Annotated in this window: 53 protein-coding genes and 1 pseudogene (1 of these 54 running past the window's edge); 27 read left to right on the top strand and 27 right to left on the bottom strand. The window is 49.7% G+C overall.

The window, feature by feature from the left end; translation table 11 throughout:
* Window positions 1–611, bottom strand: the 5' portion of a protein-coding gene (locus tag PHQ97_08845) for a prepilin-type N-terminal cleavage/methylation domain-containing protein (GenBank protein MDD4392836.1). 37 nt of this gene lie to the left of the window's left edge; only the first 611 of its 648 coding nucleotides appear in the window; it begins with the start codon at window positions 609–611; the stop codon falls past the left edge of the window.
* 8 nt (window positions 612–619) lie between these two features.
* Window positions 620–1,081: a prepilin-type N-terminal cleavage/methylation domain-containing protein gene (locus PHQ97_08840; protein ID MDD4392835.1), complete on the bottom strand. Its 462-nt coding sequence runs from the start codon at window positions 1,079–1,081 to the stop codon at window positions 620–622.
* 1,114 nt (window positions 1,082–2,195) lie between these two features.
* Between PHQ97_08840 and PHQ97_08835 the strand changes: the two genes are divergently transcribed.
* The 6 genes from PHQ97_08835 (at window position 2,196) to PHQ97_08810 (ending at window position 7,193) form a co-directional block, all read left to right on the top strand.
* Window positions 2,196–3,449, top strand: a complete 1,254-nt coding sequence (locus PHQ97_08835; protein ID MDD4392834.1) for an ABC transporter substrate-binding protein — start codon at window positions 2,196–2,198, stop codon at window positions 3,447–3,449.
* 9 nt (window positions 3,450–3,458) lie between these two features.
* Complete coding sequence (locus PHQ97_08830; protein ID MDD4392833.1) at window positions 3,459–4,529, top strand: iron ABC transporter permease; 1,071 nt, start codon at window positions 3,459–3,461, stop codon at window positions 4,527–4,529.
* Between the two features lie 5 nt (window positions 4,530–4,534).
* Complete coding sequence (locus PHQ97_08825) at window positions 4,535–5,365, top strand: ABC transporter ATP-binding protein (protein ID MDD4392832.1); 831 nt, start codon at window positions 4,535–4,537, stop codon at window positions 5,363–5,365.
* Window positions 5,355–5,585: a hypothetical protein gene (locus PHQ97_08820; protein MDD4392831.1), complete on the top strand. Its 231-nt coding sequence runs from the start codon at window positions 5,355–5,357 to the stop codon at window positions 5,583–5,585. The genes PHQ97_08825 and PHQ97_08820 overlap by 11 nt, the downstream gene beginning before the upstream one ends.
* Window positions 5,586–5,651: 66 nt before the next feature.
* Window positions 5,652–6,485, top strand: coding sequence for a class I SAM-dependent methyltransferase (locus PHQ97_08815; protein MDD4392830.1), 834 nt, complete (start codon window positions 5,652–5,654; stop codon window positions 6,483–6,485).
* A gap of 18 nt (window positions 6,486–6,503) precedes the next feature.
* A complete protein-coding gene (locus PHQ97_08810) occupies window positions 6,504–7,193 on the top strand; it encodes a nucleoside deaminase (GenBank protein ID MDD4392829.1) in 690 nt (229 codons plus the stop codon).
* Window positions 7,194–7,400: 207 nt separating this feature from the next.
* Here PHQ97_08810 and PHQ97_08805 read toward each other — a convergent pair whose 3' ends face one another.
* Both PHQ97_08805 and PHQ97_08800 read right to left on the bottom strand, forming a co-directional pair.
* Window positions 7,401–8,201 (bottom strand): transposase, encoded by an 801-nt coding sequence (locus PHQ97_08805; GenBank protein ID MDD4392828.1) that lies wholly within the window; start codon window positions 8,199–8,201, stop codon window positions 7,401–7,403.
* A gap of 122 nt (window positions 8,202–8,323) precedes the next feature.
* Entirely contained in the window at window positions 8,324–10,018 is a 1,695-nt protein-coding gene (locus PHQ97_08800; protein MDD4392827.1) for an FAD-dependent oxidoreductase, read from the bottom strand.
* A 338-nt stretch (window positions 10,019–10,356) separates the two neighbouring features.
* On the opposite strand from PHQ97_08800, the pseudogene PHQ97_08795 reads away from it, so the two are divergent.
* The 4 genes and pseudogenes from PHQ97_08795 to speA all read left to right on the top strand — a co-directional run bounded on the left by PHQ97_08795 (window position 10,357) and on the right by speA (window position 15,263).
* Window positions 10,357–10,506, top strand: a pseudogene (locus tag PHQ97_08795) (helix-turn-helix domain-containing protein).
* Window positions 10,507–10,843: 337 nt separating this feature from the next.
* The gene (locus PHQ97_08790; GenBank protein MDD4392826.1) at window positions 10,844–11,959 is read left to right on the top strand and encodes an NADH:flavin oxidoreductase; all 1,116 of its coding nucleotides are present in this window, start codon (window positions 10,844–10,846) and stop codon (window positions 11,957–11,959) included.
* A 197-nt stretch (window positions 11,960–12,156) separates the two neighbouring features.
* On the top strand, window positions 12,157–12,990 hold the full coding sequence (locus PHQ97_08785) for a rhomboid family intramembrane serine protease (GenBank protein ID MDD4392825.1): 834 nt from the start codon (window positions 12,157–12,159) through the stop codon (window positions 12,988–12,990).
* Between the two features lie 353 nt (window positions 12,991–13,343).
* Window positions 13,344–15,263 carry a biosynthetic arginine decarboxylase gene (gene speA, locus PHQ97_08780; GenBank protein MDD4392824.1) on the top strand — a complete coding sequence of 640 codons (1,920 nt, stop codon included), beginning with the start codon at window positions 13,344–13,346 and terminating at the stop codon, window positions 15,261–15,263.
* A 152-nt stretch (window positions 15,264–15,415) separates the two neighbouring features.
* Here speA and PHQ97_08775 read toward each other — a convergent pair whose 3' ends face one another.
* The 4 genes from PHQ97_08775 to PHQ97_08760 form a co-directional block, all read right to left on the bottom strand.
* Window positions 15,416–15,784: a hypothetical protein gene (locus PHQ97_08775; GenBank protein MDD4392823.1), complete on the bottom strand. Its 369-nt coding sequence runs from the start codon at window positions 15,782–15,784 to the stop codon at window positions 15,416–15,418.
* A 9-nt stretch (window positions 15,785–15,793) separates the two neighbouring features.
* Window positions 15,794–16,108, bottom strand: a complete 315-nt coding sequence (locus tag PHQ97_08770) for a hypothetical protein (GenBank protein ID MDD4392822.1) — start codon at window positions 16,106–16,108, stop codon at window positions 15,794–15,796.
* Entirely contained in the window at window positions 16,105–16,701 is a 597-nt protein-coding gene (locus tag PHQ97_08765; protein ID MDD4392821.1) for an RNA polymerase sigma factor, read from the bottom strand. Before PHQ97_08765 ends, PHQ97_08770 begins: the two co-directional genes overlap by 4 nt.
* Before the next feature lie 169 nt (window positions 16,702–16,870).
* Entirely contained in the window at window positions 16,871–17,344 is a 474-nt protein-coding gene (locus tag PHQ97_08760) for a Spy/CpxP family protein refolding chaperone (protein ID MDD4392820.1), read from the bottom strand.
* A gap of 273 nt (window positions 17,345–17,617) precedes the next feature.
* On the opposite strand from PHQ97_08760, the gene PHQ97_08755 reads away from it, so the two are divergent.
* The 6 genes from PHQ97_08755 (at window position 17,618) to PHQ97_08730 (ending at window position 27,250) form a co-directional block, all read left to right on the top strand.
* Entirely contained in the window at window positions 17,618–19,096 is a 1,479-nt protein-coding gene (locus PHQ97_08755) for a M48 family metalloprotease (GenBank protein MDD4392819.1), read from the top strand.
* Window positions 19,097–19,511: 415 nt separating this feature from the next.
* Window positions 19,512–20,039: an SH3 domain-containing protein gene (locus tag PHQ97_08750; GenBank protein ID MDD4392818.1), complete on the top strand. Its 528-nt coding sequence runs from the start codon at window positions 19,512–19,514 to the stop codon at window positions 20,037–20,039.
* Between the two features lie 197 nt (window positions 20,040–20,236).
* Window positions 20,237–21,652, top strand: a complete 1,416-nt coding sequence (locus PHQ97_08745) for an efflux transporter outer membrane subunit (GenBank protein ID MDD4392817.1) — start codon at window positions 20,237–20,239, stop codon at window positions 21,650–21,652.
* Between the two features lie 34 nt (window positions 21,653–21,686).
* A complete protein-coding gene (locus PHQ97_08740) occupies window positions 21,687–22,907 on the top strand; it encodes an efflux RND transporter periplasmic adaptor subunit (protein MDD4392816.1) in 1,221 nt (406 codons plus the stop codon).
* Window positions 22,908–22,999: 92 nt separating this feature from the next.
* The gene (locus tag PHQ97_08735) at window positions 23,000–26,155 is read left to right on the top strand and encodes an efflux RND transporter permease subunit (protein MDD4392815.1); all 3,156 of its coding nucleotides are present in this window, start codon (window positions 23,000–23,002) and stop codon (window positions 26,153–26,155) included.
* A 129-nt stretch (window positions 26,156–26,284) separates the two neighbouring features.
* Window positions 26,285–27,250, top strand: a complete 966-nt coding sequence (locus tag PHQ97_08730) for a class I SAM-dependent methyltransferase (GenBank protein MDD4392814.1) — start codon at window positions 26,285–26,287, stop codon at window positions 27,248–27,250.
* On the opposite strand, the gene PHQ97_08725 is transcribed toward PHQ97_08730, so the two are convergent.
* From PHQ97_08725 to PHQ97_08700, 6 genes are all read right to left on the bottom strand, one after another.
* Window positions 27,240–27,752, bottom strand: a complete 513-nt coding sequence (locus PHQ97_08725; GenBank protein ID MDD4392813.1) for a tetratricopeptide repeat protein — start codon at window positions 27,750–27,752, stop codon at window positions 27,240–27,242. The genes PHQ97_08730 and PHQ97_08725 overlap by 11 nt on opposite strands.
* Window positions 27,753–27,760: 8 nt before the next feature.
* The gene (locus PHQ97_08720) at window positions 27,761–30,061 is read right to left on the bottom strand and encodes a PBP1A family penicillin-binding protein (GenBank protein ID MDD4392812.1); all 2,301 of its coding nucleotides are present in this window, start codon (window positions 30,059–30,061) and stop codon (window positions 27,761–27,763) included.
* 8 nt (window positions 30,062–30,069) lie between these two features.
* Entirely contained in the window at window positions 30,070–30,318 is a 249-nt protein-coding gene (locus PHQ97_08715) for a zf-HC2 domain-containing protein (GenBank protein MDD4392811.1), read from the bottom strand.
* On the bottom strand, window positions 30,308–30,922 hold the full coding sequence (locus tag PHQ97_08710) for a sigma-70 family RNA polymerase sigma factor (GenBank protein ID MDD4392810.1): 615 nt from the start codon (window positions 30,920–30,922) through the stop codon (window positions 30,308–30,310). Before PHQ97_08710 ends, PHQ97_08715 begins: the two co-directional genes overlap by 11 nt.
* A gap of 173 nt (window positions 30,923–31,095) precedes the next feature.
* Window positions 31,096–31,566: a hypothetical protein gene (locus tag PHQ97_08705; GenBank protein ID MDD4392809.1), complete on the bottom strand. Its 471-nt coding sequence runs from the start codon at window positions 31,564–31,566 to the stop codon at window positions 31,096–31,098.
* On the bottom strand, window positions 31,553–32,533 hold the full coding sequence (locus PHQ97_08700) for a 4Fe-4S dicluster domain-containing protein (GenBank protein MDD4392808.1): 981 nt from the start codon (window positions 32,531–32,533) through the stop codon (window positions 31,553–31,555). Before PHQ97_08700 ends, PHQ97_08705 begins: the two co-directional genes overlap by 14 nt.
* A 309-nt stretch (window positions 32,534–32,842) precedes the next feature.
* Between PHQ97_08700 and PHQ97_08695 the strand changes: the two genes are divergently transcribed.
* On the top strand, window positions 32,843–33,451 hold the full coding sequence (locus PHQ97_08695) for a DnaJ domain-containing protein (protein MDD4392807.1): 609 nt from the start codon (window positions 32,843–32,845) through the stop codon (window positions 33,449–33,451).
* 58 nt (window positions 33,452–33,509) lie between these two features.
* Window positions 33,510–34,343 (top strand): MBL fold metallo-hydrolase, encoded by an 834-nt coding sequence (locus tag PHQ97_08690; GenBank protein MDD4392806.1) that lies wholly within the window; start codon window positions 33,510–33,512, stop codon window positions 34,341–34,343.
* 71 nt (window positions 34,344–34,414) lie between these two features.
* Here the strand turns inward: PHQ97_08690 and PHQ97_08685 are convergent, their stop codons facing one another.
* The 4 genes from PHQ97_08685 to PHQ97_08670 all read right to left on the bottom strand — a co-directional run bounded on the left by PHQ97_08685 (window position 34,415) and on the right by PHQ97_08670 (window position 37,171).
* Complete coding sequence (locus PHQ97_08685) at window positions 34,415–35,071, bottom strand: TPM domain-containing protein (GenBank protein ID MDD4392805.1); 657 nt, start codon at window positions 35,069–35,071, stop codon at window positions 34,415–34,417.
* A gap of 50 nt (window positions 35,072–35,121) precedes the next feature.
* Window positions 35,122–36,018, bottom strand: coding sequence for a YgcG family protein (locus PHQ97_08680; protein MDD4392804.1), 897 nt, complete (start codon window positions 36,016–36,018; stop codon window positions 35,122–35,124).
* Between the two features lie 89 nt (window positions 36,019–36,107).
* Window positions 36,108–36,701: a LemA family protein gene (locus PHQ97_08675; GenBank protein ID MDD4392803.1), complete on the bottom strand. Its 594-nt coding sequence runs from the start codon at window positions 36,699–36,701 to the stop codon at window positions 36,108–36,110.
* Window positions 36,702–36,748: 47 nt separating this feature from the next.
* Window positions 36,749–37,171 (bottom strand): DUF4019 domain-containing protein, encoded by a 423-nt coding sequence (locus PHQ97_08670; protein MDD4392802.1) that lies wholly within the window; start codon window positions 37,169–37,171, stop codon window positions 36,749–36,751.
* Window positions 37,172–37,679: 508 nt separating this feature from the next.
* On the opposite strand from PHQ97_08670, the gene PHQ97_08665 reads away from it, so the two are divergent.
* Complete coding sequence (locus PHQ97_08665; GenBank protein ID MDD4392801.1) at window positions 37,680–38,189, top strand: transposase; 510 nt, start codon at window positions 37,680–37,682, stop codon at window positions 38,187–38,189.
* Between the two features lie 39 nt (window positions 38,190–38,228).
* Window positions 38,229–39,416: an anthrax toxin-like adenylyl cyclase domain-containing protein gene (locus tag PHQ97_08660; protein MDD4392800.1), complete on the top strand. Its 1,188-nt coding sequence runs from the start codon at window positions 38,229–38,231 to the stop codon at window positions 39,414–39,416.
* A gap of 196 nt (window positions 39,417–39,612) precedes the next feature.
* Here the strand turns inward: PHQ97_08660 and PHQ97_08655 are convergent, their stop codons facing one another.
* Window positions 39,613–40,068 carry a hypothetical protein gene (locus PHQ97_08655; GenBank protein ID MDD4392799.1) on the bottom strand — a complete coding sequence of 152 codons (456 nt, stop codon included), beginning with the start codon at window positions 40,066–40,068 and terminating at the stop codon, window positions 39,613–39,615.
* Window positions 40,069–40,511: 443 nt separating this feature from the next.
* On the opposite strand from PHQ97_08655, the gene PHQ97_08650 reads away from it, so the two are divergent.
* The 6 genes from PHQ97_08650 to PHQ97_08625 all read left to right on the top strand — a co-directional run bounded on the left by PHQ97_08650 (window position 40,512) and on the right by PHQ97_08625 (window position 49,981).
* Complete coding sequence (locus PHQ97_08650; GenBank protein ID MDD4392798.1) at window positions 40,512–41,273, top strand: TSUP family transporter; 762 nt, start codon at window positions 40,512–40,514, stop codon at window positions 41,271–41,273.
* Window positions 41,274–41,836: 563 nt separating this feature from the next.
* On the top strand, window positions 41,837–43,942 hold the full coding sequence (locus PHQ97_08645; protein MDD4392797.1) for a class I SAM-dependent DNA methyltransferase: 2,106 nt from the start codon (window positions 41,837–41,839) through the stop codon (window positions 43,940–43,942).
* Window positions 43,939–45,285, top strand: coding sequence for a restriction endonuclease subunit S (locus tag PHQ97_08640; protein MDD4392796.1), 1,347 nt, complete (start codon window positions 43,939–43,941; stop codon window positions 45,283–45,285). The genes PHQ97_08645 and PHQ97_08640 overlap by 4 nt, the downstream gene beginning before the upstream one ends.
* A gap of 63 nt (window positions 45,286–45,348) precedes the next feature.
* The gene (locus PHQ97_08635; protein ID MDD4392795.1) at window positions 45,349–46,359 is read left to right on the top strand and encodes a virulence protein RhuM/Fic/DOC family protein; all 1,011 of its coding nucleotides are present in this window, start codon (window positions 45,349–45,351) and stop codon (window positions 46,357–46,359) included.
* Complete coding sequence (locus tag PHQ97_08630) at window positions 46,356–49,439, top strand: type I restriction endonuclease (protein MDD4392794.1); 3,084 nt, start codon at window positions 46,356–46,358, stop codon at window positions 49,437–49,439. The genes PHQ97_08635 and PHQ97_08630 overlap by 4 nt, the downstream gene beginning before the upstream one ends.
* Window positions 49,440–49,537: 98 nt before the next feature.
* The gene (locus PHQ97_08625) at window positions 49,538–49,981 is read left to right on the top strand and encodes a hypothetical protein (GenBank protein ID MDD4392793.1); all 444 of its coding nucleotides are present in this window, start codon (window positions 49,538–49,540) and stop codon (window positions 49,979–49,981) included.
* Here PHQ97_08625 and PHQ97_08620 read toward each other — a convergent pair.
* The 8 genes from PHQ97_08620 to PHQ97_08585 form a co-directional block, all read right to left on the bottom strand.
* Window positions 49,972–50,349 carry a hypothetical protein gene (locus tag PHQ97_08620; protein MDD4392792.1) on the bottom strand — a complete coding sequence of 126 codons (378 nt, stop codon included), beginning with the start codon at window positions 50,347–50,349 and terminating at the stop codon, window positions 49,972–49,974. The two genes, PHQ97_08625 and PHQ97_08620, sit on opposite strands and share 10 nt — an antisense overlap.
* Complete coding sequence (locus PHQ97_08615) at window positions 50,346–50,825, bottom strand: DUF1499 domain-containing protein (protein ID MDD4392791.1); 480 nt, start codon at window positions 50,823–50,825, stop codon at window positions 50,346–50,348. The genes PHQ97_08620 and PHQ97_08615 overlap by 4 nt, the downstream gene beginning before the upstream one ends.
* A 70-nt stretch (window positions 50,826–50,895) precedes the next feature.
* Window positions 50,896–52,386 carry a DegQ family serine endoprotease gene (locus PHQ97_08610; GenBank protein MDD4392790.1) on the bottom strand — a complete coding sequence of 497 codons (1,491 nt, stop codon included), beginning with the start codon at window positions 52,384–52,386 and terminating at the stop codon, window positions 50,896–50,898.
* A 109-nt stretch (window positions 52,387–52,495) separates the two neighbouring features.
* Window positions 52,496–52,822, bottom strand: coding sequence for a c-type cytochrome (locus PHQ97_08605; protein MDD4392789.1), 327 nt, complete (start codon window positions 52,820–52,822; stop codon window positions 52,496–52,498).
* A 251-nt stretch (window positions 52,823–53,073) separates the two neighbouring features.
* Window positions 53,074–54,189 carry an ABC transporter permease gene (locus tag PHQ97_08600; protein ID MDD4392788.1) on the bottom strand — a complete coding sequence of 372 codons (1,116 nt, stop codon included), beginning with the start codon at window positions 54,187–54,189 and terminating at the stop codon, window positions 53,074–53,076.
* An 18-nt stretch (window positions 54,190–54,207) separates the two neighbouring features.
* Window positions 54,208–55,218, bottom strand: coding sequence for an ATP-binding cassette domain-containing protein (locus tag PHQ97_08595; GenBank protein MDD4392787.1), 1,011 nt, complete (start codon window positions 55,216–55,218; stop codon window positions 54,208–54,210).
* Window positions 55,215–56,264, bottom strand: a complete 1,050-nt coding sequence (locus tag PHQ97_08590) for an efflux RND transporter periplasmic adaptor subunit (GenBank protein MDD4392786.1) — start codon at window positions 56,262–56,264, stop codon at window positions 55,215–55,217. Before PHQ97_08590 ends, PHQ97_08595 begins: the two co-directional genes overlap by 4 nt.
* A gap of 133 nt (window positions 56,265–56,397) precedes the next feature.
* Window positions 56,398–56,985 carry a LapA family protein gene (locus PHQ97_08585; protein MDD4392785.1) on the bottom strand — a complete coding sequence of 196 codons (588 nt, stop codon included), beginning with the start codon at window positions 56,983–56,985 and terminating at the stop codon, window positions 56,398–56,400.
* Here PHQ97_08585 and PHQ97_08580 point away from each other — a divergent pair.
* On the top strand, window positions 56,963–57,671 hold a 709-nt coding region (locus tag PHQ97_08580; GenBank protein MDD4392784.1), incomplete at its 3' end, for a DedA family protein. The two genes, PHQ97_08585 and PHQ97_08580, sit on opposite strands and share 23 nt — an antisense overlap.

Raw genomic sequence — 57,671 nt, 5'->3', positions numbered from 1 at the left:
GTATCGTTGTTTGATATCGTTATCGTTACCTTCAGGAGGTCTAGTTCATCACCGCTGTCAACTCCGGATTCAACGCCATCGATGAATTTGATAAACCGGGTTCCCGGGTCTGGAACTACCGTATAACCGGAATTGTCAGGATCGTATCGGTCCGGGTCAGCTTCAAGGCGGCCCTTAAGGCACCAAGCTGGATCACTTCCGTACAGGATGGTGCCAATTTCCTTCCAGATTACATCGTCGCCATCGGTTACGGTCTCGTCGGGTGCTGTCGCTTTCAGCCATTCCGGCTCGGTTGAGCCGCTGGTTCCTGCCGTTGTGCATTTATAATAATGACCATTGCTGACGGTCGGTATGATAACTGAACCCGTGCGATAATCGGTTGACTTTTGCCAGACGCTGCGCAAATTAATGGTATTAAGTTCATTATAGTCCGCTATGATATTTTCCATAACCTGATCCAGATTCAACGATTTCTGGAATCTCAGAACAGGCAGGCTGCTCTGGGTCAAGGCTGATCCGAAGTATGTATAAAGCATGGAGGCCATGATTGCGGCAACAAGCAGCACAATGATGAATTCGAGAAGGGTAAACCCGGCCCCATTATTTTTCATATGGGATTTCATGGTATGAATCCCGTGTTTGAAGTGATCGTGATGGTTTTCCCGCCGAGCGTTAAAGACAAATCGCCGGAAGGACTCCCCCAATCGTCAAACCAGACGGTAGCCGGCGTTGCCGTGATAGAGGAAAAAGCGTGTTTTTTGGAAGATTCATTGGGAAGACTGAAAGGACTGACAACGTCATCGGTTGTGTCGGCATCGTTGGTCTTTTTGACAAGCGTGTAAGAGGATTCTTTGACCTCTATCCCCCACTGGATCGGGGGGGCATCATTCATCGCCAGCGTCTGTGCATACCTGAGATGGGCTTTGAGCGTATCGGTTTCCGCCCGCAGCGTTGCTTCATTTGTCATCGTAGTTCGAGTCAAAATCACCGCACTGATAATTGCTATGATGAGCAAGACGGATATAATCTCGATCAGGGTAAAACCCCTATCGTTTTTCAGTCGTTCTGTTATCATATACATTCTGTGTTCATTTCGATTTATCCCGGGTTTAATGGCCGTTGGGGTAAAAATCAGTAATATTCGATCTGAACATTATGTGCAAACTCATAGCATAAATTCATCTGAAATGTAAACTTGTGTGTCAGTATTTTAATGGCTCATTTTGTATTTTTGTTTTTCAATCCGTAATCCGGACCGTAATCCAAGACGGATCCCTGACATGGATTGCGCCGGAAAAAGCAGGTTCCCGTCTGCTTACGCCATCATTTTTTGTAACCAGGTTACTAAAGAAATTGGGACAGGTAAATTATGCTTGCAATGCGTATCGAGCGAAACGTACGGTGAACAGTGGGGAAAAAATGCCACGCACGCCACTGCGGTTTGACGAATTATTTTGCCGCAGGGGCACAACGGGTGATGTAAGAAGAAGAAGGGTGTTATCAGAAAGGCAAAATTGTGCCGCACCTTGCATCCTTGAGGGGGATGCAAGGTGCGGGACAGCCGTTAAGGAATTACGGAAAAAATAAATACACAACGCGTGATACCGGCAATTCGCTTCAGAAGCAGCTCACCTCTCTGCCGGAGGCATTGTTTTGTGCGCATTTTATTTTTTCAACGGCCTTAACCCTCAGAAAGTAAAATTTTGTTGTGCTTTTTTTCCATCTTTGCATGTTTCTTTTCTTTGAGGGTTTTTTGGGGTTTTTTCTTGACATCACGTTTTGACTCACCTGATTTAGACATAATACCTCGGCTTTTTGATGAAGGTTTTCCCCTTTCAATCGGCTCCGGCGGTGGCCGTAAACAGTCATCGTTGGTGTCCCCTTTCTGGGTGTCGTCCTTGGAAGAGGTAAAGGCGACATGATCAGCGTCTCATGAAATAAGATGCCTGTCAAGTTCTGGTGCGTTGTTTCTGCGATTCTCGGAGAGGGCTCCACAATCACAATAAAATAGGGACAGACAAATTATGCTGTCCTTTGCCCGGGAATGACAGCGGCGGGGACGCTTTGAAAGACGATCAGACAAAGGTTATTTAAGGTTATTTTGTATCTTTTATTGTCGATAAATACATTTAATAAAACATTATTTTTGACAATTAGAACCCTAAAGAATATAAAATCACTTTTTATGACATTTTATGCAGGATGTTATTAAAGCGCATGAGGATACCATCGGCAAAGATTGCAAAGGGGCTGCGACCCGATGCCGCAAAACATTTATCTTAAATTTCAGAAACAATAACGGCAAAATGAACCATAAAACTGACAGAAAAAAAAAGCGCTCCGGCACATTGATTTTTATTTCAGCAATATGTGCCATATTTTTCATTTTACTCGGTTTGAGGCTGTTTAATTCATTTCCTCAGCTACCTGAACCGGCTGCACAAAAAAGCCGCCTGATCACCGATATGCGGGGCCGTGAAGTGGTGATCCCCGATCCGTTGAAAAAAATTGCGCTTCTGGGGGGGCCCACCGGCCAGGTTGCCTATATTCTGAGTGTGCAGGATCAGCTTTGTGCGGTTACCAATACATTGAAAATGTCGCGGCTCATCCGGGAAATGGACCCCGGGATCAAAGACCTGCCCGGACCGCGAACGGTTTGCGGCAATATCAATATTGAAGAGCTGATTGAATCCATGCCCGATATTGTAATTGCCGGTGACATTGACGGGGATATTGTATTGAAAAAAACCCGGATTCCGGTAGTCTTTCTGGATGACAGCATGGGGGAGGGAATCGATGATGTCATCAGAGAGATACGGTTTTACGGGTATGTGTTTTGCAGTGAAGACCGGGCAGAGCGATATGTTGACCACCTGAAATCCATCATCCGGCGGGTGCGGGCCCGAACCGCTGACATACCGGAAAATGAGAGAAAAAAGGTGTTTCACGGGTATAACCCCACGCATCTGGTCACCCTGGGCGGGGATACCTTCATGCAGGAGCGGATCGAATTTGCCGGGTGCATCAACAGTTCCGAATCGGTTGCCACCACCGGAAAACAAACCGGGCTTCATTCCGGATTGGGGGAAGTTTCCATGGAACAGGTGCTTGAGTGGAATCCGGATATTATTGTCATCAACTCCGGCTCCCCTGAAGATCTGGCCGGCAATCCCCAGTGGCGATCCATTGCCGCCGTTCAAAACAAACAGATCTATTGCCAGCCGGCGGGGGTGTTTATATTCAACCGGCCCACCGCTGAATCTGCTGCCCTGTATCCGCTGTGGCTGGCGGCCGTTGCCTATCCGGACAGATTCTCCGATATCTCTCTGAAAAAAGAGATAAAAAATTTTTACCGGGATATTTTTGATTTTGAACTGACCGAAGAGCAGGTACACAAAATACTTGCCGGCGATTATGAAGCAAAGATCATGAAAGGGGCACAGCTCTGAAATCCGATTATGATTGAGCAGCCGTCACCTTCAAAACGATCAACGGAATCTCCGACGAAAAGCAGCTCGCCGTATTTCAGAAGTCCGCAATTTTGTAATGTCGTCCTTTCCGGGCTTCTGGTAATCGTGATCCTTAATGCTTTAACCATGGGAAGAGCGGATATTTCCTTTGTGACAGGGCTGAAAATCCTGTTTTCAAGAATTATTCCCATCGACCCCACCTGGACGCAGACTTTAGATTGTGTGGTTATGGATGTCCGGTTGCCGAGGGTCATTGCCGGCCTTTTGGTGGGCGCCGGGCTTTCTGTTTCCGGGGCATCTTTTCAAGGCGTTTTCAGAAATCCGCTGGTCAGTCCCCACATCCTGGGTGTTGCCTCCGGCGCGGGTTTCGGTGCTGCCATTGCCATTTTACTGTTTGACAACATTGTTTATATACAGATTTCATCCTTTCTCTTCGGGCTACTGTCCGTAGGCCTGACCTATAGCCTGTCAAAAATTCATAAAACAACACCGATTCTCATGCTGGTACTTTCCGGCATCGTTGTGGGATCGCTGTTTTCCGCGCTGACGTCCTTTATCAAATATATTGCCGATCCCATGAACAAGATGCCGGCCATTGTATTCTGGCTGCTGGGTTCTCTGAATCATGTTGCCAACCCGGATCTTGTTATTGTAGCGCCGGCATTTATCATCTGTACCGCTATATTACTTCTGATCCGGTGGCGGATTAACCTGCTGGCCATGGGCGAAGAAGATGCCCGTGCGTTAGGGGTCAACACGGAGCTGCTCAAGGCAATGATCATCATCTGCGCAACGGTTATCACGGCAGCAGCCGTCTGCATCAGCGGCATCATCGGATGGATCGGTATCGTGATCCCGCATATCGGAAGGCTGCTGGTGGGCTCGGACCACAAAAATCTTCTGCCGGCATCGATGTTGATTGGGGCCATCTATCTGGTATCCGTGGATACCATTGCACGGACCGCTCTGGTCATTGAAATCCCCATCGGTATTCTGACTGCCATAATCGGTGCGCCGGTGTTTGCTTATCTGCTCAGACGAAACAGGCCCGGACGGTGATTTCTATGAACCGGACACAAATCAAAATTGAAAATGCCGGTTTCGGATATTTTGGTCCGAAAAAAGAACAGGTTTTTGAAAATGTCGACTTCTGTGTGAATGCCGGACAGATTCTCTGCCTGTTGGGTCCAAACGGCACGGGCAAATCCACCATATTAAAATGCCTGAACAACATTCTTAAAATTCATACCGGCAGGATCACTGTAAATGGAGAAAACATCTCCAGGCTGGCGCCATCGGATATTGCCGTAAATCTCGGGTATGTGCCCCAGTCGCTGTCATCGGCATTTCCCCTTCCTGTCCGGGATATCGTCGTCATGGGACGGGCAACGCATATCAGTATATTTTCCTCTCCTTCCGAAGAAGACATGGAAGTTGCCGAAACTGCCATGAAAAAAATCGGGATTTTCCATCTGGCCGACCGCACGTGCACCGGCATCAGCGGCGGAGAATGGCAGCTGGTACTAATCGCCCGGGCCCTGAGCCAGAGGCCCGGCATTATGCTGCTGGATGAACCTACGTCCCATCTTGATCTTGGAAACCAGATAAAAATTCTCGAAGTCATCACCCAGCTGGCCCGGGACGGTATGGCCATTATCATGGCAACCCATTTTCCCGATCATGCCTTTTTATGTGCCGACCAGGTAGTTTTGTTAAAAAACCGGCGGATTATGGCCCTGGGAACACCGGATGAAGTCATGACGGATATCAACATGGAAAAAGTCTATGGGGTAAAGATTAAGATCATGCAGGTGAAAGCCGGCATAGACAGAAAAGTCTGCATTCCCATACTCCGGAATTCATCCGATAGCGAATGTGGCCGCCATGAAATATAAAGCGGGCATTCAGGCACGGATTATACCGATTCTGCTGGTATGGATGATTTGTTTTCCCATGTACCGCGCTTCAGCCGTATCTTCACATCCGATATCGATCGTGGATGCCGCCGGCAGAACCATTTTATTGAAGAATCCTCCCCGGCGTATGGTTGTGGCGGGTTTTCAGGACATACGGGAAAAAACCTGTCCGCCACATATGAAGAACACATCGAGGTAATACAGACCCGGCGGCGGGGACCGGTGATACTGGCCATATAAATAAGGGCAGTCTAAAGGAGTAAAAATGGAAAAAGTAACAAACTGGCTCAGGCTGTGGGAACAGCTTGCAGAGACGCAAATCAAGGCTTTTGACCGGAAAAAACAACACCGGGGAGAGGATTCCTGGAAACATAAAGCCGCACACTTTGAAAGTCTGGTAAAAGAAAAGTGGGCAAAACCGGATTCCAGCAGACAGTTTCTGGCCTCAATCCTGGCAGAGAATCCGGGATCCACCGTATTGGATATCGGGGCCGGTACCGGCGCATGGAGTGTTTTTCTGGCACCGTTTGCTGCAGCGGTAACAGCGATTGAGCCCTCTGATGCCATGGGGGGAATATTAAAAAAGAAACTTGAAACGGAAAATATCGACAATATCCGTCTTGTGAAAGGCAGCTGGCCGGATGTGGAGGTAACGCCCCATGACTATGTACTGGCCGCGCACTCCATGTACTGTAATACGGATTTTAAGGCGTTCATCCGGAAAATGATATCATCTACCCGAAAAACCTGTTTTCTGTTGTTGAGGGCATTGTTTGCAGACTCAATCATGGCCAGGGCGACGCAGCATATCCAGGGACAGCCTTTTGACAGCCCCAATTTTCAGGTAGCCTATAACGCACTGCTTCAAATGGATATTTACCCGAATGTTCTTATGGAGACCGGCGCACCATGGACGCCCTGGGCAAGCGATTCTCAGAAAGAGGCCCTGGATGAAATAAAGAACCGGTTGGGGGTTCAGGACACCAGTGAACATGACGATTTTTTGATCTCTCTGCTGGACGTTCACCTGAAAGAAAAAGATGGAAAATATATCTGGCCGGTCGGTAACCGGTCTGCGCTCGTGTATTGGGACGTATAGGAAAAAAGGAAAAAAACAATGAAAAATTCATTTTGCTTACGGTCTGTGCTGTTTCTCCTGCTTTTGATATGTGTTTTGTCTCAAGCGCCTCTGGCAGATGCTTCGGTTGTAATCCCCGGACTGGATGATATCCAGGCCCGCATCGATGCCTTTAAGCCCGATCCCGAACACAAGGATGATATCTACGGCCTTATAGCCGTCAGGGATGCCATCACGTCATTAAGGGAAGGATCCGGCGGTATCGGCGCGTGCCTGATCAATGAAAAAACCGGCGAAGTTATCGCACGGGGAAGAAACCGCCAGTATGTACCGTATTTCAGAAGCGATCTTCACGCGGAAATGGACCTGCTGGACCGTTACGAAGACTGGATGAGGAAAAAAGGCGGCTCCGATTCCGCGGAAAATCCCCGCAATTGTGAAAACCTGGTGCTGATCAGTTCCGTGGAACCCTGCCCCATGTGCCTGACACGGATTATTAATTCAGGTATAAAAAAGATGTATTATATCACGCCGGATGAAAGCGGCGGCATGGTCAGCCGAATAGACAAACTGCCGCCGTTCTGGAAAGACCGTGCGGAAAACTGCGATTACCGGCCGGCACAATGCTCGCCGGAGATTCAGCAAATCGCCAGAGATCTTTTTGATTATTCCATGCGGGTATGGGCAAAGAAAAAGGCGGAAAAAAAGTTTGGGGTCGGGCCACAGTAACATATTGTAAAACAAAGAAAAGATGTCAAAAAACATCAATATTTCGGCCTTAATCGATCAATTTTTATGCTAAAACTGATGAATTCGTAAAAAGTGCCGACACCTGTCATTCACGCGTAGGCGGGAATCCAGAACGTTCTGAAATAGCTGGATTTATTATTTCAGGTGAATGGCAAATGAGGGCTGAATATGACTTTTACAAGGTCATCAAAACTGGCTGATTAAGGATGGGGGCTGTTGATCCCATAAAAACCTGTTTCCGGAATCCGGATTAGTGGCTTTGCCATATGGCGCCAGAGCTTCCCGAAGTTCAAAGGTGTCGTCAGCACAAACTATGTTTCTACCTTTTGCCCTGAACCCAAGGGTTTGTTTTATCGAGTTGATAAACGTTTTACTTCCGACGGCGATGCTCTGTGTCCACTTGTTTTCCTTACCTTTATTGTCAGCCTGCAATGCACTTTCCACCCAATTGCAGTGAGCAGCTTTTAAATCATCATGATTTTCAAATGCCAGCAAATTCATCAGACGATCAAAATCAATAATGCCTTTTCTTTTTCTGGGGTTCTGGATTTCATTATATCCACAAAACTCCCATTGTTTGGGATGGTCTACCACGCCGGCACGAACCATATTCATATCGATATAAGTGATACATTGCCTTAAATAGCGATTACTTTCCACGGCTGTAGCATGATAACGATCCTCCCAGAATGCCCCCTTCCTGCTTTTGCGGATATTGTATTCCTGGCCGGTTCTGCCGGCAACCAACTTTATTGAGTCCGGGATGACATTCCGGCCGCCATTATCAAATACAAGCAGGTGGATATGGTTTGATGTGACCATATAATTTAACACGCTCAACCCGCTGTATTTTTTCTTTGCCTGGAATAGCCACTCAATCCATCTGCGTCGATCTTTTGGGAATTTCAGAAGAAATTCTCTTTTATGGCAGCGGTGGGTGATATGCCAGATATGGCCGGGTATATAGTGCCTTTTTGCGCGAGCCATTTTTCGTCGATTTCCTTAACGGGGCAGTTTTAGGGTAAAATCGATCGATTAAGATCGATTCAGCGACGATTTTAAGGTATTTTTTTTGCAATGTCAATTACTTAGCGTGGCCCGACCCTGTTCTACTGTTCTAGCGCAAACGGCCATGCGAGGATTCCGCCTTCCATGACCTTGACATTTTTCCAGCCGTTGGCTTTCAGAAACAGGGATGTCTCATAGCCACGGAGGGATACCTTGCAGTAGCAGATAATTTCTCTTTCCTTATCCTGAGGAAGTTCATCCATGCGGCTGCGGACTTCGCCGAGGGGGATCAGTTTTTCTCCGATGCCAAGATGTATCATGTCGTATTCGTGCTGCTCACGGATATCGAGAATAAAGGGGGTTTTCCCGTTATCGAGTCTGCTTTTTACCTCAACGGCGGATATCGACTCCAGCCGGCCTTTCATCTTGTTGCCGAGGCTGTGGGCGGTGGCAATCAGGTTGTCGATGGCCAGAGAAAATGGTGGTGCATATGGCAGGTCGGCATTGGACAGATCCTCTACGGTCAAATTTCCCTGGATGGCCATGGCGGCCTGGCCGATCTGCTTGCTGACATCGCCCAGACCCACACACTGAACGCCCAGGACTTTTCCGGTAACCGCCTCTGCGACCATTTTGGTGACCAGGGGCTTGCCGTTCATGAAGGCGGGTTTGTCCGGGCCGGCTGTTATCACAGAGATGATGTTAAACCCGGCAGCTCTGGCCCGGGTTTCGGATAACCCGGTTGAGCCGGCAGAAAAATCAAATACCTTGCAGATACCGGTTTGAATGGTTCCCGGAAAGGTAACCCGGTTGCCTGCTGCGGCATTCTCGCCGGCGACGCGTCCCTGAAGGTTGGCCAGATCACCCATGGGGGCAAAGGTTTTGTTGCCGGTAATTCGATTATTGACCTCAACGCAGTCCCCGATGGCGTAAATGTCCGGATCGGAGGTCTGCATGTATTTGTTGACATCGATTCCCCCGAATTTTCCGATGGAAAGTCCTGCTTTCCGGGCCAGCGTTGTATTTGGGCTGACGCCGATGGCGATTACTGCCAGCTCGCAGGGCAGCGAAGTTCCATCGCTCAGTTTTATCGCCTCCAGTTTTTCCTTGCCGATAAATTCGGAAACCGCCAGATCCGTAATCACCTTTGCGGTTTTGCTGCGGACATGGTTTTCAACCAGTTTGGCAAGTTCCCAGTCCAGAAATGTCAGCACCTGGGGCAGCATTTCAACCACGGTTACCTGGATGCCGGATATCTGGAGGGCTTCGCAGACTTCTATGCCGATCAGCCCGCCGCCGATGACAATCGCCTGTTTTATGGCCCCCTGATCCCTGGCGGTTTTCAGGTAATCCACATCGGGCATGGAATGCATCGTTGAAATGCCGGGCAGGGTGTTGCCGGCAATGGGGGGCAACTTTGCGCGGGCTCCGGTGGCGATAATCAGCTTGTCATAGTCGAAGCGGGTTATTTCACCGGTTTTCAGGTTCTTACAGGTGACGGTGTGATTTTTTCTGTCGATCTCTGAGACTTCGGTTTCGATAAAGGCCTGGATGCCTTTGGAGGTTTGAAAAAAATCAGGGTCTCGGATGATACCGTAAGCCGTTGATATCAGACTTTTCCGGTCTTTGACTTCGCCGCTTACATAATAAGGATAACCGCATGATGCCATGGAAAGATCCGTATCTTTCTGGATGATGGTGATGTCGGCATGCTGATCCAGTCGACGGGCTTTTGCGGCCGCTTTAGGACCTGCGGCAGATCCGCCGATAACAATAATTTTTTTTCGATTCTTCATGATGATCCTTCCTGTTACGTTCCGTTATGTTTGTGGTATTTTTTTACGATTGTATGGGGGTGTCTGCATTTATATTTTCAATATATTACCCGGAATGTCTATCAGACAACATTATAATATTTAACTTATTGATTTTACAAATAAAATTTTTATGTCTAATACAGCCTGTTCGCCATTGCCCGTAATATATCCAAAAAATATGACAAGCATGTGTGCTTTGACGGGAGAACCGGATCGATGTACCGGATCTTCCGGTTGAAATTCGAACGATGAATCATTTGTCATCCGATTTTTCGAAATCTTCGGGCCGGTCTCCGGGTTACGGCGTCTCACCGTATCTGGATCGTGAGTCTCTGGTTAAACGCTTGAACCAGTCGAAGTGGAATAAGGCGGAGGTGGCCCGGCAGCTGGGTGTGAGTCGGACAGCTGTCTGGAAGTACATGAAAAAATGGAATATTTTTTTAAAAAGAGTTTTCTGTGCGCCTTGAGCGAAGCGGGCGGTAAATATGTCCGGTAAAAAGATTTCGTTTTTTTGACAGCCTTCAACGGATAAGGCACGGAGGATGTTTTCGGAAAATAAACGCTTTCGAGCACGTTGCCTCTAAACTTGTTATAATTTGCCGCTGCGGGCTTTTGGTGTTGATTCTTTCTCTGTTGTTTGTTTATGCTGGCCTTGATTCGGCCATTCTCAAATGGAGCTATATTCCGTATCCCTAAAATCCTTATTCTATATCACACCGCTGATGTATATACCGGCATTGTGCCGGTGATGACTGGCAGCCAATAAATAATCCGTATGATATTCAGGGAGGTTATGAATTAACCATGTCGATTTTGTTTGATACCACGAAAATGAATAACATGATTCTGAAAAACCGGTTTGTCCGTTCGGCAACATGGGAGGGAATGGCGACCGGCGACGGGTTCTGTACGCCCGAACTTACCCGGTTAATGGAGGCGCTTGCCGAGGGCCGGGTGGGAATGATTATCACCGGCCATGCCTATGTTCAGCGTGACGGGCAGGCTGGCCCCGGGCAGCTGGGCATTTACTGCGATGAGCAGGTGGAAGGCCTCAGGCAGATGACCGGGGCGGTTCATCATGCGGGTGGAAAAATCGTTCTGCAGCTGGCGCATGCCGGGTGCCAGGCGGTAACTCAGCTGACCGGGCACCCGGCCAAAGGGCCTTCCTCGCCGGCCGGAGAACCTGATGGTGACGTCCGCGAGATGACGCGGGATCAAATCCGTCAGATGGTGGAATCATTTGGTGACGGCGCACGTCGTGCTCTGGAAGCCGGCTTTGACGGGGTGCAGATTCATGCTGCTCACGGGTACCTGCTGAATCAGTTTTTGTCCCCTTATTTTAATAAACGTACCGATGAATACGGTGGCAGTCCGGAAAATCGCTATCGATTGATCGTGCAGATCTATCGCAGGGTTCGGGCAATCGCAGGAAAGGATTATCCGGTATTGATCAAACTCAATTCGGAAGATTTTCTGCCGGATGGTTTCAGCCTGGATGAGATGATACGCCTGTCGGGCGTACTCGAAAAAGAGGGGATCGATGCCATTGAAATGAGTGGCGGGACGCGTTATTCCGGTAAATACATATTTTCCAGGCCGGGGAAAATCGCTTCAGAGGATGAGGCCTATTACCGTAAGGCGGCCATTCGGTATAAGCAGCAGATCCATGTGCCGTTGATCCTGGTCGGCGGAATCCGGTCTTTTCCGGTGGCTGAAGCGCTGGTAAACGATGGCGTGGCCGACTATATATCGCTGTGCCGTCCGCTGATCTGTGAGCCGGATCTGATCCGGCGCTGGGAGTCCGGTGACCTTCGAAGTGCCGCGTGTATTTCGGATAATCTGTGCTATGGCCCGGCCCGGGACGGTAAGGGGATTTTTTGCGTCACGCGGGAAAGGCTGGCAGCAGGCAGTAAGAAGTAGGGAGTAAACAGCTATCCGGTGACAGAGGACAGAGGTCAGAGAACAGATAGCAGGCAGCTGTTTTCTGACCGCTGTCCTCTGCTTTTTGACCTTTGTGCCCTCTGCTGACTGAATTTTATCCGGGAAATTTGCAAATTCGGCGTATTCTCCCCGCGATTTGGCCTGTCAGAAGAGGGTGAGCCCTAAAGGAGATGACCATGAATCCTGAACGCAAACGCGCGGTTCTGTGTCCCGGTTGCAACAAGCTGATCAGCAGCGATGAATCCCGCTGCCCTTACTGCGGCATGCGCAATCCGGGCGCATGGTGGAAACACACGGCCTTCATCAAAGGATTCAAAGATGCGCAATGGTATGTTCGAATTATCATTTACATGAATGTCGCCATGTATTTGATATCGTTAATTATTTATCCGAGGGAATCCGGGTTTCGGTTTGATCCCATGTCCCTGGTTTCCCCCTCGAATCAGAATCTTCTGCTGCTGGGAGCCACCGGAACGGTTCCCATCGACCGGCTGCACCGCTGGTGGACCCTGATTTCTGCCAATTATCTTCACGGGGGGATCTTTCATCTGCTGTTCAACATGGTGGCGTTTCGTCAGATAGCCGCTCTGATTGTTCAGGAATATGGCGTTTACCGGATGGTATTGATCTATCATGTTTGCGGTATCTGCGGGTTTTTGCTCTCGTATCTGGCCGGAGTTTCCTTTACCATCGGCGCATCGGCCGCTGTCTGCGGCCTGATCGGTGCTGCCATGTATTACGGCAAAAGCCGGGGCGGCACCTATGGACAGATGATTTACAAGCAGACCGGCGGCTGGGTCATCTCCATTATCCTGTTCGGAATGCTGATGCCGGGTATCAACAACTGGGGCCATGCCGGAGGATTTGTTTCGGGTGCGATTCTCGCCTTTTTGCTGGGATATCATGAAAAGCGGAAAGAAAATCTGGCCCATAAGATGCTTGCCGCCGCATGTATGACCGGTACCGTCGGGATACTGATCTGGTCGGTGATGCAGGCACTGGCCTATTGAGATGGCAAAATAAAAAGTTCAGGCTCAGGGCGGCTTAAATTCTGCGGAATGCGCGATACCTGAGCGCGCCTCATAAACAATCCGGCAGATTGACACGCTGAGATCGGGTTGATAAACGCAGACTTCGAAAAGACTTCTTATTGATTGAAAATATTTGAAATTCGAAATTTCAGTATTGACAGTCTTCGACGAATAATGAAGAATTGTCAGCTGCTATCCTACGGCATAAATGAATTGCATATCCTTGAAAAATTTTCTATATGCTTCCAGAATTTGTTTATTGCAACACCATTGGTGGCAAGGGGTTTCCCTCTTTTGTCAGATAACGTCCAAGTCAATAAAAAAGGATTATAATGAAATTGAAAAGTACTCTTGAAAGATGGACAATTCAGGATTCTACGGACCTTTATCAAATTCAGAGCTGGGGGGCAGGTTATTTCAGAATTTCCGAGGACGGTAATGTGACGGTCAATCCGGTTCTCGATAAACCGGAATTGTCTGTCAGCCTGATGGACATTGTGTCCGGTATCGTAGAACGGGGCTATGAAATGCCGGTTCTGCTTCGCGTCGAAAATATTCTGGAGTCCCAGATCAGTCAGCTTCATGAAAGTTTTCGTGCTGCAATAAAACAAAACAACTATCAAGGTGACTTTAAGGGGGTATATCCTATCAAGGTCAATCAGCAGCAGCAGGTCATCGAGGCGATCACCCGTTTCGGCGCCCGTTACCATCACGGCCTGGAGGCCGGAAGCAAGGCGGAACTGATTGCCGCCCTTTCACTTCTCGAGGATAAAGAAGCCTGTCTGATCTGTAACGGCTATAAAGATAAGGATTTCGTCGATCTGGGCCTCTATGCCGGCAAAATGGGATTTAAATGCTTTTTTGTGGTTGAGATACCCCGCGAAGTGGATCTGATTCTCGAACGCTCCAGAGCGCTCAATATCCGTCCCCTGATCGGCGTCCGGTTCAAGTTGTCCACTCAGGCCGGGGGACACTGGACCGAGTCCGGGGGGGACCGGAGCATTTTTGGCCTGAATACGACTCAGATTGTGGAAGTCATTGAGAAGATAAAAGAAAATGATATGCTGGATTGCCTGCAGCTGCTTCATTATCATCTGGGATCACAAATTCCCAATATCCGGGACATTCGTTCAGCGGTGCTGGAGGCTTGCCGGGTGTATTCAGGCATGGTCAACGAAGGGGCCGCCATGAAGTATTTTGATATCGGTGGCGGCCTTGCGGTGGATTATGACGGATCTCACACCAATTTTACCAACAGCCGCAACTACACGCTGGATGAGTATTGCTCAGATATCATCGAGTCCATCATGTCCACACTGGATGAAGAGCATGTAGCGCATCCGACCATTATCACTGAATCCGGCCGGGCCACGGTCGCTTATTATTCGGTGCTGCTGTTTAATATTCTGGATGTGAACCGTGTTGAGGATCTGACGCTGCCGGAAAAATTTCCGGAAGATGGGCCGGAAGAGATCCGGAATTTAATCGAAGTGTTAAATACCCTGTCGGTAAAAAATATTCAGGAATGCTTCAACGATGCAATTTATTATCGGGATCTGGTCCGGCAGCTGTTCAGGCATGGTGAAATTTCCCTGCGGGAGCGAAGTCTGGCTGAAAAGATTTTCTGGCATATTGTCAAAAAAATCAGCCTGAATATAGAAAATATGAAATATGTTCCCAAGGATCTGGAGTCGATTGATGTGGCCCTGTCCGATACGTATTATGCAAATTTCAGCGTATTTCAATCTCTTCCGGATTCCTGGGCCATCGGCCATCTGTTTCCGGTCATGCCCATTCACCGGCTGGATGAAATGCCGACCTGTAAGGCCATTCTGGCGGATATTACCTGCGACTGTGATGGAAAAATTGACCGGTTCATTGATATGCACGGGGTCCGGCACGCCCTTTCGGTTCATGAACTCCAGGAAAATAAAGATTATTATCTGGGGGTATTTCTGGTGGGGGCCTATCAGGAAACGCTGGGAGATCTGCATAACCTTTTCGGAGATACCAACGTGGTCAGCATCCGTGTGGAAGAAACTGGTGAATACACGTTTGTTCGTGAACAGGAGGGAGATTCCGTGGCTGACGTGCTCTCATATGTGGAGTTCGATGCCAAAAACATGGTGGAGCGGGTCCGCAAGACCGCCGAAGAGGCGGTTCAGGAAAAAAGAATTACGGCTCAGGACCGCCGGGATATCATGCGGGCCTATGAGGATGGTTTGCGCGGCTATACTTATTTTGAGCGATGAGAAAATTTTATCCACAGATTTCACGGATTATGCAGATTTAAGGAACAATTCCATTGATTAATCTGTGCCAATCTGTGAAATCATGTGGATGAGAGTGACCTTTTAACGGCTCAACGGTATCAGGCTTCCGGGAGAGGCTGCGTCAGGGGATCCTATCGCTTGTGCCGTCGTTTGAATCGTTCGTGCAGTTCATCCAGTTTTTTCTGCTGATCCGGGTTCAATTCCTTTTTTATCCGGGCAATGCCCTGGGCGATAATCCCTTTCATTTCCTCTCGGGTTTTACGAAAATGATCTCGGGTTTGCGTCTGGATCTGATCCACGATGGCTTCGATCCGGGGCTTCTGGTCCGCGGTCAGATCCAGTTGCCGGACCAGGCGTTTCATGACGGTCATTTTTGCCGTTTCAGGTTTTCTGTGGCCGGAAAATTGATATTTTAAAAACAGCCCGGTCCCCAGGGAACCGATGAGTGCTCCCAAAAAAAATATCAGAACGATACCCGTGATAAATTTCCATTTTTTCATATTCTCACCTCATGGGACGAATAATTGGGCCAGTGTAATCTCTTCGGTATCTTCAAACAGGCTGAACACCTCATGGTCGGCCAGTATGTCCAGTTGTGTCAGGCAAAAGGCCGCAACGAGAATCAGCACCAGCGCCGCCGGGGACAAACGCCAGACAACCTGTTCAAACCACATAAACACATCTGCTCCGGAAGGCAGCGGCCCAAGGCTCCGGATACGGTCCATGACCTGCGCGCACCGGATATCCCCGGCATCGGTTTTTCCCTCCAGCTGATATGTCTGCCGGAATATGGATGTCAGCTTTTTTATTTTTTTTTGAATCAATGTCTTCCCCCTTCGGTTTCTTCAATCCATGGTGTCAATATTTTATGAAGTTTTTTCCGGGCGCGATAGGATCGGATTTTTACGTTGGCAATGCTCCATCCCAGAAGTTGGGAAACTTCTTTTCCGCTCAGCCCCTCCAGATGCACCAGTTCGAGAATGATCCGTTCTTCGGCGGATAATTGGTTCAGTGCGGTATCCAGAAGCTCCCGGGCTTCTTTTTTCCGCACAATGTCATGGTATGACAGACTCGATTGATCGGACAACACCTGTTGAAGCCAGTCCTGATGCCGATCGCTCAGTTCGCTCATGGGCCTTTCCCTGGATCGGTATCGTTTTCTCCAGAAATCATAACAGGTCCGGACGGCAATGACGGACAGCCACGGTTTGAAGCTGTCTTTTTTTTTGTAATTCGGCAACGCCTGATAGGCACGCACAAAAACATCCTGAGCCGCTTCGTCGGCATGGCTTCCGGGGATATGTTTTCTGATAATTTTCATCACATGCCCCTGATATTTTTTCAGCAGATATTCAAAGGCGTTTACATTGCCGCCAATGACCTGTTTGACAATGTCATCATCTGCTACGCATGTCATATCCCATATCCCGCTGCATCACTTTATTACACCATTTGAAATTTCAGACGTCCCTTTATCGGGTGATACAATGCCTTGACAGCCTGGAAACACAGTCGGATAAAATCTTTTTTTGCGGGGGATGCAAAGAGATTTTATCCGATGTGTTTCAGACAGCCGAATTCTACCATTATTCGCGGAAGATGTCTTTTCTCATTTGTCTTCGTTCCCGCATTTTGTTCAGATGCGTTGTTTTCAGCTGTTCATACTGGTTTAACTGATCCGGAGTCAGCACGGATTTTACGCTGGACATGACGGTTGCCCGTGATACCATCATCTCTTCCAGTAACGGAGACAGCTGCTGCCAGGCCTGACGCACTCCGGTTTCATTGAATTGATCCGTACTGATTGCCGAATGAAGCTGCTGTCTGGCTTCATGGAGTCGAGCCCTGATCGCTTCAGTTTCTTCCTGATGTTTGGTAAGGATCTCATTTACTCTGGTTTGTTGAGACTCGGACAGGTTCAGGCGGTTTAACATCTTCATGCCGAAATTCCTTTTCCCCGTCATCGGATGATCAAACGCTTGAACACTTGCGGAGGATATCCCCAGAAAGAGGATTGAAAATACGAGCAGGCCGATTCGTTTTTTAAAGGTGTGTTTCATGATGTCCCTTCCTTTTTCGTTCTATGTGTTTTTTTGCTGTGAATTTTCCCTTTATCATCCCAGTCGTGGATGGCTTCGGTAAAGTTACAGATTTAATGTCCGGAAGAGGAAAAATAATAAATCCGAAATACCGGAGTTGTACGGGGACCGATGAAAGGTTGCAAATGGCACGTCCCGGTCTTGCCGCAGTTAGCTATGGATTATTTCTGTCCGATTGGTATAATACGGAAAATATTATAAAGATTGCGGCATGGGCTGCCAGGCAGGAGGCGAATGAAAAAACAAGGCATCAGGTTCGATACTGTTTTGAAAAAAATTTTTACGGCGATGATGATTCTGGCGTTGATCACAGGCGTTGTTCTGCCGGCAACGGCCTTTGGGATCACCATAAAACAGGAAGAGGCACTTTCCGTTGAATTTATGAAAATGGTTCGAGAGCGGTATGAATTTGTGGAAGATCCGGATATTGTCAATTATGTCAATTCAGTTGGCTGCACCCTGACCAGCGTGCTTCCGCCTCAACCGTTTCCGTTTCATTTTTACGTTATCCGGAAAGACGAATTCAATGCCTTTGCGGCGCCGGCGGGTCATATATTCATATTCACCGGTCTGCTCAAGGCCATGGACAGCGAGGAGGAACTTGCCGGAATCATGGCGCATGAGATTGCTCATGCAACCTGTCGCCACATATCCGAGAGTATCGATCAGTCTAAAAAGACCCAGATCGTCTCTCTTGCGGGTATTGCCGCAGGCATACTGCTCGGAATTGGCGGTGCGGGTGAACTTTCTCAGGCCGCAACCATCGGTTCACTGGCCGGAGGCCAGTCGATTGCGATGGCATACAGCAGAGAATATGAATTTCAGGCAGACCGGTACGGAGCAACCTATGTCACTCTTGCCGGATACGGGCCTGAGGGATTTCTCCATTCATTGGAAAAAATTCAGAACAGAAACTGGTTCGGAGACGAGATCCCGACGTATCTGTCCACTCACCCTCCGGCAAAGGAGCGGCGTAATCATATCGTGGCCTGGCGGGAACGGACTCAGCTTTCCGGCGCATCGGTCGATAATCCCGCAAGACCTGATGTGTTCGCCAGAACGCATACCCGGATTATTGCCCTTTACGGGGATGAAACTCTGGCGATGAATCAATTCAGGAATGCCATCGCCAAAGAACCGGAAAACGCCATGGCCCATTACGGCTACGGATTGATTCTGGCCAGAACCGGAAACCGGAAAGATGCCATTACCCATTTGAAAGCAGCGCTCGAAGCAAAAGCGTTGGATCCGTATATGCTCGGAGATCTGGGGCGTATTTACTATATGGATGGTCAATATGAGCATGCGCTGGATTTGCTTGATTTCAGTGCCCGGCCCCCGTCGGCCACGGTTGAGAGTCTGTTTTATCTCGGCAGCTGCCAGATGAAAATGGAAAAGCTGGATGAGGCGGAAAAATCGCTTCTTGCGCTGTTGAAAAAAGATCCGGAGTATGTAAATGCATTCCACGTTCTGGGCGAAGTCTATTACAAACAGGACCGGAAGGGCGAATCTCATTATTACCTGGGACTGTATTATCAGGATAAACGGGAGTTTAAAACGGCTATATTTCATCTTCAGCAGGCCTTGAAACTGACAACCGATCCGGACAGGAAAGAGAAAATCGAAAAAAAACTGGCGTCAATGCAGAAGAAAACAGTAAAAGATCGAAACGGACCGGGGAAGCCGGATGCAAGCCAGCATTCCGGTTTCTGACGTTTTTCGGGGCAATTCAGCCCCTCTCATCCTTCGGCGCTGAAACGGTGGATAACCCCGCATCATATATCTTCGAACGATCCCCTTTCATAATCAAAGGCGCTCGCTCAAGCATCAGCCTTGACGCCGGCCCCGGGTATGCGGCAGCCACAAATTTTGTGATATCCGGGCAAAAAATTTTATCTATACTGTAACCTTTTCTGAATGGCATCCGACTTAAGCCATTACATGCCGCAGGATGCAGATAAGTTGTCTTGATCTGCCGGTATCTGCGGTTTGACGGCCGTAATCAACCGGGGGCTTGGCTCTGTGACCCCGGATCCGCCGGCGCAGTATCGCAAAATGAGGAGCGAAAACCGACGCCGGTTGCAATAACAGGATTTAAAATCCGTTTATAAAAAAAGGAAGAATGCTCATGAAAGCGTTTACGTTTATCCAGCAGCGGTTTCCCAAACGGGCGTTGATCATGTTGGCTGTGACAGCCATATTTGCAAGTACCAGCGCCTTTGCGCAAGGAAGGCCTTTGAGGGGCAGAGACCTTCAATATCATGGAACTCACGCCGGGAGGGTCATTCCGCGTCTTTCGGCCGGATTTTACACCGTGATGGTGGCGGGACTGACCTATTTTGTCCTCAATGATATTTACTATCGTAAGGTTCCAGCCGGCTATGAAGCGGTTGCCGTACCGATGCCGGTTGCCGACGTTACAAAAGGCCATGGCGTAGTCACGGCTGCCGGACAGGTGGCGGTTACCATTCACCTGTTGAATGTCCGGTCCGGACCCGGAAAAACACACGGGGTGATCGGGACGGTGCAAAAGGGTGACCGGCTTGCTGTCATGGGACAGGCGCCGGGCTGGTTGTATGTGAAATTACCGTACGGCGGGTTTGGATGGGTCAGCAATCAGTATACCCGGAGCGCAGGGCCAAAACCGCTCGGGTAAAGTGAAAAACGCTGAACCATTAGTATTGTTTGTGGGGATATTTTTATGGTAATAACGAAAAATTATTCTATATTAGGAGCGGTTAATGGCCATCAGCCATCAGCTGTTTTTATTGGTTTTCAGACTTTCTCGCATTCTGATTTAAAAAATTTGGTGAAGTACCTGTTTTGGGTCAGCTGTGAATCAGGAATCGATATATGAAAAATAAATTTATTGCGGGGGCATGCCTTTTGATAGCGGCCCTTTTTTTAACGTCCTGCTCAGGATTCAACTCCGGAATCAGGCCTGATTCCATGGCCGATGTGCCGAAGGCGTATTCTTTATACGAAAATGAAGTGAGCGGATTTCCTCAGCGATGGTGGCGGCAGTTTGACTCCCCGACGCTCGATTCGCTGATCGAAGAAGCCCTCTCCGGCAGTTTTTCTCTGAAGGAGGCCTGGGCGCGGCTGAAACAGGTAAGGGAGCTGGCGGTTCAATCAGGCGCCGGTCTGTATCCGGATCTTAATGCTACCTCCGGTGCATCCTGGACGCGGCAGAACGCCGACAGCGTGTCCATGGAACGTGAGTCAAAGGATTTTTCACTGGGCCTGGCCGGCAGTTATGAGCTGGATCTGTGGGGACGGATTCGTTCCGGGCGGCAAGCCGATCTGCTGGAGGTGTCTGCCAGCCGGGAAGAGATCAGCACGGCAGCGATGACACTGGCGGCAGGGGTAACCAGCCGATGGCTGGATATCATTTCGCAGACCATGCAGCTCGGGGTGCTGGAAAAACAGCTTCAAACCAATACGACCTATCTGGAACTGATCGAACTTCGATTTCAGAATTCTATGGCAACGGCACTGGATGTGTTTCAGCAGAAACAGATCGTTGAAAAGATCAAGTCCCAGATTCCGTCCGTGGCGGCTCAAAAACAGCTGCTGGCGCACGAACTGGCGGTATTGATCGGAAAACCGCCACAATATGAACTGAACATTGAAAATAACTTCCTTCCGGATCTGATCCCGATTCCGGCGGCCGGGATTCCCGCTGATCTGCTGTCAAAACGTCCGGATATCCGGGCCGCAGGGTTCAGGCTCCAGGCCGCGGACTGGCAGGTGGCTGAAGCACGCGCCAACCGGCTCCCGACCATCAGTCTGTCTGCTCAGGCCTTGTACTCTGCCGATCAGCTGGACCTGATTTTTGATAACTGGCTGTTGAATCTTGCGGGCAATCTGGTCGGGCCGCTGATTGATGGAGGACAAAGATCATCCGAGGTCAGACGTCAGCAGGCGGTCGTGGATGAGAAACTGGCAGCCTATCGGCAGACCGTCTATACGGCCATCAAAGAGGTAGAAGATGCGCTGGTTACCGATTGCCGGAAACAGCAGCGCATCACGGCGCTGGAATCTCAGATTGATGCTGCCCGCAAGGCGCTTGAAGAAGCCAGACAACGATATTTCAAAGGGGTAAATGACTACCTTCCGGTGTTGACCCAGTTACTGGCGGTTCAGGGACTCGAGCTGGATCTGATTCAGGAGAAAACTCAGTTGCTGACTAACCGGGTTGGGCTTTACCGGGCGTTGGGTGGAACCTGGACGGACGCGTTGAAAGATGAGCGCCCCTTCGGGGCTTGAGGGCATTAACATCAGATGAACGAAAACAGGTCATATGAATACGGAAAATAATGTTGAAATGATGGAAAAAACGAGTCGCTGGAAACTGGTATTGAAGATACTTCTGCCTTTGCTGGTTCTGGCTGTTGGTGCCGCGGGGGCGTATCAGATGAGCCGGACCGGACCGGAAGCCCAGCGCAAGAAACCGGAAAAACCGCTTCCCATAGTGCAGATAATGAGGCTTCAGGCATCCTCCGAACGCGTCGTGGTGCCGGCCATGGGCTCCGTTATTCCCGCCATGGAGCTTCAGCTCAGGTCCCGGGTATCGGGGCATGTTGTCTCCGTTCATCCGGAATTTACAGAAGGAGGCATTGTAAAAGCCGGTGAAGAAATGGTTCTGCTCGATCCGGAAGACTATCGCCTGGCGGTGGAAAAACAACAAACCCGGGTTGTCAATGCCCGATACGCTCTTCAACTGGAAATGGGGCAGCAGTCAGTTGCCAAACGGGAATGGCAGATTGTCAACGCGGGCAAGCCGGTAGATGGCCCGGTAAATGGCATGGATAAGGCGCTGGCTTTGAGAAAACCACATCTGGAAAATGCGCAGGCCGATCTGGCTTCGGCCGAGGCAGATCTGAAACAGGCCCGGCTCAATCTGGACCGCACCCGGGTCATAGCGCCGTTTAATGCCGTGATCCTTGCAAAAAATGTCGCAAAAGGCTCCCAGGTATCCACGCAGGACGAGCTGGCACATCTGGTGGGAACCGATGAATTCCGGGTTCAGGTGTCCATCCCTGTGGATGCCCTGAAATGGATTGCGGTTCCCCGAAAAGCCGGTGAACCGGGGGCGGTGGCGCGTGTTTTTTACGGGAATAATTCCGGTGCTGTCAGTGAGCGTGTCGGGCAGGTCATCCGTCTGCTGGGAGAGCTGGAAACCGAGGGGCGAATGGCCCGGATTCTGGTTGCCGTAAAAGACCCCCTGGCACTGAACGTATCCGGTGAACAAAAGCCGCCACTTTTTATCGGACAGTACGTCCGGGTGGAAATCGACGGCGTCTATCTGAAAGAGGTATTTTCCATACCGCGTTCTGCTTTAAGGGATGACTCCCGGATATGGATTGCCGGAAGCGATGGAACCCTCCACATCCGGCCCGTGGATACGATCTGGCGGGATGAACACAGAGTTATCGTAAAAGACGGACTTCAGGAAGCAGAAAACCTGATCATCTCCGATATCGCGGCTCCCGTGGAAGGAATGCCGATACGGACGGAGTGAAAAGGTCAGAGTTCAGAGGTCAGAAATCAGTGGCAAATTGTTAATTGTTTTTTATTCAACCCTCAACCAATAACTGATAATAACCAACCACCATGAAACAAACAGATAACAACGATATATCCCGCGGTCCCATTGCCTGGATGGCCGGAAACAGTGTGGCGGCCAATCTGGTGATGATTGTGTTGTTCGTGGGCGGACTGATTTTCGGTATCCAGATGAAACAGGAAGTGTTCCCCGAGTTTGACACGGATTCGGTTACCGTGACGGTGTCCTATCCCGGCGCAAGCCCTGAGGAAGTCGAACAGGCCATCATCCTGGCGATTGAAGAGGCGGTTCAGGGCCTTGACGGTGTCAAGGAAATCAGTTCCTCGTCCAGTGAGGGCTCCGGGGTGGTAACTGTGGAAATGCTCGTGGGAGAAGATATTCAGAAACTGGCCCAGGACGTCCAGAGTGAAGTGGATCGCATTACCACGTTTCCGGAAGAGGCCGAGCAACCCCAGGTGGAGATAGCCACGCATCGCAGGGATGTGGTATCTCTGGCGCTTTATGGTGATCAGAACGAACGGGTTCTTCGCGAAACTGCCGAGCAGATTCGGGACGGGCTGCTTCAGGACCCTGGCATTACGCAGGTGGAACTGGACGGTGTCCGTGATTTTGAGATCCGTATTGAAGTCCCTCAGGCAAATCTGCGGACGTATAATCTGACCCTGGAGGATATTGCCGACCGGGTGAAAAACGCTTCCGTAGAACTTCCCGGAGGCAGCCTGAAGACCGAAGGCGGTGAAATTCTGGTGCGGATGAAGGAACGCAGGGATTACGGCAGAGAGTTCGCCCGGATTCCCATTATTACCACCAGTGACGGCACCCAGGTCCGGCTCGAAGATATCGCCACAATCATCGACGGGTTTGAAGACTCGGACCGGTTTGCCACGTACAACGGCAAACCGGCCGTCATGCTCGATGTCTACCGGGTAGGAGACCAGACGCCCATCAGTGTATCGACAGCCGTTCATGATTATATCAAACAGTATCGGCATACCATGCCGCCGGGGCTTGAGGTGGCTACCCAGAACGACAAATCCGAAGTTTACAGGCAGCGGGCGGAGCTTCTGCTTGGCAACGGATTTCTCGGCCTGATCCTGGTATTTATTCTGCTGGGACTGTTTCTGGAGGCCCGGCTGGCCTTCTGGGTGGCGATGGGAATTCCCACATCATTTCTCGGGGCACTTCTTTTTCTGCCGTTCATGGATGTCAGCATCAATATGATGTCCATGTTTGCATTTATTGTGGCGCTGGGTATCGTGGTGGATGATGCCATCGTGGTGGGAGAAAATGTCTATTTCTACCGGCAACAGGGACATTCCTACATGAGGGCTTCCATTCTGGGGGTCAGGGAAGTGGCAATGCCGGTGGTGTTCAGCATCCTGACCAATGTGGTGGCATTCATGCCGCTTTATTTTGTGCCGGGCATTCCCGGAAAGATGTTCAGGACCATACCGGTCGTTGTGATTACGGTGTTTCTGATTTCCCTGGTAGAAAGTCTGTTTGTCCTGCCGGCGCATTTAGGGCATCAGAAGAAGCGAAGTCCCCGGGGTGTTTTCGGCTGGTTGCATCGGGGCCAGCAGCGATTCAGTAACGGGTTTTCCCGGATGATTCAACAGGTGTATGCGCCGTTTCTGGAAAAGACGCTTGCCTGGCGATACCTGACACTGGCCATCGGGCTGGTGGCTTTGCTGGTGGCACTGGCTTATGTGAAAAGCGGCCGGATCGGTACGGCTTTATTCCCCCGGATCGAATCGGATTTTGCCTATGCCGAGGCCGTTCTTCCCTATGGCTCCTCGGTTGTAAAAACCGGGGCTGTCCAGAACCAGCTGGTTGAGGCCGCCATGAGGGTCGCATCTGAAAACGGCGGGGACCTTCTTGTGAAAGGTATTTATGCTCAGATCGGGGGAAGTTCTAGGATTTTAGGGACCTCCGGCGGTCATGTGGCCAGTATCCGGGTGTATCTGACCGCATCTGACGTTCGTCCTGTTCAGACAGGCGATTTTATCAACCAATGGCGCAATGAGACCGGTGATATTCCGGGGCTGGAAAACCTCGCGTTTCGTTCCGATATTGGCGGACCCGGATCAGGAGCGGCACTGACGGTCGAACTGAGTCACCGTGATCTGGACATGTTGAAGACCGCCGGCGAAGATCTGGCAAAAGCGCTGGACTATTTTCCCAATGTCAAGGATATCTATGACGGATTTGCCATCGGCAAACAGCAGCTGGATTTTGTAATCCGTCCCGAAGGCCGGGCCCTGGGATTGACGGCCCGTGAGGTGGCCAGCCAGGTGCGCAACAGTTTTTATGGCGCCGAAGCCCTTCGCCAGCAGCGGGGCCGGAACGAATTGACGGTCAGGGTGAGGTTGCCGGAAAACGAGCGGGTTTCCGAATATCATCTGGAGCAGCTGATGATCCGGACACCGGGCGGGGTAGACGTTTTGCTTCGGGATGTGGTCGATATCAGCAGAGGGCATGCCTACACGGAAATCAACCGGCGGGCCGGTCGTCGGGTTATCACTGTTTCGGCAGATGTGGATCCTCCCAGCCAGGCGGAACGGGTGATTTCGTCCCTGAAATCCGATGCCCTCCCGGATCTGATCAATCGCCATTACGGGCTCCGGTACAGTTTCGAAGGCCATCAGGCTGAAATGCGGGACAGCATGACAAGCCTGGGATTAGGGCTGTGCATGGCCCTGCTGGCCATGTACGGGCTTCTGGCCGTACCGTTTAGAAGCTATACCCAGCCGGCTATTGTAATGATCTGCATTCCGTTCGGAATGGTCGGGGCGCTGCTGGGCCATCTGTTGATGGGCTACAGCCTCAGTGTCATGAGCATGTTCGGTGTGGTGGCCCTGTCCGGCGTGGTCGTCAATGATTCTCTCGTGCTGATTGACTTTGCCAACCGCCGCAGGCAAGGCGGTGATTCTGCCGTCGCCGCCATACATGCGGCCGGAATTCAACGATTCCGTCCCATTCTGCTGACCACCCTGACGACTTTCGGAGGACTGGCGCCCATGATTATGGAAACATCCCGCCAGGCCAGGTTTTTGATTCCCATGGCCATTTCCCTTGGTTTCGGTGTGCTGTTTGCGACCCTGATCACCCTGGTACTGGTGCCGTCACTGTATCTGATTGTGGAAGACGTTCACCAGCTGGCGGGTGTGCCTCAACATTCCGTTCAAAAGCCGTCAGGAATCTGAGGGCAGAGGACAGAGGACAGAGGACAGAAGTCAGAGGACAGAAGTCAGAAGTCAGAGGACAGAGGACAGAAAGCAGCAGACAGAGGACGGGCGGTAAATCCAAAAGAATAGGAAAGAGAGTTCCAGCAAATGACAGATCCAAATTTAATGGCAAAATACCGGAACCAGGCCCAGATGCTTGCGAACAAAGTCAGAAAACGCTACAAGCATCTGCGCAAAGGCTTTGACCGGCAGAATATCGAGGTTTTCAGACTTTACGATTGGGACATACCTGAAATACGGGCTGTCGTCGACTGGTATGCGGGGCATCTGGTAATTGCTGAATACACCCGGCAACAATCCACGCCCGAATGGCTGCCGATGATGGGAGAGGCGGTTGCACAGGCACTCGGGGTTCCTTCATCAGATGTTCATCTTAAAGAACGACGCGTGGGCCGTCAGGACGGAAACCGGTACAGCCGCATCGATAATACAAATAAAAAAATCATCATGTCCGAACGGGATTTGAAGTTCTATGTAAACCCCTACGACTATATCGATACCGGACTTTTTTCCGACCACAGAAATACCAGACAGATGGTACGGGAGGCGGCTGAGGGCAGGGATTTTTTGAATCTTTACTGCTACACCGGGTCATTTTCCTGCTACGCGGCAAAGGGCGGGGCCCGGACCACGGTGTCTGTCGACAGATCGGAAACCGCTGTCAGATGGGCCCGAGAGAACATGGAACTCAACGGGATTGCCGAAGAGGGCAATACGCTGATCAAGTTTCATATATTTGACTTTCTTGAAAAAGCGAAACGCAAAAATCAGACATTTGACCTGGCGGTGGTGGATCCCCCCTCATTTTCAACCAGCAGAAATATACGGGATACGTTTGACATATCAAAGGATCATCCGGTACTGCTCAAGGCGGTTCTAGACGTGATGCGGGACGGCTCCACGATTTTCTTTTCCACAAACCACCAGGATTTTCAGCCGCGCCTGGCACATTTGCAAGTTACCGATGTGGTGGAAATTACGTCGTTCACCATTCCGGAAGACTACGTCAGCAACAAGAAACCGATCCACCGCTGCTGGAAAATCAGGGTGTAGACCGCCTGCGGTTTTCAGCGATCTGTTTTTTCTGCTTTTCCACCCGGCTCCGCCAGTCCATGTCCGTGTTCAGATAGATGTCTGCCAGGCGATTAAATTCCGTTGCCTGCCGGTAGTTGCCCTTCATTCGCCAGGCTTCGGCCAGATAATAGTAGTTTTCCCCGTTTCTCGGATTGAGGCTGATCGCTTTTTCAAAAAAATTTATCGCATTGTCCGCATCGCCATTTTCCAGAAAAGTCTGCCCCTGGCGGGTCAGCTGAAGAGAGGCAAGCATTCGGGGAGAGATCGTTTTTTTTGACTCCTCTGGTGTCTCCTTTTTTGTTTCTTCCGGGGTTTCTCCGATTGCCTCTTCGTGTATTGGCCCGGCTTTTTCTTTATCCGCTGGCGGTGGTATTTGATACACCGGTGGGGATGAGAGGATTATTCGTTTACTGCAGGCGGTTGTAACCAGGGAGAGCAGACAGGCAGCAATTGCCATGAATAAGATGTGTTTTTTACTCACCGGAAAGATTATCCTTTATTGAAAAATTTATAAAATATATTGGGTTGATGCAGCGGGCACTGCTCCTGAGGTACATTTTCTTCCAGGAAAAATTCTTCTGTTGTGTTTCGGCATGCATGACTAACGGCGAGTTTGCCGGATTCTGAACAGATGGTTTTTCGTACCACCCCCTGGGGCATGGCAAAGCAGTCTCCGGAAACATACTGCGGGATTGCACGCATCAGCTCGGCCCAGATGGGAAGGGCGGCGGTTGAACCCGTGGCGTGGATCGAATCGCCATTGTCAAACCCGACCCATACCAGCGCCAGAATATCCGGGGTATATCCGACGAACCACGCATCTTTATACTGGTTGGTGGTGCCTGTCTTCCCGGAAACCGGAAACGAAATGCCCAGATTTTTCAGGGACCGGGCGGTTCCGTCCTCCACCACACTGCGAAGCATGGAATTCATGATAAAGGCTTTGGCCGGGGAAATCAATTGCTCGATATTCATATGCCTGCGGTTGAGAACCCGGCCGCTTTCATCCGCCGCATTTTTCAGTGACAGCAGGTAGGGCTGAAAGCCATCTGCGGCAAAGGTGCAAAAGGCCCCGGCCAGTTCGATCGGGATGACTTCAAATGCCCCCAGAGCAAGGGAAGGGTAGGGCTTGAGGGGCGTTGAAATGTGAAAGCTGCGGGCCGTGGTGATAATTTTTTTCAGTCCCACCTTCATAGCCAGATCAACCGTGGCCAGATTGTATGAATTTTTCAGGGCGGTCCTCATGCTGACCTCGGGTTCGGATACCGGATCAAAATTTTCCGGAGACCATTGTTTCCCATTGACGGAGTAGGATTTCGGGATGTTGGATAAAATGGATGCGGGTGTAAACTGATCGAGTCCGGCCAGATACACAAAGGGCTTGAACGCGCTGCCGGGCTGTCGGCGCGCCATGGTGATCCGGTTAAACTGGCTCTTCGCGTAATCCCGCCCGCCGGCCATGGCCAGAATGTAGCCGGTTTTCGGCTGAATCACGATCACCGCGCCCTGAAGTTTCTTTTCCGGCGATTTGCGTTTCAGTGACGGAATCGATTTTTCCAGGCGCGCCAATCCATTTTTCAGCGCTGTTTCCGCTGCCCGTTGAACCTGGGTATCCAGCGTTGTATAGATGGACAATCCCATGCTGGCCAGGTCTTCCCCGGAATACAGCGTGGTCAGCTGCTCTGAGAGATAATCGATAAAATAGGGTGCTTTTCTTTGATGGACATTTGCCCCGGCGGTTCGCAGCGGGGCATCAAGGGAATTTTTCAGCTGTTTTTCATTGATCCAGCCGTTTTTAAGCATGGATTGCAGCACCTGGTTTCTCCGCTCGCGTGAACGCTTCTGATTCACATAGGGCGAATAGCGGTTGGGGCCTTTGATCAGCCCGGCCATGACAGCGGATTCTGACAGCGAAAGTTCACTGACCGGTTTGCCGAAATAGAAAAAAGACGCCTCTCCGATGCCGTTGATCGAGTCAGGGCCATTTTGCCCGAGATAAATTTCATTCAGGTAGATCTCAAGGATGTCATCCTTTTCGTACATCGTTTCCATGATCAGCGAAATGAGGGCTTCCTTTAATTTTCGGGACAGGGTGCGTTCCGGAGTCAGAAAATAATTTTTAGCCAGCTGCTGGGTAATGGTGGAGCCTCCCTGCCGGATCGATCCGTGTCGCAGATTGGTGTAAATGGCACGGAGAATGCCGACAGGGTCGATGCCGTGGTGACTGTAGAAACGGGTGTCTTCGGCCGCCATGATCGCATGGATCAGATGCCGGGGGACATGCTGGATGGATACCAGCTGCCTTCTTTCCCGATCGGGTCCGAAAAACAGGGCAATTTCTTCAGGTTCAAGCTCCAGGATCGGCACCGGCGTAAAATTGTCCCTGCGGACAATTGAGGTTATTGAATCCCTGTAAAATTCAATTCTTACGGGAAAGCCTTTCCGTGTCCCGGAATGGGAGGTGAAATCATGCAAATATAATTCAACGGCAGAAGGTGACGGGTTCAGCTCACCCATGCGTTTTGGCGAATGCCCGACGTTCCGGTAGCCCAGGTTTTTGAGCTTTTCAAGAAAAAAATCCTTATGGATGCGCTGGCCCGGGTACAGGATGGTGGTATCTGAATAAACCTTTGACGGTATCTGCCAGCGCTGCCCGGCAAACCGGTTCTCAATCTGACTGGAAAGATAAAGACTGTAAACCGCAAGACCGACAGTTACAAAAAACAACAGGGCAGAAAACAGTTTCAGAATCGGTTTCAGGCGCAACTTTTTTGAAGATTTTTTTTTCATGAGGCCGCTCAGCTCATTTTCCGGATCAAATTCTTCAGGTTCTCGGAAAATGTTTCCGGTACCGGATGTGAACCGGTACACTTGCTCAGTTCAACGGTTTTTTTGAGGGTTTGCATGCAGGCGGTACAGGCCCTGCAATCCTTCAGGTGCTGTTCGATGTCCTGGCAGGTAACCGCATCGAGTTCATCGTCGATAAACTCAGACAGTTTTTCAAAGAGCCTGAGGCATTCCTGATGTGGGTATGGTTTAGTCGTCATGATGAAAATACGCTTTGAGTTTGTCTCGTAAAAAAAGGCGGGCCCGGTGGAGCCTCACCTTGACGTTAACGGGGGTGATGCCTGAAATTTGCGCCGTTTCTGCGGTATCAAATCCCTCCAGATCCCGAAGAACGATGACCACCCGGTATTTTTCGGGAAGGGCCAGAATGGCATCACGGATCATACCGTTCAGCTCCCGGTTCAGCAGCTTGTCGATGGGCATGAGCGCCCACTCCGGCACCTCATCGGGTATCTGGGATTCATCCGATGGCAGAAATTCTTCAAGAGACAATTCTTTTTCCGGAGCATATATGGATTTTCTGCGTTTTTTGATACATGCGCGTGTGGCGATCCGGTACAGCCAGTTTTTGAATCGGGTCTCATATCTGAAACCGTCCAGGTACCGGTAAACATTTAAAAAGGTGTCCTGAACCATATCTTCGGCATCCCGGGGCTCACCACACATCCGAAGACCGAAATTGTAAAGCGAGTGCTCATGCCTTTTTACAAGCTCATAAAACAGTTCCCTCCGACCGGAATTGATGGCTCGAATCAGTTTGGTATCGTTATCATGTATTGTTTTCTTTTCCTGGTTTTTTTTCATTTTTCTTTTTATTTTTGTCTGTCAACTGACAGGCATCTTTCATTCAGGTGGAAACACCCATTTTAGGTAAAATCACCGCCTGTAACAGATACCAGACACCGAGAATGACGATAAAAATGATAACTTCTTTCATGGTTACGCTCCTTACATTTCATTGATGAATACATAGGGTTTTATTGGATGATTGTCCACCTTTTTCGGAAAATCCGGCAATACGTGACGAATGTCAGAAATGCCATGGCAAACCCGAGGTGGCACAGGTCGAGCAGCACGATGGATGAAGGGGACAGGAAAAAATCCCCCAGATTTTTTACGACCAGCATGCTTCCGGTCAGCACGATTCCGGCGATCAATATCGATCGGATAAAGCCGGTCACGGTAATGCTGACCCGGTTTCGTTGCAGCAGCAGATAATCGGTCAGCAGGTAGCCCAGAAGCCCGAGCAGCAGGATTGCGCCAAGGTAGTGGATGTAATGGGTTGCATAAAACCGGGCAAGCCAGCCGAGGCCCGGGATATCCGCAATATAGTAACGCTTGAAAATCGGCATCTGGGCAAATCCTGACAGGGACAGAAAAAATACCGTGATTCCATAAACAGCGTGAATAATTTTATACTGAACCGGCGACTGGTTATCTGGATGCATCGGATTCTCCTTGTTTCTCCGTTTTTACCCTGTGATATAATTTTCCGGCAGCCGCGGCTATTCCGGCTATCGGCGCCAGTGCCATAGCCGCAACCAGGGCGTTGGCCTGTCCCATGGAATTTTCCACAGGCTTTAAGTGTGGCTTGCCCTTGCCGGTTTCAAGCGCCTTATCTATTTCTTCGAAAGGGATCGGAGAGACATACAGTGTGTTGGTGCCTCCGTTTTCCGTTTCTCCGTATACATAGCCGTTGATTTGTTTGGCCTGTTTTCGCGCTGCCTCGATAATTTCCTCCCGGGGTCCGATGGTCTGAACACCTTCAGGACAAGCCTCGATGCATGCGGGCAATTCACCTTTTGAGATCCGGTCGTAACAGCGGTCGCACTTGTACATTACGCCGTTTCCGGCAAAAGCCGGCAGCAGATCCAGATACAGCCCTACACCTGTCTGGCGATTGGGAATCTGCCACGGACAGACTTTTTTACACTTGCTGCCGCCCAGACACAGGTCAGAATCAATGACGGATATGCCGTTTTCCAGCTGTCTGGCAGCGCCCCACGGGCATAATTTCACGCAGGGCGGATTTACGCAGTGCATGCAGCGCCGGGGGATGGTCAGCTCGGTCTCCTCTCCGTTCACGCGGACGGTGGCGTGTTGAATAAAGAGCCAGTTGTAAGGCGTCAGCCGATCAGTCACTTCCTGCTTTTCGGACCAGTCTTCCACAGGCACCCTGGCGGGTACCATTTTCGGAAAAGGTTTTTCAGGCCTTGGAAATTTTGGTGAATTCATATCTTTGCAGGCCTCCACGCAGGCCCCGCAACCTACACATTTGCTGATATCGATGAGCGTGGCAAGCTGTTCCGTTCCATCTGTAATCGCAGCGCCTGCAGGCACCTGTGATGCGGCAAGCATGCAGGCCGATGTCAGGCTGCCTTTCAAAAAAGCTCTTCTGGAAATATCTCCGGGCATTTATCCCCCTTGTATAATAATAACATCAGATTCCAATTGCGTCGTTTTCCACTCCAAGAGAAGGAATTGCTTTTGATTTACATATCTGAGACTATAGAACCATAATTTTAGTTTCGGTTACAGAATTTTTATATTTTTTTGTATATTCCGGGTTGAATTAAAAGCATTTATTGACAGCGTTACCAGTCGTTCGGTAATCATAATGGGTGAAGATCATGTGCCCGGAATTGAGGAAGGCGTTTTGTAAAATTTGAAGCCGGAAAGGGGTTAAATGTCATTTGGAGATGTTTTTTGAAGGGATAGATGCAGATGCAGAATAAGGACTATTATGCTGTTTTAGAAGTGGCAAGTGATGCCGGCGTGGAAGAGATCAAACGCTCATATCGGCGTCTTGCGCTTTGTTACCATCCGGATACAAATGGTGGGGATACTGAATCAGAGGAACGTTTCAAGCAGATCAACGAGGCTTATTCTATTCTGAGTGACGGGGATACCCGCAGGCGCTATGATGCATACGGGCATGCCGGATTCCAGGAAAACGGCAGTTACGATGATGATCTCAGTGCCCGGTTTTCAGGCGACCCGCGTGGATTTGGCGGTAATTTTCATTGCAGGGGAAAAGGCATGGGGGGCGGATTTGGCCGAAGAGGCTGCGGCATGAGAGGCCATTTTCCTTTCGGCTTTGAAACCCGCGGGGGCCGCCAGGCCGCCCGATGGATCGTCGACCTGCCCCTGACATCTGCCGAGGCCCGCACGGGTACGGTAAAGGAGATTTTATTTAACGCCGGCGATGTCACGGTGCGCGTGAACCTGAAAACCCCGGCGGGCATGGAAGCCGGCGGGCTGGTGCTGATGAAGGCTGAAAATACGGAGCAGGTTCGACAGGATATCTGTTTTCGGGTGGTCCTGGTGGATTGATGATGCTATACCGGCAAGATATGATGCGGTAGACATATACTTTATGAAAGAGATGAAAATGAAATTAACCGTTCTTGTGGATAATAATACGTATATCGACAACTATTTTCTTGCTGAACCGGGGCTTTCGTTTTTTATTGAAGATCAGGATACAAGGCTCCTTTTTGATTGTGGTTACAGCCATATTTTTTTTGAAAATGCCCGGAAAATGGGGATTGATCTGCTTTTTCTGGATTATCTTGTTTTCTCACACTGCCATATGGATCACACGTGGGGAGTGGATACGCTTATTCGTGAATACACCAACGCGATCCTCCAGAACCATTTGCATAAAAAACCGGAACTCGTCGCCCATCCAAAAGCGTTTATCAGTACCGTCATTGACGGCGTGGGTGAGATTGGTTCCATAATATCTGAAGAGAAACTGAAACAGCAATTTAAACTCAGCCTCAGCAGTGTTCCTGTTCACCTGACGGATCGACTTGTTTATCTTGGTGAAATTCCGCGTAAATTTTCCTTTGAATCTCACCATCCGCTGGGTCGCAAAGAAGGGGAGACACAGGATGACTTCGTGATCGATGATACGGCGCTCGCGTATAAATCAGAGGACGGATTGGTCATAATAACAGGCTGTTCTCATGCCGGCATCTGCAATATACTTGAATATGCCCGACGTGTTTGCAGAGACGATCGAATTGTCGATATAATCGGCGGATTACATCTGCTCAATCCTCCAAAAGAACAAATGCAGGGAACGCTCGATTATCTGAAAGGACTTGGATTGAAAAAGCTGCACGCCTGCCATTGTACCGATTTTGACTCTAAAGTATGCCTGACAGCGGTAGCACCCGTAAAGGAAGTAGGGGTCGGGCTGTGTTTGGAATATCGGTAGCTTAAAATATTCCGAGCTTTCGTAACGCAGCCAGACAGGATGCATCGGCGCTTTCGGTCCGACCCCGCTTTTTATTCATCTTCCATAATCAGGTTTTTGAGCTCATCCCGATCATCCTGCCTGATGGGGAAATATTTCTCAAGCATTTGGCCGGCCTCTTTCACTGCAAGGCAGATGGCCTCTGTCTGGTTTTTCTGTCTAATTCCGTCTGTAATGATATGAACGATTTTATCCCATTGGTCCTTTGACACCTTTTTGTTGATACCCTCGGCGCCAAGGACCCAGACCTTGCGTTCGAAAACAGAGATAAAGATCAAAATGCCTGTCTCCTCCCGAGTTCGATGAAGCCCCTCACGAAAAAAATGGGTGGTCGCAGCCTCCTCAACTTCTTCATCGATTTCCCTTGGGGAGATGAATAGCCGCTTCAGCCAGAGGATGTGCTTACAAATCTGATGAAAGGCGATGAAACAGGCTGTCAAAACGCCTGAAAAAAGCCACATGTTCTCGTGGCCGATCCACAGCCAGCCGCCGATGAAATGGCTGAGTATCAATGAGATCGGAAGCGCAAACACCACTGCGCCGATCACATCGGCCATGGGATAGGAATAACTTCTTGAAACCACCATCGGGACGATTTCACCGGCGGTCCTCAGTTCCACTTCCCTGACCGTTTGAATAATTTTTTCCATGTCCTGATCGGATAAAAACTGTTGGGCTAAAGATTTCATTTTCGGCACCTGTAGAATTTTGAAAAACAACAATCTTGATGGCCTCGCCATTACCACCCGCCGGAGGCGCCCCCGCCTCCGAAACCGCCGCCGCCCCCTGAAAAACCCCCGCCGCCAAAACCCCCGCCGCCGCCACCCAGCCAGAAGCCTCCTCCATGCCTGCGTTGGGAAGGGGTGGAACTAAAGCTGAGAGGGGAACCAAACAGGCTCATCAAAAGTCCACAGATGACACCGATGGGGATCATCAACACAGACCAGAGCAGACCGAGGTTAAAAAACATGGCCCCCAGGATCGGAAAAAGGATGCCTCCGAACAGGGCCCCGAGCGGGCGTCGGATCCTTCCCATTAAATTGATCAGAAAAAGAAAGACAACTACACTGAACAGATTCGAGTGCCCCCGGCTAGGACCAGGTGCCCGGCGAGTCTCCTCTGTCGCCTTGAATTCTCCACGGACCACCTGGATCATGGCCTGAACTCCATCGGTCACGCCCTGATCAAAATTGCCCGTTTTGAACTGGGGGGCGATAATGTTTCCGATGATACGTCCGGCTATCAAATCGGTCAGGGTCCCCTCCAGGCCGTATCCAACTTCGATGCGAAGCTTGCGGTCGTTTTTAGAAATTATAAGTATCGCACCGTTATCTATCTTTTTTTGACCGATTTTCCAGGCATCGGCGACTCGGATCGAGTATTCCTCGATATTCTCTCCTTCGAGAGAGGGAATGGTAAGCACAACAATCTGCGTGGAATCGGTCCGTTCCAAATCGGTGAGCACGGTCTCGAGTTGATTTTCAGTGGCAGGAGACAGCATGCCGGCAAAGTCGTTCACCCGTCCGTTGAGCTTTGGCACTTCCAGTCCATGGGCCAGGGCAGCGCAAAGAAAGATGCCCAGGCAGCCCATCCATATATATTTTATCAGCCTTATCGTCACAGGTTTATTCATCATCTCGTCTCTTAAATGAGCGCCCCCGGTGTAAAGAGGGCGGGGGGCGCAACAGGAATAATAAACAATCATCCGAATGGCCAAAGATCGGTTTATTGGGTAAATTTAACCTTGGGCGCGCTTTTTGCCGTCTCTTCCGCCTTAAAATATTCCTTTCGTTCAAGGTGGAGTAAAAGGCTGTTGGTAAGACTGTCCGGAAATTTCCGGATAGAGAAATTGAACAGTTCCACCGCCTGATTATACCGTTGACGCGCTACATTGATGCGGTTTTCCGTCCCTTCCAGCTGATTTTGAAGATCCAGGAAATTTTGATTGGCTTTAAGATCCGGATATCTCTCAACAATGACCATAAGCCGGGACAGTGCGGAAGACAATCCCCCCTGCGACTGGCTGAGACGTTCCATGGCCTCTGCACTGCCCAGATCCTTGTGGGACAGCTGCACTGAGGTTGCCTTGGACCGGGCCTCAATAACCGCTTCAAGCGTCTCTTTTTCATGGGACGCATACCCTTTGACGGTCTCCACAAGGTTGGGGATCAGGTCGGCACGCCTCTGGAGGCTGGATTCCACGTCCCCCCATGCCTTGAACACCGTCTCTTCATTCTGCTGCATCGTGTTGTATCCGCAGCCGGATATCAGGCTGAGTGCGAGAAACAACATCATGTAACGAACCCTGTTTTTAATCATTGATGCCTCCATTCACCCGTAGTATCATCATTTATTTGTTGGCTGTTTTATTGGATGAAGTATCCTGCCGCCCTCCATTTTCCATCTTTGTCGAGCATGAATGTTACTGTTTCGATAGCTGATTTCTTGTGCTCGAATGATGTCGTAAAAGACATGATGACATACCTTCCGTCTGGTGCCCCGGGAAGACTGCTTGATTCCTGTGCCTTTAACATATTTCGACTGAAGAATTTTCCGAGCGGTTTGCGGACTGCCTCCAGCGATGCTGACCAGCTTTGTTCAGATACAGCTCCTTTAAAATAGGTGGAGGCTTCTTTCCAGCTGCCCGAATAGTTACCGCTATCAATGGGAGAAAGCCACGCATCAGCGGCAGAACGTGCTGCCCTTTCGGTCTCGGAATCAGCCCACGAAAGACTGAAACCGAAGCAGATCAATAACATGCTCATCAGGATGACATGCTTTGTTCTCATAGGATCTCCTCCCTATTTTTCAGAAGCGAACGCCCGCCTTACTTGTCGTCCAAGATACTTCGAGTTTGGCGACACAGCAATAATTTTTCGAATCTGTCTTTTATCCCTATGGAGCATATTATATGCAAAAGCTTCTCCAAGATCAAAGTTTTCTCGATTTAAGGGGCTCCGGATTTTCAAAAGTACCATTTATCGTTATCGTCATGCCCGAATGTTTTTATCGGGCATCCAGCAAAGATCCCGGATTCCCGCTCAACAGCATTGCGGAAATGGCGACACTTTGAGGCTCGATAACCGGCAAATTAGTAATTTCTGGATATCCAGAAGTGAATTCCAGGCGGTATTTTATGGGTCGATTTTGAGGGTATTTATTTTATTTTAATATGTTATCCTGGTCCGATTCCGGCTGCGTATTAATATCACCGGGAAAAGTTAAAAAAAGAGGTCATAAGAAAAGGGGGCAAATCTGCTTTTGACTCTTATCTGTTAAGATGTTATTCAACATTTCATGTCTCGTTCTATCAGAATAGCCTATCCCAAGGCCTGGTATCATGTCATGAACCGAGGCCGAAGAGTGGAGAATATCTTTTTAGAAAAATCCGATTACAAGATGTTTGTCGCACTGCTTCAAGAAACCTCGGAGGCGTGGAACATTCGAATTGCTGCATACTGTTTGATGCCCACCCGCTATCACCTGCTCGTCCATACGCCTGAAGCCAATATCTCTCGCGCCATGCGACATCTAAATGGCTTATACACGCAACGCTTTAACAGTCGGCGTTATTTGGATGGCTCGCTTTTTCGCGGTCGATACAAATCTATTGCGGCGATCTATCTGATTCGCAAATTGCGTCGTGACCGCCTAAAAGAAATAGGGCTCGCTTTCATGTTAAAAAAATACAGTACTGTCAGCAGTATCATCGAAAGAATGAAATCCCGGATGAAAAATGATCAGAATCTGAAAAAACGTATCAAAAAGTTGGAAGCGCAATTAAAAAAGAGTCAAGAGCAGACTTGACCCTTTCAAACAAAATAAGCGAACTGAGGACACATACAAATGAAAACGGACAAATTGAAAGCGTGCAGTGTGACCGGTTTTGTGGATATCCACGCGTCTGCCTGTGAAGCGGTCGCCAAGCAAATGAACTGCATCATCCTGTTTCGCGAGCCAGGCGTGATGGCTTGTGGTCTTATCAAAGAGAAGTATTGTATGAAAGGCTTTCGCATTGACACCAAGTCGTGCAATTGGGGTCCAATGAGTGGCTTTGTCTGCGTCGATCCCCGACTGACCAAGGATTCGGTGTATGAAGATCGCAATATGACGTGGACCAGCGAGGCGTTGAGCGGTCATATCGTGGAACGGTTCTTCGGCAAAGTCACGGATGCCCAATGGGTGGCCGATGTCATGCCAATCGCTATCTCGAAACAACGCATCGAAGAATTAACGAGTAAGGGCGTTATCAAGCCGCAAGCTGATGGCTCAGAATTCGTTGGCGAATCGAAGGCGACTAAAGGCGATACCCTGCTGTACTGGCGCCTGGTGCCTGTTGGAAATGCGACCAACTGGTGGTTGCGTGTCGACGGCGGAACGCCATCAGGGTACTACGTGATCTGCGTCAACACGCGGGGAGCCCACGCGTTCAAGCAGCGCTACCCGAGTGGCGTCAATCCCATCCGGTTCCGCGGACATGAGACCATTCTCGGCTTGATAAATCCGGGAACGAAGCACCGTGGATTCAAAGCCTGCGTGACTGCCGACTACGATCTATTCGGGATCTGGCCCAAATCGGGATCAGCGGATCTCATGTCTACCAGGCATAATCTCAACGCCGCGTTGCTGGCAAAGACAGCGCAGGGAGCGATGCCGCCGTTGGCTGGCGGCGGTGTAGTCAGAATGAAAGGCATTGATGATCGCCTGAAAAGTCAGGGGCACTTTGAGCATCACCGGTTTGGAGATGTCAGTGCCCGCGTGATGTTGATCAAGGCCATTCTCAATTCGGCCTTAATTGGAGCAGCGGGCTATAGTGGCGGGAATGCCATTCATCACAACGATGAAGCAGGCAACTTTGCCCTCGCCAAAGGCTCACTCCGAGATTGCCTTCCGCTAATCGGCTTCACGCCAAATCATGGAACGGTATTAATCGAAAACTTGGTCGATTTCAAGGAACTCGTGACCGCCGCTCGTGCGTCCGGATTTAAGGAGCAAGCAAAGCGGGACTGGTTGAACCAGGCTGGCATCGACTGATCAAATGGTCGTTGGACACCTGCAAAGCGAACCGTCAGGGTTGCCGTCGTTGCCGTATCCGACCGTATCCGGGGTCTGACCAAGCTATTATATTGATATTTAATCAAATTCATTCCAACAATACATGTTTTTCGGTCTTAGGGGTGCGTTTTCAGGGTCAAAAACAGCGCTGTAAGGAGATTGATGCTAACGGAGTTCAACCGTTTTCCCGGAACCAGTTTATGTTACGACCCTTGACCGTATGACCGGATCTTTTACGGAAATGATTTACGAACCCGACACGTCCCACCGCAATGCGTTCGCCCCATTTTGCCTCGCAGGTATTTGTTTTTTGTAACTCGGCATCAATCCATTTCTGATAAATTTCGGAAAAATCTGAACGGTTATTTATTTCAAGAGAATTTATGAGTTCTTCCCGATCAATCAGTCGGTACCGCCGGGGTGGTTCCAGTATTTCGTGATAACCGGAAAAAAGCCATTCCGACGGATGGCTTACAACACCCGCACGGACCATATTTAAATCGATATAGAGCATGCATTGTCTCAGGTGCTGATCGGTGTCTATAGCTGTTGCATGGTACCGATCCTCCCCAAAAGCGCCTTTTCTCTTTTTCCGGATGTTAAATTCCTGACCGGTCCGGCCGGCAATCATTACAACAACCCTTTTTATGACATCGATGGGTGATATGCCATATGTATCCGGGAATGAAATGCCTGTTTGCTCTTGCCATTGCTGTAAAAAATATCCTTTTTGGGAATGAGAAATTTCGTTCCGTATTGTATGAATCTTCTGAGAGGTCGCTTTCTGATATCCAAAAGTGAATTCCAAGCGGTATTTTATGGATCGATTTTGAGCGTATTTATTTTATTCCAATATGTTATCCTGGTCCGACCCCAGCTGAAAGCAGCTGAATTGTCTATCAGCTATTCCCCTCAAATTTTCCTTTTGTCGAAGACAATACCTGTGATAAGGCTGGAGCTTTTCAGGATTGTAAATGTATTTTCAATTTTTTAAATTAATCGTTGTTTTTATAAGGGCCTCGTTCCCCTTGCTGGCTGTTCAGCATGACGTTCGGCCCCATATAGAGAATCTATATGATTGACCTGTCCTGCGGTTGTCTCGGCATCCTGTTTACTGCCGGTGTCCTTGCCGGTTTTGTTGATTCCATCGCTGGAGGAGGGGGCATGATAACCATCCCGGCGCTTTTAGCTGTCGGCTTTCCTCCTCACCTGGCGCTGGGCACCAATAAACTGCAATCGAGTTTCGGCAGTCTGACCGCGGCACTGAACTACCGCAGCGGCAATATGGTGCGGTTCCGAGAGCTCACACTCGGTATCAGCTTTACCGCTCTCGGTGCGTTCGCCGGAACGATGACCGTTCATGTCATATCGGCGGATTTTCTGGAACACATGATCCCGGCTCTTCTTGTCGTCATCTTCATATACATGCTCTGCAATCCCAACTTAGGAACAGTGTACAGGCCTTATCGCATAGCCCCCTGGTTGTTCTATTTGTTGTTCGGATGCTTGATTGGATTCTATGACGGGTTTTTCGGGCCGGGTACGGGGACTATTTGGACGATTGCCTTTGTCCTGTGGCTCGGATTTGACATCAAGAAAGCAACCGCACACACAAAGGTTTTGAACTTCACGAGTAATATCGTGGCATTAGTCACATTCACCCTAGGCGGACACGTCATCCTGTTCCCTGGTGTCACGATGGGTCTCGGGCAAATAATCGGCGCATATTTGGGCTCACATCTGGTGCTGAAGCGTGGCACTCGATTTGTCCGGGTCTTCTTTCTCTGTGTGGTGGCAATCACAATAGCTAAACTGCTATGGTCGACGTATAATTAGCAGAACAAAGGGTTACGCGATGTCGGATCTGACTCGTCGAATCTTGAACCCAAAGGTTAATCACTATCGCCTGAAATCAACTTGAAAAATCCTCGTTTGAAGATACCTGATATTCTCCCTTGCAAAGCGCCCATCTTGTTTATACTATCCCGATCATGAGAAAATAAAAGCGCCTCAGCTCTATAATATTTTATCCATTATCCCGGTTTATTTGATCTCGAAATATTTTCTACTCCACATCGGTACCTGATTTATCTGCAGCTGGCTTTTCATGGAGGACAATGGATAAAACGCAATTCGTTAATAGTTATACGGTTTTTGTTTATTATTCCGAAATGAGTGATAAACAGTTAGAAACTAATTTAGTCGGAAATTTAGTGGAAACAATTTCTGTACAGTGTAGATAAGCAAAAGCCACTTAATTTTTGAGTGCCACAACACGTGGACGGAAATAGAGAAAAAAATCGGATATGCGATAATCGAACGCGCTCCAGGAGCATCCGCGACCGTGCCGGGTGCACGAGAAAAAAAGAAACAAGAAGGCAATAGAACAGGAGACATTAATGTCAGTACAAACGCATGGCCATACAGTAAATTTTATCTGGAGTATCTGCAACTTGCTCCGTGGTCCTTATAAACGTAATGAATACCGGAAAGTCATTCTCCCATTGACCATTTTACGGCGTTTTGACTGCATCCTCGAGCCGACCAAGGATAGCGTGCTGATTGAATTTGATAAGCTCAAAGGAAAGTCAGAAAATATTGTCAGCGCACACCTTCGAACAATAACCGGAGTACCCTTTTACAATCTGTCGAAATTGACATTCAAGAAACTGCTGGATGACCCGAATCAGATTGCACCGAGCCTCAATAGTTACATCAATGCCTTTTCACCCAATGTGAGGCAGATATTCGAGAAATTGGACTTTGGCATTCAAGTCAACAGGATGAATGAAAAGAATCTGCTGTTCAATGTGGTCAAAAAGTTTGCTTCCGATGAGATCGACCTTTTACCATCAAAAATTGACAACTTGCAGATGGGCTATGTCTTTGAAGAACTGATTCGGATCGGCGCGGAACAATCGAACGAAGAGGCCGGAGAGCACTTTACCCCCCGCGAAGTGATCAAGCTGATGGTCAATCTGCTTCTTTCACCTGAAACTGACTTACGGAAAAGTCATGTCGTCAAAACCATCTATGATCCGGCTTGCGGCACCGGCGGTATGCTTTCGGTGTCGGAAGACTATATCAGAAAATTAAACAGTGACGCCCAGCCCCACCTTTTCGGGCAGGACTGGAACGACGAAGCCTACGGTATCTGCCGGGCGGATATGCTGATCAAGGGTGAGGATTCGGACAATATCAAGCCGGACTGTACCTTTGAAAAAGACGGCTTCCCCAGGGAAAAGTTCGATTACATGCTGGCTAATCCGCCGTTTGGCGTGGAATGGAAGCAGCAGCAGAAAACGATTGAAAATGAAAAATCCACCCTTGGCTACGATGGCCGGTTTGGTGCCGGCACACCCCGTATCAATGACGGTTCGCTTCTATTCCTTCAGCACATGATTTCCAAAATGCGCCGACCGGAAGAGGGAGGTAGCCGTATCGGGATTGTGTTCAACGGTTCACCGCTTTTTACCGGTGATGCGGGAAGCGGTGAATCAACTATCCGCCAGTGGATAATTGAGAATGACTGGCTGGAGGCGATTGTCGCTCTGCCGGATCAGCTTTTTTACAATACCGGTATCTCGACTTATATCTGGATTGTCACCAACCGAAAGGAAAAACGCCGTACCGGAAAAATTCAGCTGATCGATGCACGGCAGTACTTCGTCAAGATGCGCAAGAGCCTGGGGAACAAGCGTAACCAGATTGGTGACGGCGAAGAAAACCGCCCCGACCAGATTGCCGAGATCAGCAAAATCTACGGTAACTTCAAACATGATCAAACCCGCTCGGTTGAAACAGATGGTATCAAAAAGCAGGTGATAGTCTCTAAAATTTTTGACAATGCCGACTTCGGCTACAACAAAATCACGGTTGAGCGCCCCTTGCGTCTGAACTTTCAGGCATGTGCTGAGCGCATCGTACGCATGGACAACCTTCGCGGATTTTACAAGATTGCCGAAAGCAATAAGAAGAACGAGACGATCCGCCAGCAGGAGATTGAAGCCGGAACCAAACGCCAACAGGCTATCAGGACCCTGCTTGCCGATTTGGGCAAAGCGACGGCTGAAAAACTATTCAAAGACCGCATGGCATTTTTAAAAGAACTGAAAGCCATCGATCAGAAATCGGGTGTGCGCCTCTCCGCGTCCGAACTGAAAACAGTCCTGGAAGCCCTGAGCGAGAAAGATGAAACTGCCGAAATCTGCCGTGATGCCAAAGGCAGGCCCGAAGCCGATGCCAACCTGCGAGATACCGAGAATGTGCCACTCAAAGAAAATATTGATGAATACTTCAAACGTGAAGTTCTTCCCCATGTGCCGGATGCCTGGATTGATCATTCCAAAACCAAAGTGGGCTATGAGATTCCGCTGAACCGCCATTTCTACCGCTACGAGCCGCCCCGTGCTCTGGAAGCAATTGCTGCCGATGTCAAAGAACTGGAATCGGAGATCGTGGCAATGCTTGCCGAGATTACCGGCAGTGCGGAGGGCTTGAAATGATTAGTAAAGTCTATCCGAAATATAAACCCTCTGGCGTGGAATGGCTGGGGGATGTGCCGGAGCATTGGGGGGTGAAGAGAGTCAAGTTTATTACGAACGTAAATGGTCGCATTGGTTTCCGTGGTTATACAGTAGAAGATTTAGTAGATGAAGGCGAAGGTGCTTTGGTTTTAGGAGGAACGAATCTTTCAAAAAATGGGAAAGTAGATTTACAGAAAAGAACATATTTAAAATGGGATAAATACCATGAATCACCTGAAATAAAGGTTTCTAAAGGTGATATTCTTTTAGGGCAACGAGGTACATGCGGTTTCCCGATTTGTATTGACTTTGACATAGGGCATTCAACAATCAATCCAAGTCTTGTTATTATAAAAGCAAGTTTACATAATTCATCTTTTCTTTGCTTTTGGCTTATGAATGACTTTATGAAATCAATTGTCGACAATATGGTTAGTTCAACAGCCGTTCCGATGTTATCACAAGAACAAATTGGAAATTTTTGCGTTCTATTGCCCCCACTCCCTGAACAGCAAGCCATCGCCGCCTTTCTCGACCGCGAGACGGGGCGCATCGATTCACTCATCGCTAAAAAACAGCGGCTGTTGGAGCTGCTGGCGGAACAACGCACGGCGCTCATTTCCCGCGCGGTCACCAAGGGTCTGGATGCAACGGTCAAGCTGAAACCCTCCGGCGTGGAATGGCTGGGGGATGTGCCGGAGCATTGGGAAATATGGAAACTTGCACATTTAACGACACGTATCGGCAGTGGAAAAACACCAACCGGTGGAGCTGATGTTTACCAAACTGAGGGTGTGCTTTTTTTACGAAGTCAAAATGTCTATGATGATGGCCTATACCTTGATGATGTTGTATATATTGATGAAAAAATTGATAAGGAAATGGCCTGGTCTCGTGTGAAGCCTAAGGATATTCTGTTAAATATCACTGGAGCGTCATTAGGGAGAACGTGTATTACTCCAAAAGATTTGGGAAGAGCAAATGTCAATCAGCATGTTTGTGTAATTCGGTTGAATAAAAGTGATTATTCAAGTTTTATTGCTCAGTATCTAAAAAGTAGGCCAGCGAAATCGTTTTATGATTTTGCTCAAACTGGTTCGGCTCGAGAAGGTCTTAACTTTGAGCAAATTGGAGCTTTCCCAATCACTCTTCCCCCACTCCCCGAACAGCAAGCCATCGCCGCTTTTCTCGACCGAGAGACGGCGAAGATCGATACGCTTTCTGTCAAGGTGGCTGCAGTCATTGAGCGGCTCAAAGAATACCGGACAGCGCTGATCAGCTCGGCGGTGACCGGTAAGATCGATGTGCGAGGTGCACTATGAATTTCTATCTCTTCTCCGCGTCCTCCGCGCCTCCGCGTGAGCAAAAAAAGCAATGGGGGTGTTATGGAAAATGAAATGGTACCGGATAAGGGCGAAATAGTTATCTATACGACCCCTGACGGCACAGTGCAGACAGACGTTCGGCTTGAGGCTGAAACGCTCTGGCTGACTCAATACCAGTTGGAAGAGCTGTTTTCTACCGAGCGAACATCTCTGGTTAAACACATTCAAAATATTCTTGATACCGGCGAGTTGGAAGAAGCGGCAACTTGTGCAAAATTTGCACAAGTTCGTCAGGAGGGTAAAAGGCAGGTACGCCGGGACATACGCCACTACAACCTCGACATGATCCTCTCGGTCGGCTACCGGGTCAACTCGAAGCGCGGCACCCAATTCCGCATCTGGGCCAACCGCATCCTCAAAGAGCATATCGTCAAGGGCTACACCATCAACCCGAAGCGGCTCGCTGAGCAACAAATCCAGATAGCGCAGCTGAAAGAATCCATCCGCCTGGTGGAGCGAAGCCTGCTGGATAATATCGAAACCATTGACCAGGCCCGGAGCGTCATCAAAGTATTGTCTGATTTTTCCCAGGGACTGGAAATTCTTGACAACTACGACCATGAATCCCTGGAAACCAGCGGGAAAACCCGCACCCCTGCCGTGGTCATTGAAAAACAGGAATTTCTTGATGTCGTTTCCGCCATGCGACGCGATTTTGATTCCGATGTGTTCGGAAAACCCAAAGACAAGAGTTTTGACAGCTCGATCTGCCAAATGTATCAAAGTTTTGCCGGTACCGAACTCTATCCCACCATTGAACACAAAGCCGCCATACTCCTTTATCTTGTCGTCAAAAACCATTCGTTTGTCGATGGAAACAAACGCATAGCTGCGGCGCTTTTTCTCTACTTTCTGGAGAAAAACAAACTCCTGACGCGTCCTGACGGTCAAAGAGCCATCAGCAACGATGGACTTGCGGCATTGACGCTGCTTATCGCCTTATCAAAACCCGAAGAAAAAGATACCATGATCCAGATTGCCATCACCATAATGAACCGGAGTCAGGTATGAAAGCAACCACCGAAAAAGCCTTTGAAGCCTATATCCAGGAAACCATGTCCGCAAGGGGGTGGATTTCCGGTTCCAATCAATCATGGGATAAAAACAAAGCCCTCTTTCCCGATCAAGTCATTTCCTTCATAAAAGACACCCAGGCAGACCTTTGGGCGCAGATGGAAAAACTCCATGGCCAAGAACTCATCGGAAAATTGATTGAAACCCTGGTTAAAGAGCGAAATTTCAAGGGAACCCTGTACATCATTCGCCACGGCTTCAAGTTCTATGGGAAAATCTTCAAGCTGGCATATTTTCAACCGGCCCACAGTCTGGTCAAAGAAACCCTTGAGTTGTTTTTAAAAAATCAACTCCATGCCACCCGTCAAATTGCTTGTCATCCCTCCGATTCCAGCACCGTTGACATGGTTCTTTCGCTCAATGGGATACCGCTTGCCACCATGGAGCTAAAAAATCCGGCTACCGGGCAAACCTGGAAACAGGCAGTATCCCAATACAAGAGCGACCGTGATCCGCGCGCACCGCTCTTTCAGTTTATCAAGGGAGCGGTGGTTCACTTTGCAGTTGATCCGGATGAAGTGTATATGGCAACCCGCCTCAACAAAGAAAAAACCTTCTTCCTGCCCTTTAACCGTGGCAGTGCCCCTGGTGAAATTGAATGCGGGAAAGGCAATCCTCAGCACCCGTCGGGTCACCGAACCGGTTATTTTTGGGAAGATGTTCTTGAACGGACCAGCTTTCTGGATATCGTCGGAAATTATATCTTTTTGGAAACCAGTGAAGAAACCGTTTATGATGTGGCGGGCGGTCGCAGGAAAGTCACCAGAGAAACCATGGTTTTTCCCCGGTATCATCAGCTTGATGCCGTCCGGAGCCTGGTACGAAATGCCCGTACAGAACAGGCAGGCAATAACTACTTGATTCAGCATTCAGCCGGAAGCGGTAAAACCAACAGCATTTCCTGGCTTTCCCACCGGCTTTCCAGCCTCCATACCGTAACCGATGCAAAGATTTTTGATTGCGTGGTGGTCATCACTGATCGCCGCGTACTCGACCAACAATTACAGGACGCCATTTACCAGATAGAACATGCCCAGGGGGTCGTCAAGGCGATTGATGAAAACTCCCGCCAGCTTGCCGAAGCCTTGGTCGATGGCACCAAGATCGTCATTACCACGCTGCAAAAGTTTCCCTTTATTCTTCGCGGGCTTTTACATATTGCCGGTGCTGATAATATAGACAACCCGGACCAAGCCTCGATTGCCAAGGCCAAAGAGTGGCAGGACGCCATAGCTGCCCGGAAATATGCGGTGATTGTCGATGAAGCCCATTCCAGCCAGACGGGTGAAACTGCGCGCGAGCTCAAACGCATTTTAGGTGCAGGCACCGAACAGGGGACAGAAGAAAGCGAGCTGGACTGGGAAGACGGCCTCAATAAAGTCATGGAATCGCGGGGCAGACAGAAAAATCTGAGCTTCTTTGCTTTTACCGCCACACCCAAAGGCAAGACACTGGAACTCTTTGGCCGCAAGGGAGCCAGCGGAAAACCGGAAGCCTTTCACACCTATTCCATGAAGCAGGCCATTGAAGAAGGTTTTATTCTTGATGTGCTTCAACACTATACCACCTACAAGACTTACTTTAAACTGGTAAAAAGCGTTGAGGACGATCCGGCCATGCCGAAAAAAAAGGCCAGGAAAAAACTTGCCAAGTTTATGGCCCTGCATCCCCATAACATCGAACAGAAAACCGAAATCATGGTTGAGCACTTTCGTGACCATGTTAAACACAAACTCCGTGGACGGGCCAAAGCCATGGTCGTTACCGGTTCACGATTGCATGCCGTACGGTACATGCTGGCATTTCAACGATATATCGAAGAAAACCATTACGCCGATATTCATCCGCTGGTCGCCTTCAGTGGAACCGTTAAAGACCCGGACACGGTAAAAGAATATACGGAACCATCAATGAATATTGATGCGGTTACCGGAAAAACCATCTCTGAATCCCAGCTTCCGGATAAATTTGATTCGTCTGATTACCAGGTGCTTTTAGTCGCCAATAAATACCAGACCGGCTTTGACCAACCGCTTTTGTGTGCCATGTATGTAGATAAAAGGCTGGATGGCGTACAGGCGGTTCAGACATTATCACGGTTAAACAGGACAATCGCCGGTAAGGAACCGCCTTTTGTTCTCGATTTCGTGAATGAATCCGAAGACATCCGCAAGGCTTTCAAGCCTTATTACAATGTGACGACACTGCAAGAGTCATCCGATCCAAATCACCTTGAGTTGCTTAAACATGAATTGAATTCATTCCAGGTCTACTTATGGTCAGAGGTGGTTGGGTTTTGTCATGTTTTCTACCTCCCGCAATACAAACAAAATCCTTCTGACCATGCACGTATGGAAAAAATGGTTGCTCCCGCTGTTGATCGTTTCAAAGCGCTTGATGCAGAGAAAAAGGAAGCCTTCTATGAAAAGATAACCGCCTATACCAGTTTCTATTCCTTCATCAGTCAAATCATCCCATATTCCGACCAAGAACTTGAAATGCTTTACAGCTATGGCCGCTACCTGGTTCCTCGTCTTGACTCAGGTGAAGACGGAGTGAACCCGCATCCTGAAAAAGAAGTTGTTCTCCAATATTACCGTATCGAAAAAGTAATGTCTGACGCTATTGTTATGGAAGACGGTGATCCGTATGGCGTTAAATCTCCAACCGCAGTAGGAACAGGAAAAGCAAAAGATGAAGACAAACCTCTTTCGGAAATCATTCAGGCATTGAATGACCGTTTTGGAACAGACTTTTCCGACGAAGATAGATTATTCTTTGAACAGATCAAGGAAAAGGCTTTGAAAGATGAACGAATCATTCAAACAGCTAAAGCCAATCCGCTTGATAAATTCGAACTGGGCATAAGAGCCATTATTGAATCGCTGATGATGCAAAGAATGTCAGAAAATGATGGAATCGTAACAAGGTATATGGACGATAATAATTTCCAGAAGACGATATTCCCGATTCTTGCAAAAGAAATCTACAAAAGCATTTTGGAGAAACAAGAATGAAGACCGCCTGCGCACGTCCTGTGCTTCGGCGGAAGAGGGGCGCGAGGCGAAAATGAAGAAGACATCAAACCCGTTTAACCTGACAACGTTATGGCGCGATGCAGGTCAGCAGGCAGAAAAAAAGGACAGATTACCGGTTATCGGTTTCCCGATTAACCAATCCGGCTGAACCAGCGGACCGGCCGGGTGAGCCGGATCGGCCAGAAGAGCGGCTGTGTGAACGTGATCAACCGGACCCGCCCCTGGCCTATGACTCAGAAGAATCGGAAACAGGCGATGACCCGCTGCCTGCGGTCGATGCGCGCGCCGAGGAGGCGGGCGAACCGGACAAACCGACTCAGTCCGAATCCCGACCGCCGGTGCAATCCGCAGAAAAGGTGGAAGAGGTGTTCAACACCGGCATGCAGTTTATTGCCGGATTGTTTGAAATGGCGACCGGACAGAAGGTGATACCGGCGGGCGATCAGAAAAAAATGATCCATATCGACCGGGCCACCGGTGAGGTTACTATGAAATTCAAGCTGCCGGGCCATCACTCCTGAGGGACGACGGGTTCCGCTTCCTTCTGCATCATGGATTTTTCGGGCATTCCTTCGCCCATATGCTCCTGCATGCGCATCATTTCCTGTTCATTGATGCGCATCATCTTCTCCCGCATGACTTTGTGCTGAGAGACAAACTCATTGATGACATCGATGGCGGCAGGCAGGCGGTCTTCGCCGGTTGCCGCGTTCATCCGGGCCACCTTCTCGTCAAGGGCCTTGTCCATGGCCTGCATTTCGGCCATCATTTGCTGCCTGTGTTCCATCATGGCCTTGCTGTCGGGTTTCATTTTGTACTGTTTGGCAAAGAGCACCGATGAGACCAGTACCATGCATACGGTCAGTAAAATGGTTTTTTTTGTGATCATGGTTCTTTTTCCTTTCTGTTTGTTGATTTCTGCTCCAGGTTGAATGCGGCCCGAAGCCTCTCTATCCGCCTTCTGTTAACACCCAGATCCGAATGTCCGACTCTGGATGCCGACCTCACATGAAAAACTTTTTTTTTATCATCCATCCGCAGTTCCAGATCATCCACAAACCGGAAAACCTTCGTCGTGAAGGTCGCCCGAAGATAACCGTCTTCTGAGGTTTTCAGGCTTCCGCCCATCTGCTGTATGACGGCTTTTGCCCTTTCCCATGAGATTTCTGCTGCATCGTTGAAGGCTATCGGTTCAATAAAAGATGATCTGCCTTCATCTTCGCTGCATACGCAGTTGGGCGTATCCGGGCAGGGGCTTAATCGGCCGTTAATCATCCTGATATCGGCGGGATTTTTTCCGGAACACGATATGACGGCAAATAGCAGCCCGAGAATCGTCGTAACCCAATGATGGCGGTTTAACATCGGCTTTCCAATCCTTTTTTCATCATTGCCGAGGCCTTATAACGTCTGCAGTTGAGTGGAACTTTTCGGATTATTTTGGAATACCAAGAGCTACGTATTGAGTGATGCCTTGACGCTCAATCAGAAAAAGGATGGTATCCCCGGCGGTATGCGGTTTGATCTTCTGGTAGAAATCATCGATATTTTTTACCGGGACCTGATCGACTTCAAGGACGATATCGCCGGCCATGATGCCGGCATTTTCAGTCGGAGAATCCGGTTGCACTTCAACGACAATTATTCCGGTTGTTTGCGTGAGGCCAAAATCACTTGAGATCTCCGGTGTGAGTGCTTCTACCCTCATGCCAAGCCCGGCCGATTTTTCTCTAACGGCTGGGGCAGGTCCTTCTTCTCCCTGCTCATTCATTTCTTCGATGGTGACCTGGATGGTTTTCAGTTGGCCTTTTCGGATGATTTCAACTTCCACTGTTTTTCCGACAGGCGTGGCTGCTACGATAGCGGGCAGGTCCCGGGAGCTTGTGACGGATTTTCCGTTAAAGGATGAAATGACATCCCCCCGCTGGATACCGCTTTTGTCAGCCGGTCCGCCTGCGGGTACATCAGATACCAGTGCACCGAGTTCATTCTTGAGACCGAGTTTGTCTTTCAGGGCAGGAGTTATCTGTTGAATGATAACACCCAGCCAGCCCCGGATCACCTTACCTTTTTTGAGTTGGGGAATGAGCGCTTTGGCCATATTGATGGGAATGGCAAAACCGATACCGATGTTACCACCGCTCTGGGAGAAGATGACGGAATTGATCCCGATCACTTCTCCGGATATATTCAGAAGCGGCCCGCCACTGTTCCCTGGATTGATGGATGCATCTGTCTGGATAAAATTGTCGTAGGATTGAACCCCCAGATGCCGGTACTTGGCGCTGACAATGCCGGATGTCACCGTATTGCCCAGGCCGAATGGATTTCCGATGGCAACGACCCAGTCCCCGACTTCGAGTTTGTCCGAATCTCCCAGCGGCAGGGCGGGCAAGGGTTTATCATCTTCAATGCGGATGAGCGCCAGATCTGTCTTCGGGTCCCGACCGATAACCCGGGCGATAAATTCTCTGCTGTCGGCCAGTATCACCTTGATTTCATCGGCCTTTTCAACCACGTGATTATTGGTTAAAATGAAGCCTTCCTGATCGATTATAAAACCGGTTCCGAGGCTTTGCTGTTTAAAATCCTCGGGTATCTGCTCGCCGAAAAACTGTTCAAAAAAGTCTCTCATGGGATCATCCGGCGCAAATGGAAGGGAAGGCATTCGGGTGCCCTTTATGGTTTTTACGATGCTGATGTTTACTACCGACGGACTGGCCGTTTTGACCAGAGGAGAAAAGGTTTGGGGGATGCCTGACCGGGCATCGGCGGTTGTGAAGGCCTGTGATGAAGCCGGCAGGACAAGCATCCATACCCATGTCTGGATTACCAGACATATGATAGACAGAAATTTTACATATCGCTTTCCCGGTGAAATAGTTCTACTATTCCAGCTTTCGCCGGTTTCCATGATGATCAACATTTACCCCCCCCATTTTTTTCGACAATCACTTGAGCAATGTCCTTTAACGGCATCGATGCCGCCTGAGTCTTAAAATTTTCCGTGAAGGATATTGTCAGTGTATAATCGGTCATTGTTTGTGGTTCATGATAAAATCAGCCAGGTTTTTCAGGTCTGCATCAGAAAGTGCCTTTGTTTTTTCAAGATGTGGTTTCATGATCCCGGCTCTCTGCGGATTGATGACCGGTTCGGCCTCTCCTTTGAAATACTTTATCAACTGGCCTTCTCTGTCTGTGTAATTTTTTGAAATATCGATCAGGGAAGGATTTGCGACGCCACCGGAAGGCTTATGGCAGACGCCGCATCCCTGTGATTCAAATACGTTTGGCTGTTGCGCGCTGGCAGTTGCTGCACTCAGCAGCAGTGCAATAAACAGAATTGTTCCTTTTCGGTTCATATGAACTCCTTTTTTTTGGGGGGGTGATGAGAAATTTTTCTGTTCAGATGACAGAAACGTCATGGCGACCCGCCCGGATGTCATAAAAGAGGATAGATTCATTTAATATATTATGATGCTGCAACCGGCCTGCCTATTAGTAAAAGTGTCTATTTCAATATGAAAAAACCATTAGGAACCGGGTTTAAAATGGCTTTGGCAGCTGATCATCCACCTTTCGCCGGGAGCCTGACCGACGCGTGACAGGCCATTTACAGGGTCCGTTTGAAGGTGATAATTGCTGCGGTCATCATGATTACGGTAAAGACCGAGAGAAACCCGATGTCGGCCAGGATGGTCTGCACCTCGGCTCCTTTGAAGATCACCGATTTCAAGGCATCGACTGCGTAGGCTTCGGGATTGATTTTTGTAAGCATCCTGAGCCAGCCGGGGAAACTGGATATGGGATACACTGCACCGCTGGGGAAAAACAGGATGACGTTCATAAATCCGCTCAGTATCCCGACGATCCGCGGGTGACGTATCCGGCCCAGAATGAGGAACATGAGGCTCTGCAGGCTGAGCGTGGTCAGGATAATGATCAGAAAAAGCGATGGCGCATGCATGAATGTCTGTGAAAACGGAATGCCGGTAATCGCGATGCAGACGATAAAAATGATTCCGGCGATAAACGTGGTGATGGTCAGGCCGCTGATGATCAGTCCGGCAACGATATCCAGCTGGGTCAGCGGCGTGAGCAGATAGCTTTCATCGACACCCAGAAACCGGTCCATGACCAGATTGAATGCCCCCGTGGTCAGCGCACCCAGAAAGATGGCCATGATGACCACGCCCGGTACGAGGGACTGGTTATAATCGACCTGCCGGTAAAGGCTGATATCGCGCATCATGATCTCGTCCGGCTTTTGCCGGACGGGCTCATATTCGGACCGGACGTATCGTATCGCTCCGGCTGCCACGGATCGTATTGTCTCGGATGAAATTCCGTCGGTGTTGTCCAGGAAAAGGCCGATTTCGGGTTTGCCTCTGGCGATAACCCGTTTGCTGAAATCCGGCGGGATGATCAGCGCGGCCTTGTACCGGCCGGTTTTGACGCCTTCGATAGCGCTTCCGGGGTCGGCGGCGGATTCGATGCTCAAGGTCCGGGGACCGGCTTCAACGGCGCGGAGGTTTTCTATGATGCGTTTTGAAAAGGTTCCCGTGTCCTGGTTGACAACCACTACAGGAAGATGCCGGAGTTTTCCCTGAAAAGAATTTCCCAGAATGATCAGATACAATATGGGCATGAAGATACTCATGGCGAGCACAACCGGATTTCTTCTGAATTTTTTAAAATCCCTGTCTATCACGGCCATCAGTCGGATCATGATAAATCCTTTGGGTGTTCATCTGCCCGGTTTCCGGGGGATTCCGGCTCCGATCAGAAAATTGACCTTCCGGGATTCTTCCTTCCGGATCGATTTGCCGGTAAAATGGATGAAGACATCTTCAAGGGATTGCTCCTGAAGTGAAATGGATATCACTTTTCTGCCCATGGACCGGATCTCATCGATAAGAAGCGGAAGATTCCGGGCCCCGCTGTCCACGTATATGATGACCTTTCCGTCGTCAATCCCGATTTTATGGACAAACGGCAGCTGCCGGATGTTTTCGGCTACCGTGTCCGTGAGATTTTCAACGGCAAGGGTGATGATATCGTTTCCGGGGACGACGGACTTGAGTTCATCCGGTGTGCCCATGGCGATGATTTTTCCGCTGTCGATGATGGCAATCCGGCTGCATAAGGCCTCGGCTTCTTCCATGTAATGGGTGGACAGGAAAATGGTGATCGTCTCTTCACGGCTGAGGTTCCGGATAAACTCCCATACCACCCGTCTGGACTGCGGATCCAGGCCGATGGACGGCTCGTCGAGGAACAGAATTTTCGGCTGGTGGAGCAGGCCACGCGCGATCTCAAGCCGCCTTCGCATTCCCCCGGAATAGGTGCCCACCAGATTCCCGGCCCGGTCGCTGAGGCCAACCTTGTCCAGAAGGTAGCAGATCCGTTTTTTTCTTGTCTTTGCGGCAATGCTGTAAAACCGGCCGTAAATGTCCATGTTTTCATGACCGGTTAGATCCAGGTCGCTGGTCATGGCCTGGGGCACGACGCCGATGCTGCGCCGGACCGCATCGGGGCGGCTTACCACATCAAAGCCGCTGATGCGGGCCGTGCCCGAGCTCGGACGGATCAGGGTGGTCAGCATCCGGATCAGGGTGGTTTTCCCGGCTCCGTTGGGGCCGAGAAATCCGAATATCTCCCCTTCGCCGACATTGAAACTCACATGGTCAACAGCGGCAACGGGTCCGAACCGCCGGGTCATGTCCGATACTTCAATTGCGTTGGCGGAAACCGTCATCTGCTTCTGCTCCCGGTAAACGCCACCTCGACGGTCATTCCGGGCTTCAGAAGGCCGGCCGGGTCATCTGCGCGGATATGGACGTTGAAAGCTTTGATATCCTGACGGCCCCGGGTGACATCCCGCTGAGTGGCAAATTCTCCGTAGCGTCCGATGCGAGTGACCCGGCCTTCAAGCATGTGGCCGGGTTTTCCAGGGGTGCGGATTCGCGGCTGAGAATTTAGCGAAATGGCGGCAATCAGCGTTTCTTCGATGTCCACCCGGATATAGAGGCCGTTGAAATCGATGAGGGTTAAAATGGTCTGGCCGGGGCTGACGGTTTCGCCCGGTTCAAACCCCTTGAATACGATCGTTCCGGAAACCGGGCTCGACAGGATCGTCTGAGCCAGCCGGGCCCGCCAAAACAATACATTGGCCTCGGATTGTTTCAGGGATGCCCGGGCCGAATCCAGCTGGCTTTCAGCGGCCCTGAGCTGGGTTCTGGCGGCGTGGAGTCCGGAATCGGCTGCCGCCCGGCCGGCTTTTGACGCATAATAATCCGCTGTTGCCGTATCATAACGGGTGACGGTGCTCTCATACGATGCCTTCGGGACAATCTGTTTCCGGTAGAGGATCCCGTACCGCTGCATGTCCCGCTCTGTTTCTGCCATCTGAGCCTGTGCCCTGTCCATTTGTGCCCGTGCAGTGAGAATCTCCGCCTCCGCGCTGCGGATGGCGGCCCGGGCGGTGTCAATGGCTGAAGAAAACACCCGGATATCAGCCCTTGATTTTTCAACGCCCGCCAGGGCTGATTCAAGCGAGGCTTCAAGTTCGTCGCTTTCCAGCTCGATGAGAATGTCCGATTTTTGAACCCGGTCGCCTTCATCAACGTAATGGGCGGCAATCCTGCCTGAAATCATCGAAGCGATATTGACCTCGGTTCCTTCGACCGTGCCGGTGGACCGGATAACCTCCGGCCCCTTTTCCCGGATATGGTAAAACAGCAACAGGCAGACTGTAATGATCGCTGTAATAAAGGCCGCGGCAGATGCTATTTTTTTCTTCATCTAAAAAAAACCCTTCTGCACCGGTAGCATTCACTGCGGCTGTGTCAGTTTGTCGGTATGAATGACATCACGGATTCGCCTTGCCATTGGGTTTGACGCTTCTATGTTAAAAGACGGGAAATCTCCTCCGGGATCACTTTCCGGATGCCTGTTTCCGTGTCAGACCAAAGGCGATGAGCAGCCCGACGATTACCCCTGATGCAAATGTCAGCAGGAGCAGAACGGCGCGGGGCATGGTCACGGTGAAAAAAAGAAGCCGGGTTTCAATTGCTGCCGTGTTCTGAAGGACGATGATGATCGTCAGAAGCGTGAAAACAATGCCACCGGTCAATTTTATTTTTGTTAACGTGTTCATGGAATTTCCTTTCTGATATGGCTGAACTCCGTCATTTTTTAAATATAAAACAAGCAAACTCGTGTGATATCGGGGCGTGCCGTGTCTGGAGCGGATGCTGCCGGAAAGGGAGATGATATTGTCTTCTATTGGAAATAATAGTATGGTTTTTCCGGAAGTGTCAACAGGATGTCGGGTTCCACTGACTGCGCGTCGATGAGCATGGATAAACATATCTGTTGCGAAGCTTCGGCCGGCAGCGATATCATGGTTGCAGGCAGGCCCTGTCAGTCTGCCGGCACTGATGCCCCGGGGTGGTTTTGTGCCCCGTTTTTCCAACTGAAAACAAGTCGGGAATATGTCTTTGTCGAGCCTGTTAACCATCATTTCAGACTATCCGAAGATCGCCTATGGCGTGGTGTTTCTCATATCCCTGTCCGAATCGCTGGCCTTTGTCGGGATACTGATCCCCGGAACCGTTCTCATGCTTGGAATCGGAGTCCTCATTGCCACGGGATATCTTTCATTAAAACCGACGATTGTCCTGGCGGTAGCCGGCGCCATTGCCGGGGACGGGATCAGCTACTGGCTCGGTCGGCATTATCACCAGCGGTTAAGGGATCTGTGGCCGTTCAGGAAGCACCCCATGATGCTGGCCCGCGGTGAAGCCTTTTTCAACCGCCATGGCGGGAAAAGCATTCTGATGGGCAGGTTTATCGGGCCCATCAGGCCGGTGATTCCCATCGTGGCCGGCATGCTGGATATGAAGCCGTCAAGGTTCATTCCCGTCAATATTCTGTCGGGCGTCGGCTGGGCCTTTGCCTATGTCCTGCCCGGGGTGTTTTTCGGGACCTCTCTGGCGGTTGTCAGGGACGTCAGCACACGGCTGGTGGTGCTGTTGTTTCTGGTGGCCGTTGTCCTGTGGCTGGCGGTAACCCTTTTCCGGCGGCTTTTCTTTTTTCTCGCCGTAAAAGGGGCAACGTGGCTGTCTTTTCTGGAAGCCTGGATCGCCTCAGATGTCCCTGTCCAAGGGGTCAGGCGTTACATCAAGCGGGGTCTGATCGTTGCCTTTT

The organism is Desulfobacterales bacterium (assembly GCA_028704555.1).
Classification (GTDB): domain Bacteria; phylum Desulfobacterota; class Desulfobacteria; order Desulfobacterales; family JAQWFD01; genus JAQWFD01.
The sequence above is the reverse complement of the archived record's forward strand: the minus strand, read 5'-3'. Positions and strand labels throughout refer to the sequence as shown.

Coding starts and splice junctions, on each gene's coding strand:
- PHQ97_08600 (MDD4392788.1), bottom strand. CDS start 54,189: ATGATCCGACTGATGGCCGTGATAGACAGGGATTTTAAAAAATTCAGA.
- PHQ97_08760 (MDD4392820.1), bottom strand. CDS start 17,344: ATGAAACACACCTTTAAAAAACGAATCGGCCTGCTCGTATTTTCAATC.
- PHQ97_08590 (MDD4392786.1), bottom strand. CDS start 56,264: ATGAAGAAAAAAATAGCATCTGCCGCGGCCTTTATTACAGCGATCATT.
- PHQ97_08720 (MDD4392812.1), bottom strand. CDS start 30,061: ATGAAAAAAAAATCTTCAAAAAAGTTGCGCCTGAAACCGATTCTGAAA.
- PHQ97_08585 (MDD4392785.1), bottom strand. CDS start 56,985: ATGATGGTTAACAGGCTCGACAAAGACATATTCCCGACTTGTTTTCAG.
- PHQ97_08625 (MDD4392793.1), top strand. CDS start 49,538: ATGCAGGTCAGCAGGCAGAAAAAAAGGACAGATTACCGGTTATCGGTT.
- PHQ97_08700 (MDD4392808.1), bottom strand. CDS start 32,533: ATGCCCGGAGATATTTCCAGAAGAGCTTTTTTGAAAGGCAGCCTGACA.
- PHQ97_08640 (MDD4392796.1), top strand. CDS start 43,939: ATGATTAGTAAAGTCTATCCGAAATATAAACCCTCTGGCGTGGAATGG.
- PHQ97_08800 (MDD4392827.1), bottom strand. CDS start 10,018: ATGAAGAATCGAAAAAAAATTATTGTTATCGGCGGATCTGCCGCAGGT.
- PHQ97_08830 (MDD4392833.1), top strand. CDS start 3,459: ATGATTGAGCAGCCGTCACCTTCAAAACGATCAACGGAATCTCCGACG.
- PHQ97_08680 (MDD4392804.1), bottom strand. CDS start 36,018: ATGATGAATAAACCTGTGACGATAAGGCTGATAAAATATATATGGATG.
- PHQ97_08615 (MDD4392791.1), bottom strand. CDS start 50,825: ATGTTAAACCGCCATCATTGGGTTACGACGATTCTCGGGCTGCTATTT.
- PHQ97_08665 (MDD4392801.1), top strand. CDS start 37,680: ATGTCTCGTTCTATCAGAATAGCCTATCCCAAGGCCTGGTATCATGTC.
- PHQ97_08820 (MDD4392831.1), top strand. CDS start 5,355: ATGAAATATAAAGCGGGCATTCAGGCACGGATTATACCGATTCTGCTG.
- PHQ97_08675 (MDD4392803.1), bottom strand. CDS start 36,701: ATGATTAAAAACAGGGTTCGTTACATGATGTTGTTTCTCGCACTCAGC.
- PHQ97_08835 (MDD4392834.1), top strand. CDS start 2,196: ATGCAGGATGTTATTAAAGCGCATGAGGATACCATCGGCAAAGATTGC.
- PHQ97_08765 (MDD4392821.1), bottom strand. CDS start 16,701: ATGACATGCGTAGCAGATGATGACATTGTCAAACAGGTCATTGGCGGC.
- PHQ97_08655 (MDD4392799.1), bottom strand. CDS start 40,068: ATGATTGCCGGCCGGACCGGTCAGGAATTTAACATCCGGAAAAAGAGA.
- PHQ97_08785 (MDD4392825.1), top strand. CDS start 12,157: ATGAATCCTGAACGCAAACGCGCGGTTCTGTGTCCCGGTTGCAACAAG.
- PHQ97_08825 (MDD4392832.1), top strand. CDS start 4,535: ATGAACCGGACACAAATCAAAATTGAAAATGCCGGTTTCGGATATTTT.
- PHQ97_08755 (MDD4392819.1), top strand. CDS start 17,618: ATGAAAAAACAAGGCATCAGGTTCGATACTGTTTTGAAAAAAATTTTT.
- PHQ97_08750 (MDD4392818.1), top strand. CDS start 19,512: ATGAAAGCGTTTACGTTTATCCAGCAGCGGTTTCCCAAACGGGCGTTG.
- PHQ97_08630 (MDD4392794.1), top strand. CDS start 46,356: ATGAAAGCAACCACCGAAAAAGCCTTTGAAGCCTATATCCAGGAAACC.
- PHQ97_08660 (MDD4392800.1), top strand. CDS start 38,229: ATGAAAACGGACAAATTGAAAGCGTGCAGTGTGACCGGTTTTGTGGAT.
- PHQ97_08645 (MDD4392797.1), top strand. CDS start 41,837: ATGTCAGTACAAACGCATGGCCATACAGTAAATTTTATCTGGAGTATC.
- PHQ97_08815 (MDD4392830.1), top strand. CDS start 5,652: ATGGAAAAAGTAACAAACTGGCTCAGGCTGTGGGAACAGCTTGCAGAG.
- PHQ97_08695 (MDD4392807.1), top strand. CDS start 32,843: ATGCAGAATAAGGACTATTATGCTGTTTTAGAAGTGGCAAGTGATGCC.
- PHQ97_08595 (MDD4392787.1), bottom strand. CDS start 55,218: ATGACGGTTTCCGCCAACGCAATTGAAGTATCGGACATGACCCGGCGG.
- PHQ97_08620 (MDD4392792.1), bottom strand. CDS start 50,349: ATGATCACAAAAAAAACCATTTTACTGACCGTATGCATGGTACTGGTC.
- PHQ97_08685 (MDD4392805.1), bottom strand. CDS start 35,071: ATGAAATCTTTAGCCCAACAGTTTTTATCCGATCAGGACATGGAAAAA.
- PHQ97_08775 (MDD4392823.1), bottom strand. CDS start 15,784: ATGAAAAAATGGAAATTTATCACGGGTATCGTTCTGATATTTTTTTTG.
- PHQ97_08745 (MDD4392817.1), top strand. CDS start 20,237: ATGAAAAATAAATTTATTGCGGGGGCATGCCTTTTGATAGCGGCCCTT.
- PHQ97_08650 (MDD4392798.1), top strand. CDS start 40,512: ATGATTGACCTGTCCTGCGGTTGTCTCGGCATCCTGTTTACTGCCGGT.
- PHQ97_08670 (MDD4392802.1), bottom strand. CDS start 37,171: ATGAGAACAAAGCATGTCATCCTGATGAGCATGTTATTGATCTGCTTC.
- PHQ97_08710 (MDD4392810.1), bottom strand. CDS start 30,922: ATGAAAAAAAACCAGGAAAAGAAAACAATACATGATAACGATACCAAA.
- PHQ97_08610 (MDD4392790.1), bottom strand. CDS start 52,386: ATGTTGATCATCATGGAAACCGGCGAAAGCTGGAATAGTAGAACTATT.
- PHQ97_08790 (MDD4392826.1), top strand. CDS start 10,844: ATGTCGATTTTGTTTGATACCACGAAAATGAATAACATGATTCTGAAA.
- PHQ97_08805 (MDD4392828.1), bottom strand. CDS start 8,201: ATGGCTCGCGCAAAAAGGCACTATATACCCGGCCATATCTGGCATATC.
- PHQ97_08715 (MDD4392811.1), bottom strand. CDS start 30,318: ATGACGACTAAACCATACCCACATCAGGAATGCCTCAGGCTCTTTGAA.
- PHQ97_08635 (MDD4392795.1), top strand. CDS start 45,349: ATGGAAAATGAAATGGTACCGGATAAGGGCGAAATAGTTATCTATACG.
- PHQ97_08705 (MDD4392809.1), bottom strand. CDS start 31,566: ATGCATCCAGATAACCAGTCGCCGGTTCAGTATAAAATTATTCACGCT.
- PHQ97_08730 (MDD4392814.1), top strand. CDS start 26,285: ATGACAGATCCAAATTTAATGGCAAAATACCGGAACCAGGCCCAGATG.
- speA (MDD4392824.1), top strand. CDS start 13,344: ATGAAATTGAAAAGTACTCTTGAAAGATGGACAATTCAGGATTCTACG.
- PHQ97_08690 (MDD4392806.1), top strand. CDS start 33,510: ATGAAATTAACCGTTCTTGTGGATAATAATACGTATATCGACAACTAT.
- PHQ97_08810 (MDD4392829.1), top strand. CDS start 6,504: ATGAAAAATTCATTTTGCTTACGGTCTGTGCTGTTTCTCCTGCTTTTG.
- PHQ97_08605 (MDD4392789.1), bottom strand. CDS start 52,822: ATGAACCGAAAAGGAACAATTCTGTTTATTGCACTGCTGCTGAGTGCA.
- PHQ97_08735 (MDD4392815.1), top strand. CDS start 23,000: ATGAAACAAACAGATAACAACGATATATCCCGCGGTCCCATTGCCTGG.
- PHQ97_08740 (MDD4392816.1), top strand. CDS start 21,687: ATGAATACGGAAAATAATGTTGAAATGATGGAAAAAACGAGTCGCTGG.
- PHQ97_08840 (MDD4392835.1), bottom strand. CDS start 1,081: ATGTATATGATAACAGAACGACTGAAAAACGATAGGGGTTTTACCCTG.